This is a genomic window from Methanobrevibacter sp. (genome assembly GCF_017427765.1).
Lineage (GTDB): Archaea > Methanobacteriota > Methanobacteria > Methanobacteriales > Methanobacteriaceae > Methanocatella.
Window position 1 is genome coordinate 1 of sequence record NZ_JAFRSC010000027.1, and the last position, 57,671, is coordinate 57,671.

Here is a 57,671-nt window from a genome sequence, read left to right on the forward strand (position 1 = left end):
AATTACCTACGCAGGTATCTTAGCATACAGAGACACAGTAACCCAAATCCTAGGCGCACCTGCAGGATTCGCACAAAGCATGGCATTCGAAGCACTATCTAACGTAACCCAATTAATGCAAGACGAAGGAATCGACAAAATAGATGATGCCCTTAACCCAGCTGCATTATTAGGTACAGCAGACTCAATGAACTTCGGATCACTATCAGAGCTCGTACCTACCATGCTAGATTACTTAGGTAAAGAAGAATAAGTTAAAATGTTGGAGCAACTCCAACAATTTATTAACTTATTTTTTAATTATTATGCAAAATAGCCATTAAAAAATAAGTTAAATTTAAATTGATTATTATATAAGTTGGTGTAAAATTGATTGATGAAATCTTAAATAAAGCAAAACAAGGACAAGAATTAAGCGATGAAGAATTTTTAGAATTGTTAAACATCGAGGATGATGAACACTTGGAAAAATTATTCAAGATAGCCTGCGACATAAGAGATAATCAATCAAAAGTAATCAAGTTAACATCAACAGTACACCTTACAAATAAATGCCAAATTCAACCTAGATGCGAATATTGCGGGTTTGCAGAAGAAACCTCAGAAAAAGGATATTATAATGCATTTTATAAATCCAATGAGGAAATATTGACTGCAGTAAAATCCATTCAAAAAGCACATATTCCCCGTGTAAGCTGTTCTGGAGGATATGGTTACAAAGGAAAACAGGCAGTAAATGCATGCAGAATTGTAAAAGGTCAATCCAATTTAGAAATTCTTGTAAATGTTGGTGGAGATTTAACCGAAAAATCAGTTCAAGAGTTGGCCGAACTGGGTGCCGATACAATCTGCTGCAATCTAGAAACAATAAATGAAGAAATATTCTATCAAAGAAAACCTGGAGACTCATTGGATCAAAGAATACTGACCTGTAAAAGAGTAAGTGAAGCAGGTGTTGGCCTATCTTCAGGATTGCTTTTGGGCCTTGGTGAAAGTAAAGAGGATAGAATAAAACATTTACGTTACTTATCTAATTTTGAAACATTGGAAGAAATTCCAATAATGGGTTTTAATCCTTATGAAGGCACACCAATGGAAAATCATCCTGCATTTCCGCTAAAAGAACAATTGAAAATGGTTGCCATAACAAGAATAATGTATCCTGAAATTACAATTACAATGCCTACACCAACAGTCGGTCCTGAAAATGTGGAATTTTCACTTAAAGCCGGCGCAAATAACTTAGCAACAGTAATAGCAGACAATTACCCTCATGAGGTTAAAGGAGTAGGTTCTCCAGAATACGGTAATTATACAGAAGTTGTTAATGTTATTGAAAAATTAGATCTGATACCTCAAACTATTTAATCTCATTTTTTAAGATATGATAATATGGCATTTGAGAAAATGATAAAAAATGCATTTGAAGAATCTAGAAACAATTGCAGATTCGGAGATACTCTTGAAGAAATCACAGAAATTCAAGATTATATAAAAAATGCTAAAAAGATATATGTACCAAATAAAAACGGAATCAAAGTTGAAGTTTTGAATGAAGTTTTAAATGAATATGACCTACCTGAAGCTAACATACTTCAAATTAACACAAATACTGCAGATACCAGCAGAATTCCCGCCCTTGCAAAGGCATATATGGCTCTTGATCAAAGTGATGCGGATTTGATAATAGCCAGAGGTCGTTTAGGAATCCCCGGATCTGGTTCATTACTTATTTTTATTGACAATAAAGGAAGAATACTAACAGCAGGAACTTCCCCATCACACATCATTCATAAGAAAACAATTGAAGAAGCAGTTTATAGTGAAGCTTGTGAAGCTCTTGAAAAAATTGGTTTTAAAAAAATAGAAGGTTAAATGATGAACATCGATACAGGAATAACTTCTGAAGTATTTACAATTAAATCCAAAACAAAATTAATTGATATATTCAATAATATCATTTTAAAAAAGTCAAATACTGTTTTTGACTATATTGAAAGTTTAAATATTGATACAAATACTCCAATAGTGGTTATTGGAACCTATTTTACAGGTGTTGGGATTGTTAAAAAATTAAGTGAAAAATACACAAACATTTTATTGATTGATATTTATCCCCATTTAGAAGAACTATTAAACACTGATTTAGGCGGACAAATTAAAAATAAAGTTAATTTTTCATGTGATTTAGATTTAATCTATTCTGGAGACATCATTATTGATACAACAGGTTTTGGTGGAATAAACATTGAACAGTCATCCAAATTTGATGTTGATGCATTTATAATAGAAGATCCGATAGCCGAAGATAATGATGAACTTTTAAAAGAAAAAAATAATATTTATGAAAGATTAAATGTAACAACTGCAAAAAATAAAGCAATTATAAAAACTAACGGAATAAATACAAAAACATCCGGAACTATGACATTAACTATTGGCATTTTAACAAACCTAATAAATAAATGCCTTGAAAAAGAAGGCACACTTTATAGTGCCTGTGAAATGGGGTTTTTTGAAGAAATCATTTTCAAAGAAAAAAATATTAAAAAATTTGTTGAATTGATAAATGTAAATGCTATTAAAACTTCAACAATCAACCCCTTTGATTTGGATAAATTAATTGAGACTGAATTAAATAAGATTACCTCAAAAATGATTTAAATGAAACTTAAAGAAATAATTGAATTCATAGATGAAAGAATACCAAAATCATTGGCTTTGAAATCCGATGAAATAGGATTTAAAACAGAATATGATTTAACAGAAGAGATAACTTCAATTAAAATTTACATGGATTTGTTACTTAAAGATGATAATTGTGAAAATACCTTAATTATTACACACCACCCTCCATTATTTACCCCAAAAACACCAACTTACATAATACATTCAAATTGGGACATAATTGAGGGTGGTGCTAATGATGCTCTAGCCAAAACACTAAATTTGGAAGTAATGGACTGTTTTGATAGCAACACCCATATAGGGCGAATTTGTAAGGCTGATAAGAAGTTTATTGAATTAAAAAAGAATATTTTAGATAATTTTACACATGCTCGGATTGTAAATAATCCCGATGATGAAAAATTAATAAAAAATGTTGGAGTAATTTCCGGTTTTGGACTTAGAAATCCCGAATACATTATTTACGCCAAACATAAAAATCTAGACATTTTAATTTCAGGAGATCTGACACAAGAAACTGCAATGCTTGCAAAGAATTTAGGAATAACCCTAATTGATTTAAATCACCATGAAAGCGAAGTTCCAGGATTATATGCTCTTGCGAACCTTTTAAAAGAACTTAACATAAACATTGAAGTTATCGATAGAAAACCAATTGAAAAATTAGAAATCAAGTGATAATATGACAAATGATGAAATTCAGAAAATGGAAGACAAACAAGTGCCTCGCGGCAGAATTGATTTAATTGGATGCGGAAGATTGGGTTTAAGAATTGCAATAAATTTAATGCAGGTCCATAGAGGAGGGCCAAAAACAATCGGTGCTTTTGATGGCCAAACAATTAGTGGTGGGGACGTAATCTTTACACTACTCGGTGCTGAAATAGGCCAACCCAAGCCAGATTTTATAAAACAACTTTGCACACATGAAGAAGATTTCAGAAACATTATAAGTTATCCGAAATACATTACAGATGAAAATATTGATTTAATGGAAGGTGATGTAGTAATTATCGTTATTGCTGGAGGAAATACAATACCTACAGCCGCAAAAATAATTAAACATGCACACGAAAGAGGTGCAAAAACTATTGGAACCGCAGGAATATTCGGATTTGGAAATGAGAATATCGAAATTAAAGATATTGCCCAATATGATGATTCCAATCCCGCTATTGAAGAGCTGAGAAAAGAAGGAATAACAGAAAACCATTTAATTTTAACCACACATAAGCTAATTAGAGATAATGAGCCGGTAACACCATATACCTTAGATGAAGTTGCAAAAATTATCACAATGAATGCATTGAAATTATTGAGAGATACATATGATTAAAATCGCAACGGCAGAATGTTTTACCCAGGGTAAAATTGGAAGAGAACTCCATGCACTGGCTCAAAGTTATGATGGAAAATTCGGATGCGAATATATTAATCCTAAAGATTATGGTAATTTTGACTTTAGTGATGTTAGTGTGACCTGTAGTTTATTTATCCCTACAATTGAAGCCGTTGAAAAGATATTAAATGTTAAAAATCCTCCCAAACCGGATAAATTAATTAAAGGCATTAAAGTTTATGATGAAAAAGGAGATAAGGCTGTAAGTAAAATCATGGCTCAAGCTGTAAAAAATTTAAGTGATTGCGATATTGCCATTGGAACAACAGCAGGCGTTGGTCGTGGCGGAATAACCATTATAACTGAAGAATATGAAATAACAACTACAACTGATGTCTATGCTGATTTATGCCAAAACAATAGTGAAATTCTATTCCAGAGATCAGAAAATGGAATAAAAAAAGCATTAGAACTGACCTTGCTAGTTCTAAACAATCAAATTGATAAAATAGAGTCTTTGGAAAATATTGAAATTAAGAAAAAATGAACTATAAATCTTCAAGTTCATTTAGAATATATTTTTTCAATACTTCAACTGCCTTTTCACCGTCATCATCCAGTCTTACGGCATCAAGCGGATTCAAATCATAAGTTTTGACAACAGCATCTGCGGAAATATTCTTAATTGGTCTTATATCCTTTTCATTTAAGATTACAGAAGCACAATCATCCCCACAACCTGTAATTGTAACTATTTTTGCATCATCCAAAATAGGTGAACAGTTGTTAGGCTGGGCAGAATATTCTGTAATGCATGCAGCAACAATATTTTCATTTTCCAGAGCTAACTCTACACTAGCAGCTCTTACAACTAAACCCAATGGACTTAATCCACTACATGAAACTAAAGCAATTTTATCAGACATTTTCTCGCCTCTTCATTCTTTCGTATCTTTTTTTAACTTTATCATAACCCCTTTTGTAAAATGGGCATTTCAATAAACATTCATTGCATCCCTGCCTGTGGGCTGTGCAGACTTTCCTTAAAACTTTTTCATCCTCGTCAAAAGCGTTTTCAGGACATCTCTCAATGCAGACTCCACATGTTCTGCAGAAATCCTTAACCCACAGCATGTCATTTTCCTTTTTAAATGGCAAATTCTCAATTGATGTATGAATCATGAAAAATCCGTTGTGAGGACCTTCCCTAAAAAAACACATATTGTTTCTTGTAATTACACAATCATTAGACTGCATTGCAATTGACCTCAGACTCAAACTGTCGTCCAACGGATGTATCAAATCTGCCTGAAATCCGTTTTGTCTTAAAAAATCGGCAAATTCATACACGTGCACACCATATCCCTGAAATTCCCTATCCAACATCTTGCCCTTTTCACGGGACTGGGGCTCGTTCAGTATGTCCTCACCCATTAAAAACTTAAAAATCAGCACATTATCGATGTCAGTATCAAATTCACTTTTAAAATCATCGGACAATTTGGAATAGCTTATGCCGACAAAACCATATTTTTCAGACAACACTGAAAGTTCGCTCAACAAATCATCTGAGATTTCTCTTTTAGGGTTTTTGGGATTTTGCACTTTATAAAAATCAGGAAGAGGTTTATGGTAGCTAAACCCCTCAAAATTCACTTCAATCATTTTCTTAAAGCTTCAACAGCTTTTGGGAATTCTTCACAGAATACTTTAATTTCTTCTGTTGGAATGGAGAAACTTATACGCAAGTATCTGTCTCCAAAGTCTTCAGAAGTGTATTCCCCTTCCCTTGTAAACAGTTTTTTCTCAATCAGATAATTTGACATTTCCTTCGGATTGATTCCGGCACCGGACAAGTCAATAACCATCATGTTTGCATCAGACGGATAAACCGGCAAAAACACGCCTTCAATCGGCTCAATCATTTCGCTGATTAACCTTTGGTTTTCAAAGCATGTTTCTCTCATATCCTCAAACCATTCAAGCTTTGATTTCAAACCTGCAATTGCACCATATTGGGAGATGATATTTACACCCAGGTCATTAACAACAGCATTTTTGATGGCATCAATTATAGGTTTTGATGAAATTACACCACCTATTCTTAAACCTGCCATTCCGAAAATCTTTGAAAAACTGTAAATTGTTAATGTTTGGCCAGGAGCATAGTTTTCCGCCAGGAAATGTTCACGTGCGAAATCCTTGTAGGTAATATCATGCAATAAGTATAAATCATTTTCTTTTGCAATTTCTGCAAATTCTTTCAGCTCTTCTTCAGTGTATGAGGAACCGAGCGGATTTAAAGGATCAATTAAAATAACCATACGAGTATTTTCATCCATGTTTTCTTTTAATAGTTTTGGAGTCAGCTTATAGTTATTTTCTTCAAAATATATTGGAACGTACCTTACTTCACCGGCGAAACGGTTTGCAAAGTCTCCGATGATGAAGTATCCAGGATCAGATAAGATTACATTATCTTCAGGCTCTAAAAGTGCCTGCATACATAAGTATAGGGATTCAGTTGCACCAGATGTTAACAGGACTTCCAAATCTTTAAAGCCCAAATCATCCAAAATCAACTGTTTTAGCTCTGAAAATCCTTCAGGGGCAGGATATTTGCAATATGTCTTTTGCCTGATTGCATCAACCATGGCATCTGCTATGGTATCGTCATGTAAATGATTTGTATTTTGACCCATCCAGATCATATCTTCATCCATATACATGTCTTCAAAAAAGTCATTTGCACATTCATAGCCTTCCGGAGGCACCCTTTCAGTTTTTTGAAACTTCTTTTTAGGGTTTTTAATATCAAAATCCTTATCCCTCATAATATCACACAATTCCAAAGTAAATATATATTTTTAATAATTAATAAAAGTAACCTAAATTATTCCCCTTGAAGTAATGGAAAACATTGCCTGCTTTCCTTCGGGAATACTTCTGTGACGTATTAATGTGGCAACTCGCTTGTTTACTTCATCACCACGTTCAAGCTGAATTATAACCTTGCTCCAGTACTGCAGGATTGTTCCGCCTACAGCCCTTATGTCATTGTTTCCTTCATCGTCAAAGGCATTGTAAATCTGATTTGTTAAAACGACCGCCACATCATATCTGCGGGCAATTTTTGATAGGATTCCCATCTGCTTACCGAGTTCCTTGTTTAATTTTGATGATTTCATATCATCAACACGATAGAGTGCAACAGCAGAATCCAGAACAATCAAATCCACGTCACTGTGGTTTTTTCTAAGCCATACTTCTATCGCCTTTAGATTATCGTTCTGCTCTAAAAAATTAGTCGGTTCAAAAACAATTATGTTATTAGCTACACTTGAGAAATCAGGCCCTGAAATCTGCTTGATTCTGTCAATTGATATTCCGCCTTCGGTGTCAATGTAGATTACTTTTCTATTGTTTTTAGCTACATTAACGGCTAAAGCCAAAGTGATGTTACTTTTACCGGAACTAGGCGGTCCGAATATTTGAGTTATCACACCTTTTTCAAAACCTCCACCCAAAAGAGCATCCAGTGAAGAGTTGGATGGAATTTTATGATTATCCTCAAAATTAGCTAATACTTTCATGATACAATATTGATTTTTATAAAATATATAAGTTAATGGCGGAAATCAAATTTCCAATGGAATTATTTTCTGACAATTCTAGGATTTCTGGCCGTAAGGTCAATTATTTTTGATGGATGATTTGAATTCAGCTCACCAACATCAATAACCAAATCCACATCACAGTCCAGCTGATTTAAGATTTCTTCGGGAGTGGATAAAACCTCTTCATCTGAAAGATTTGCGCTGGTTGTTGTTATTGGAAAAATACTGGCCAATCTGCATGCAATCCGATTGTCGGGAACTCTTACCCCAACATAGCGAGACCCGCTTGTTACAGCCCTGGGAACTATTTTCCTTTTGTCTAAAATGAACGTGTAAGGACCCGGAAGATGGCTTTTAATTATTTGCTTTTGTGAAAGTGACAGTTTTGCAACCAGACCGATAGCTTCGATGTCTGAAACCAGAATTGACAATGGTTTCAGCAGACTTCTATTTTTTATCTCAAAAACTCTTTTAACAGCTTTACCGTCAAATATATTGGCGCCTAACCCATAAACCGTATCAGTAGGATATAAAACAACACCTCCGCTAGCCAATACATCAATGGCTTCAGCAATTATCTTTTCATCAATTTCATCAGTTCTTGTTTTCAGCACTTTCATTTAAGTTTATATTAGATAAGATATCTAATATAAATTATGCTTCAAAGTTTAAGACCACTTTTAACAAAAATACTGAATCCTCTTGCAAAGCATTTGAATATTAATCCGAACATTGTAACTGTAATATCTCCTTTTGTCGCTGTTCTTGCAGCTTACGGGTTTGCAAACCATATGCTGATTTTGGGAACTGCCGCAATATTGATGTCAGGATTTCTGGACGTTGTAGACGGAGCAGTTGCAAGATACCATGAAAGATCATCCAAATTCGGAGCGTTTCTTGACTCAACAATGGACCGCTTTGCCGATGCGATAATCTATATCGGAATAATATTTGGAGGATACTGCGACTGGTTTGTCGGCATTCTGGCGATTCACTCTGCAATTTGCGTCAGTTATGTTAGAGCAAGAGCCGAATCACAGGGTGCGGATTGCAGTATTGGAATAGCTGAAAGGGCTGTTCGGATGATTATCCTGATGATTGGAGCATTAATCGGATATTTCGCCGGAGACATTTACTTTACATATATAATTTACATCCTAGTTGTACTGTCATACTTTACCGTGGCTCAAAGAATATTACACGTTTGGAGGCAATTGAAATGAGTGAACTTGAAAGTCCCGAAAAAATAGCAAAAGACATTGCAAAACTTGAAAGAAACCTGAATCAGGTAGCTGACATTACCTTTGAAGGAAAGGAAAAAGAGGTATATGACAGGGCCGTTGATTACTGGAACGATTCAAAATATTACCTTGAAAAAGGGGATATGAGGACTGCATTCGGATGTATCGAATACAGCCATGGACTTTTAGATGCTTTAAGGATGATTCATGGAATAATCTAATTGGCTCCCTCAACTCTTTTTATTTCGAGGATTAACTTATCGAAATCAGATTGATAATCCCTATCCTGAATGACTTTGAATTTGTCATATTCTTCCTTTGCAATCTTTTGGGCATCGCTGGATGAAATTTTACCTTTGCCCTCCAAAATTGGCAATAAATTTAAATTGATATAATCATCTAAAACCCTTTTCCAATCATTCATAGACATTGGGATTTCATTTAGTGCTCTTGACTCTGCAAGAGTTAAAAAACCATCAACCAAGGAATTCAAACGTTTTAATTCCTTTTCATTTAGATAATTTTTTGATATGACAACATCACTTAATATGATTTTTCCGTTCGGATTACTCCAATTAGTTAATCCCATGTTGATTTTTTCACTATCACTTCTATCTGCAATAATTTCAGCAGCAGTTTTGCCGCTAACTGCAAAAATTAACTTATTTTGTACTGTTGCAAAGAACTCACGAGTTACCTGAGCATCCTTATTATAATCAAAACTGGTTGCATAGATATCAGTTATTTTTTTGATTGAATCTTCTCTCGGATGATCTGATATCACGAACTCGTTCAAGCAATTGGTTGAAATAATCAATTCCAAATCTTGAACCGTTTTTTAACAATTCATCGTCCAAAACAAAACCTTTAATGATTAATTCTTTTAATTGCTGAGTGGCCCAAATTCTGAAGTGTGTTGCATTTTTAGAGTTAACTCTATAACCTACAGAGATAATTGCGTCAAGATTGTAGAAACTAGTTCGGTATTTTTTACCATCTGATGCAGTTGTCAAAATTTTTTTGACAACTGAATTTTCATCAAGTTCACCAGTTTTGAAAATATCTTTTAGATGATAAGAGACATTTTGTTTTGTAACACCAAACACTTCAGCCATTGTTTTTTGAGTTGCCCAAAATGTTTCCCTTTCAGAATCGACAATGACATCCAGTGAGACTTCACCTTCATCGCCCACATACAACAAAGTTTTTTGTAGTTTTATTTCTTCACCCATAATATCACTTTATTTCTAATTTAGAAGAATTATCTTTATTATTATATAATAATACAAAATAAATAAGTTTTTTGTTTGAAATAAAAGCAATATCAAGTAGTTAAAGCAATATTATGAAGCTAGAGCAATTTTATAAACTGAGAGCAACATATTAAAAAAGAGGTATTTTGCTCGACACCCGCAGTAAAAAAAACATGAATGCAGAATATGAAATATTAAAAAAAAGTAAAAGTAAAATTGAAATTATACATCAATTTTACTGTTTATCAAAGATTCATCACCAGCAGATATTATCTCACCGTCCAAAACTTCAATAACTCTGTCTGCAAGTTTAGCTACATCCATATCATGAGTTACAATTATTAATGTTACATTTTTATCTTTGTGCAAATCAATTAGGAGCTTAAGGATTTTGCTACTTGTCTTTGAATCTAGTGATCCTGTTGGTTCATCTGCCAATATTATTGATGGTTCATTGGCAAGTGCTCTGGCGATTGCAACTCTCTGACGTTCACCACCGGATAATTTGTTCGGAAGGATATCTGCCTTGTCCTCAAGTCCGACATCACCAAGCAGTTTCAAAGCCTTATCTTTCATCTCTCCTGAAGACATCTTTTGAGTATACATCGGAATTTCAATGTTTTCACGAACGGAAATGTTTGGAATCAGATTGTGCAGCTGGAAGATGAATCCAATTTTTTCACCTCTAAACTCATTTAACTTTTTAGAAGTTCTTAAATCATGACCTGCAACATTAATTGAACCTGAATCCGGAACATCAAGTGCACCAAGCATATTCAGCAGTGTTGATTTACCAGATCCTGACGGCCCGATAATTGATACAAATTCACCATCAGCAATTGTGAGGTTGACTCCATTTAAAGCCTTGATTTTACCGTCCTCATAGCTTTTATATAAATCTTTTATTTCTACAGCATTCATCTTCTCACCTCACTCATACCTCAATGCTTCTGTCGGAGGCAATTTCATTGCTTTGATTGCAGGATAAAGACCTCCAATGATTCCAACTACAATAGCTATTGAAAATGCCTGAATAAATATCTTAGGAGTGAACAGCGGCTCAATTCCAATTTGTGGACCTAAAAGTGTGCATGCTGCAAATCCAATTACAGAACCTATAATGGCTGAGACAATAGTAATCACTAATGATTCACCAACAATCATGGTTAAAATTTTCTTATTTGACCATCCGACAGCCTTTAAAACTCCGATTTCACGGGTTCTCTCAAACACAGACATCAGCATTGTATTGATGATACCAAGACCCCCAACAACAATGGCAAGAAGGGATATTGCCCATGTGGATGCCTGAAGCATGTTCAGCATGTCTCCCATCTGCTGCATTTCCATTACTGATGTTATTGTTGCAATATCATCACCGTAAAGCTCATCAATCTTATCTGCAACAGCCTGAGGGTCTTCGCCTTTCTTGACTTTAACGTAGATGTTTGATATTGAATCCTCATCATCCATCAGATCTCCAACCTTGGAAATTGATGTAAATACTCCACCAGCCATGTTCTGGTCACCGGTTTCATAAATTCCAACGATTTCAAATTCCTCACCGTCTATCTTGACGTCATCTCCTACTTTATAATCATTGTCTTCAGCATATATCTCACCAATAATTGCTTCTGAAGTATTATCTTTGAATATTCTTCCCTCTTTCATTGAAATATCTGCCAAAGTGGTTCCTTCAGGATCAATACCTATCAGAGTATTCATATAATCATCACCGACCGAAGTCAGCACGACGTAAATAGGATATGCCTCTTCAACTCCTGAAACATTTGCAATTTTTTCAGTCCAGTTTGCATCGATGGTGTTAGTCCCATAAGCTGAATCCCCGGTTTCCTTACCGGAAATTGAAAAATCAGCACCTCCCGCATGAATTGTATCTTCAAAGGTATTAACTAACCCATCTGTGATTCCACCAAGAGCAACTATCACTATAATTCCAATTGCAATTCCTACAATCGCCAGAATTGCACTGTTCTTTCTCCTGAATGGATTTTTAAGAATAAATTTTAAAAATGACATAATACTAAATAGTATTGTAATATATAAATAACTAATTACACCATCTACCAAGATGCAGAAAACAGGTGTTGAAATGCATAAGCAGACTTTGATTGAAAATATTGATAAGATACATACGACTGAAATGGGAATTGGAAGAATTCAAAAGAACCTGGAAATTGATGTTGAACCTGTAAATTATTGTATTTCCAAATTAAAACAGGAAAATTCAACCGTTACAAAAGAAGGTAAAAATTACTATGTGAATGTCGATGACTGCATAATAACAATCAATTCAAGCAGTTTTACAATAATAACTGCCCACAAAAAATAATTTTAAAAAAAAAGTAAAAAAAAGAAGAGATAAAAAATCTCTTTTAAATCTAATCCATATCCTCGAATCTGGATTCTAATTTTTTCATTACACCCGGAAGTGAAGTGTATTCCATTTCTTCGGAAGGTAACCTGTGAGGTTCGAATGGACCGTGTCTTCTGATGTAAGATGCAATTTTAGCAGCTTGTTCACGGGTTGGGTCAAATGCAGGATCATCGAATAAGTCTACAGGACCGATTAATTCACCGTTAGCTACTTGGAATCCTAAACCGATTACTCTAGGTGGTCCGTCAAATCTGATTGGATTTGCTTCTGCTTCTGAAACAGGCATCATTGGACCGTTGTGGGATCCTCTCATCCATCCACTTACCATGTGTGGGAATGCAAATGGATCTACACATTCACCGTTTGCAGGGAAACCGGATTGTGCTCTTACAATACATGCTGGGTCGTCTTTACCAACGTATTCGCCAGCCATTAAGTTTAATCTTTCAGTACTTATTGCAGCTGCGATTTCACCGTTTTTCTTCCATACTCTTTTAATTACGTATCTTCCGGTGGAACCGATTAATGCAAGCAAGTCGTACATTTCTTCAGGACAGTTTAAGATAACTTTTTTGTGTTCGATTACATCGAATACTTCAAATTTGAATCCGTCGTGTAAGGATGGATCGATAACAAGACCTGCAGTGTTGAATGGATCTGCAAACATTCTGAATACTGGTAAGTTGAATGCACCAGGTTCGGTTTTGTCACAGCAGAACACTAAAACAGGATCAGATGGTCTTTCTTCAAATTCCATTTCTGCTACACCAGGACCCATACCTTTGATGTTTCCAGAGAAAGTATCAGACAATAAGTCTTGACCTGCACCGTATAATTTTAATTCACGTGCTCTTTCAGTAGCTTTCATGAATGCATCGTATGCGGTTTTGTGTACTTCTTCGTTTTCTTCCCCTTTATCGTGGGTCATGATTAAGTCTATGTCGTCTCCACAACGGGAGATATAGTAATCTTTTAAGATACCGGTTTCTAAAGCTTCGTTTAAAACTTCATCACAGATATCCATTAATTCAGGGTGTGCGACACAGTGTCCGGACACACTTCCAATATCAGCTTTAATTACACTAACAGTAGTTTTCATTTTAATAACCTCAAAATAGTAAATTAATATTTACTAGACATTTATTATTTTTAGTTTGTATACTATTTAATTATTGTTGTCTTAAATATCATAATACTTAAAAAAAGGATACTTTTCATGCCCCCCCCATTATTTTATAGTATTATGATTATACCAACTTTCAATTTTTAAGGCAAAAAACTGGAAAATATTATATTACATACTTGTCATGAAGCAGACAATGAATTTGATAATGGAAACAGCATGCATTTTTCTTCATTAGCTGAAGTTTATATAACTTGGAAATGTTTAAATACTTACAGACACATAAACATTTAGTGAAAGATTGGAAGGTAAAAACCTTTTAGAGGTTCAGCCTACATGTCCTTGTCGCCGCAGGTGACGACTTTCCATAATTCATTATGGTCAATTAGGTGGCTGTAGGTTCTTCATTCTTCATACACTCTTTTTATAGTTTTGTTTTGAATTAAATCGATGAATTCGCTATTGTCTCGTTCCACACTTTGAAAAATGGACCATGCCATTATATCAGCCATTTGCAAACCGCTGTAATGAATTGAATTGGCATGTTTAATGTCGACAGAATGATTTTTGGAATTATTCAAATTAGATGTAAACTGTTTATTAAAGTTATTGATTTCTTCTTTTTTATTTTTACATTTATCAACGATGATAGATGTGGAATTATTTATACTGATTTCTTGCGCTAATTTAGAAGCCAATGTATCATACAAAATATTGTAATCATAACTATGACGTACTTTGTAGATATTTTTCTTATCTAAAATAATACCTACTACCCTGCAATCTGTATTGTTGAGTTTCTTTAATATCTTTTTTAAGATATAATCATCTGTTGTGTATCCTTTAATTTCAGAAATATTACCTAATTGTTTCTTATAGTTCTTTCTTGTTTTTTTAATTAGATTATCTATTTCTTTAGGAGCATTAGTTATTATAGCTCCAAAAACAAAATAATCTGTCTGTTTTGCTAGTTCTCCCGACTCATCAATATAAATGTAATCCATACTATCTAATTTTGATTTGATTATTTAAAAATTTTTCTCGATGGCCAGTTTGACCCAATATTGCTCTAACTTCGTTAAATTTAAATAAATCACATTTATAAACTTTTAACAATAAATTGTATCATTATCATATCTATTTAATGCATCATATGCTGCCTGTGCCATTAACCTAAACTTACCAAATACCCCTTATTCAACACCAATATGACACCTGCCTGTTGATTTTGCCAAATACATCTGTATGCTTCCAGAATGTTTTAATGGCATCACTGAATAGTTATCTTGAATATATCATACTTTAAAAAAAAAGGCAAAACCTACAAGGTCAAAGTGACTTTCGCCAAAGCCACAATAAAAACAAATGTAAAAGTAAAGTAGAAGAATCATCTCTTCTACTAAATTTTTTTTAATCTAATTTTCTAATATTTTCAAAAGCCATTTCAACTTCTTCATCCTGGTTCATATCTTCACAGGCTTTTTTAACCCTATCCAAATCAGCACGGGTTTCAGGATATCTTGGAACTGCACTGCATCCGCCATCATCGATTTTGGATATTTCAAAGGTTCCGATTTTTTTGGCAATTTCAGTGATTTCCTCTTTATCAAGGCCAATTAATGGAGAAAGTATTGGCATTTCAACCCCATATCTTGTAGCCAATATATTGGATAGAGTCTGTGAAGCCACCTGGCCCACGCTGCTTCCGTCAACAATTGCATCGGCACCTAGTTTAATAGCCAATTTTTCGGCTATCTTATACATTCCAGATTTACATAAAACACAGGTCATCTTTTCAGGAGCCTTATTTTTGGCAACTGTAAGATATTCCCCATAATCGATGACACGCTTCTTGATTGGTGTGCCTTTCGCATAAATATTAAGCTGATTTACTAACGCATTAAAGTTTTCAGTGACTTTCGGACCTGAAAACGGATCATTGTTACAGTGAAGAGCAACAACCTCGCAACCTCTTTTCATCATCAGATATGCAGCTACAGGAGAGTCTATTCCACTTGAAAGCAAAACTATGACTTTTCCTTGGGTTCCCAATGGCAATCCGCCAGGACCTTTAATCTTTTCATGGAAAATGAATGTGTCATCATCGCGAATTTCTACAAAAATTGTCAAATCAGGATTTGTCAGGTCAACAGGAGCTAGAACCTTATTTCTGACAACCCCACCACAGTGTGCTGCCATTTCCTGAGAGGTAAAGTCATGTGTTCCCACACGACGGCACTTAATGGCAAATTTCGTATTCTCATCCAATATGTCTTCAGCCATCAGCTCTTCAACATATTCGCCTAAGGTTTTATCAATGTCCTCATAGGTTGTTTTTGTTGAGGTTGCCGGAGAATATGAAACCACACCAAATACCCTATTAAGCTTTTCAATTCCTTCATCAAAATCAAGAGGACGAATATAAATTCTACCCTGGTTTCTATCAACATCGCATTCAAAAGTAGCTTTAATATTTTTAACTAGCTTTCTTTCAAAACGTGACCTTATTTTTGGACTTTTAAGTCCAATTTCACCATATCTTGCAATAATCAAATCATAATTCATTTAAACATCTCTTCCAATTAAGTGCACGCTGAAAAAATAGCAATCCCTTCTACACTAGTTTTTTAAAATATAACAGCAAATATAATTTTAAAATTTAATATTAATAAAACTTTTCAATGACATGATTTTAACATGAACTACAAAAACAAAACTTTTACATACAATATTTCTGTTGCAACAATTTTACAATGTGATAACAATTTTACTAAATGACTGCAATTTATTATTAAAGTTTAAATAGTGCCCCATTCATCATAATAAATTATTTTAAAGCTTATTTTCGAAAATATTTATATATTATGAGATTTAAAGTAATACACAACTAAAATTTCATTTTTCAAATTAATTTTTAGGAGATGTAATATGCATAACCTTATGAACAAAAACATTACCATTGAATATGATGAAGAAATGCTTCTAAAACTTAAAGAAATGATAGAAGAGGGATGGATGAAACTTAAATCATTTGTCAAGATAAACACAAATCAAAAAGCGGTTTCCAAACAAAAACCCAATCTTGATTTTTATCATGATTTAAAAGAGAAATTTAAAAACATTTCAATAAAATTAAAGGAATTGAAACTATGTGAAGAATTAAGATATTTCCTTTCAGTATCCCACTTAATAAACTATATTGTTTATGAAAACTCATTAAACTCCTCTTTTGGCCATTGCTGTTTTGCAATAGAATTACTTAAATTTTTTATAAGACTATTTAAAACCAATTTGCAATTCTATAACAAATCATATGAAAATTATGACTTTCAAAAAACTCAAAGAGAATTTGAAAAAATACATTTTAATTATATTCGTGAGTTTTATTGGAATATATATCAACCGGATACTGATTTTGATGAAAATAACATGTATGAATATGCTAAAAGTCTGAGAGTGATTTAATGAAATATTTTCTTGATACAAATATGCCTATCGGATACACCATCATTCATGACAAACATCATGAGAATGCAAGCAGATTCATTGAAAAACATTCAAATTCGGTTTTTTGGTCAAATTTTGTTGAAGAAGAATATTTAAATACTTTTAATGATATTTCAAAGAGCATTAGGCATTTTTTAGATACGATTGAATCTATTTTAGAAAATAACGAGAAAAATTTCGATTACTATTTAGAATTTGAAAATTTCATAATTAACAAAACGAAACATGTGCCGTTGGATGAATTTAAAAAACTAAAAATACTTGAAAATTTTTGGAAGGATAATGAATTCGCACATGCGAATTGTGAAAACATTTATAATAACTTTGTAAAATTTAACAGAAATTTTAACAGAATATACTTCAAAAGGGATAAAAATTTAAATGGAATAATGAAACTCCATGATTGTGGCAGGGACAATTATTTAAACTATTTAAACTTCGCATTGAAACTGAATTCGTGGGGAGTCCATTCTCCGGATTATAAAATAATTTTAGATGCTCATGATTGTGGAATCAAACATGAAGAATTGATTTTTGTTTCAGCAGATGGGAAGATTTTTGAAGCATTGAATGGACATGAACTTTCCTTTTTAAAAATCATGGAATTTAAATCATGCAATTAAAAACATGATTAAAATCCAATCAATATTTAAAGGATAATTATCCTTTAATTAAATCAACTGCAGTTTGAATAGCTTCATCCATTTTATCTGCATTTTTACCTGCACCCTGTGCTAAAGTAAGACGGCCACCACCGCCACCACCTAAAACACCTGCTGCAGTTTTGATGATTTCATTGATTTTAATTCCATCATCAATTGCTGTTTGAGATGCTGCTCCAACGATTTTACCATCATTGTTTCCCATTACTACAACATCTGCCTTACCGTTATCTGTAAAGTCTGTTGCCATTTTCTGAAGCTCTTTAAAGTCTGCTTCAATTAACTGGGAAACAACTTTCAAACCGTTGATTTCTTCAAACTCATCAGCTAAGGAGTTCATTTTTAGGGATGCGATTTCCCCTTTCAATCTGTCAATTTCATTTTTCTGCGCTTTCCATTCAGTAAAGAATCTTTCACATGTTTTTGGCAGCTGATTATTTTCAACTTTAAAAATTGCGGAACTTTCACGCAATATCTCGCCGTCATGCTGCATTGAATCAATTGCTGCAAGACCTGCTGAAAAGTCAATTCTTTCAACCCCGTCCTGAACCCTTTCGGTTTTATTTATTTTGATAGGTCCGACCACACCTGTTCTAAGTACGTGTGTACCTGCACAGGCCTGAACGTCAACGCCAGGGATTTTAACTACACGAATCATTTTACCCGGAACAATACCTCCCTGATAAAGTACAAATCCATACAATTCCTGCGCTTCATCACGGGTGTGGAACTGGATATCCAAATCAATGTTGTCCATCACATATTCGTTTGCTAACTTTTCGATTTCGTTAAGTTCATCTTGTGTGATGCGTTTGTAGTGGGATAAGTCAATACGTGCTCTTGTAAGACCGTTTTGTGATCCTGCCTGCCAAATGTGCTGGCCAAGTACTTTTCTTGCAGCCGCAATAACAAGGTGAGTTCCTGTGTGGTGACGTGCAAGAGTTATTCTTCTGTCCCAATCAATTTCGCCAACGACATTTTTACCGACCACATCCTCTGAGATGTCTCCATCTACATGATGCAATACTACATTGTTAATTTTCTCAGCATGAGTTATTTTAAATGTGTTTCCGCCAATGGAAACGCTACCTATATCTGAAGGTTGGCCACCTCCTTCAGGATAGAATGTAGTTTTATCAAAGATAAGACATTTGTCACCATCCTTTTCAACAATTCCCAAAACTTCGGCTTCAAACTCTTTTTGGTAGAAATCTTTATAGAATAACAAGTCAGTTTCAGGCAAATCAACTTTGAATGTATCTTTTTTGTTTGTTGTATCCTTTTCGTGAGCTCCTGCAACTTGGGTAAAGAAGTTATCCGGAACATTGACTGTAAAATCGTCACCTGCCATTTCAACAACGGTTTCCGGAGGTATTCCATGAGCATCATACAAGTCTATTAACATGTCAAGAGGCATTTCGTTTTTACCTTCTTTTTTAAGTCGTTTAATAGATCTTTTGACAATGCTTTTACCTTTTTTAACTGTTGCGGCATATCTTTGCTCTTCTAAAGTGATGATATTCATGATATGCTCTTCGCTATCACGAATTTCAGGATAGAATTTTGAGAGGAAGTCCAATTGAATCGCCATTACATCAGCAAGGGATTCCTTCATGTTTAATTCTTTCATGAATCTGATGGTTCTTCTTAAAACTAACCTTGCAAGATAACCTTCCTTTACATTGGATGGAATGATACCGTCTGCAAGCATGAACGCAAGACACCTTGTGTGGTCTGCAATGATATAAATAGCTTCCATCGGTTCTGCGGCTTTTAAGTAGTCCTCTAAAGAAAGATTTAATGATTCTGCCACCTGGGCTCTGAGCTCTTTTAAATCCCCGATGTCCTCAATGTCCATCATTCCGGCAATCTGAGCGTTTCTTCCCTGAATATCCTCGTTGATTTCGACTCCTGTGAGCTCTTTTAATTTGTCCACGACCGGTGCGAAACATGCATCATACGCTGTCGGAGTTCCCTGGGAAATCCATGCGATTCTTTCAAGGCCGTAACCGGTATCGACGACTTTGATTGGAATCTCCTTTTTGGTGCCGTCTTCCATAGTTTCATACTGGATGAACACCAGTGTCGCAAGCTCCACTCCTCTGCAGCACACTTCATAACACGGACCTTCGTTACCTCCGCCTGCCCACCAGGACTTGATGAAGGTGATCTCTTCTGTGTTGATTCCTATGTGTGCAAAGAATTCATGGCAAAGCCTGATGGTTTCATCCTCCCAGTAGATGAAATCGTCCTCCTTGTTGATTACGGTGTGTGTTCCCATAGTAAAGCAGGTCATGTGTCTTCCGGTTCTTCCGACATTGTCAACGTCGTTGAGTCTTATGGATGGCTGGGCCATCTCGATAGGGTTTGCCGGCGGCTTTACAAGGCCTGAAGTAATCCAAGGCTGGAAACAGAAGATGGATGCACCTACAAGGAATACGTCATCCCTCCATCTTTTAGCCAGAACGGGATATCTGTGGACATGAGTGTGTCCTTCGCTTTCTAAAAATTCTCTAAAAACTTGCTGGATTTCATATAAGTTGTATGAATTTTCAGTTGCAGGATTGTTGATGAATTCATACTCGTCACACGGAGCGTCCCCACAGGTGTCTCTGTCGACCTGTGAGTAGAACTCCTGACCGCAAGTTTTGCAAGTCTGTTTTTTATAACCGAGTTCGTCAAAAATTTCTACCATAATAATCAATCTAAATTGTTTATTAGTAGATATTATGTTTTTTGTTAAATAAATAAATTTTTAAAAAATAGCGTTTTTCTAGTCATTTACAAAATAGCTGTAAAGTTCATCCTTGACTTCGGTGTTGATTTTGAATTTGAAGTTTACAATAGGCAATTCCTTACCTTTATCATTAGTAATTGTAGTTTCAATTTGATCAAACGGCGTTACCTGACCAATATAATAGAAATCCTTACCTTCATCATCAGATTTTTTAACAAACAAGTGAATTTCAAGGTCAGTTTCTGCATAATGGATAATGGCCTGTGGTTCCTTTGATTCCAATTTGACATTTGATCTGGTCATCCATGAAAAACTTTCCTTATTGATAAATTGGTCTTCATACTGGGTAGATTTAGAAATGTTCTCATCTTTTTTATAAGTTACAAAAATAGGGCAGGTATTATGCTTAATTCTATATCCATACATTGTTGATGAATCATCATGTGGCCAATTTAAGAGTCTGCAGACATCCTTTCTGGAATATTTTTCATATAATTTGAGTTTTGAGTTTGAATGATATACATTTTCATATTTTAAAAGTGCAAAATCTATTAAATCCTCCAAATGGATTCTAAAGGTTTCCTGTGATAGGAATTCTCTGAATTGGTTTGAAATATTGTAGTTTTCATGGAAAAAGGTTGTGATTCCATACTTGGCTTTTTCCTTATCGGTGAAGAAATCTAGTTTAAGCAAATTAATTGCACTTTCAATTGATTTTAATTGATTTTCAAGTTCAAATTTTTCATTCAGCAATTCAGCAATTTTATCAACGTCAAATGATTTATTATACATTAAACATTTAAGTATCAAAAGTTCATGAGGCCTTTTTCCATCGGCCAAGTTTTTAGAAATAAGTTTAAGGCAATTAATTTGATTTTCATCAAAGGGATGATTATAGTCTTCCTCAACTTTTTGTAAAAATTCAGCATAACAGTTAAATGAGGAGTGATTTAAAATCAATAGTGGATCCATGTCCCCATTTTCATAAAAATCACACAACATTGGGATTTTTCCAATTTTAAACTTTAGATTATTGTATTTTTCCTTAAATAATGCGATTTTTGAAAATGTAGTTTTATCGATTGACTCGAAAATACGTTTTTTAGAAATCTCATCAAAATTAATTGATGATGCTCCAGGAATGATCTTGTTTCCTTCCATCACATATTTTCTGATTTTATCCTTATCATAAGATCTGTCCCCTGACAGGGCAATTGGAATCATGAAATTATTTTTATAGTGACCTATGAAATCCAAGATAACGACAAATTCCTTGTTTTTGTATTTTCTCAATCCCCTTCCCAATTGTTGAATGAAGATGATTGGAGATTCTGTTGGCCTTACCAAAAGGACCTGATTGATTTCTGGAATGTCAACACCCTCATTGAAGATGTCAACAGTGAAGATGTATTCCAGTTTGTCGGGATTGTCGTCATTTGTAAGCCTGTCGATTGCTTCAAGACGTTTTTCCTGTGAGTCGTCACCTGTGAGAACAACTGAAGGGTGACCTCTTTTGCTAAATTCTTCTGAAAGCATTTGCGCTTCCATTTTTCTTGAACAGAATACCAATGCCTTGATTCTATCACCGGAATAGCCATAAAACTCTGATTTTTCCAAAAGGTACTCAACACGCTTATTTGAAGCTAACAGGTTGAAATCGGTAAAATCGTCATCAATCTCGCCCGTGTCGAACTCGACATCAGTAATTCCGAAGTAATGGAACGGGCACAATAAATCCTCTTCCAAGGCTTCCTGCAGTCTGATTTCATGGGCAATGTTATTGTCAAACAAATCATAGATGTTAAAGCCATCAGTCCTTTCGGGTGATGCAGTCATTCCAAGCCAGAATTTAGGCTCAAAATATCTGAAAATCTTTTGATAGCTCAATGCACCCGCCTTGTGAACCTCATCGATGATGATATAGTCAAAATGATTTTTGTCATATTTTGTGTAGATGTCATCCTTTGACATCGTTTGGATTGTTGAGAAAAGGTAGTTCTTGTCAAAGTCCTTGGAGTTTCCTGACAAAAGCCCGAAGTTATCGTGGTCTTGAAAAATGTTTTTATAAGCGTCAATTGATTGTTTAGCAATCTGTTCCCTGTGAACAAGAAACAAAAACCTTTTGGGTTTGAAATCCTTAACTGCAAAGGCTGAAGCGTAAGTCTTACCTGTACCTGTGGCAGATACTAGAATAGCCCTGTTTTCACCCTGCTTGATTAAGGATCTTAAATTTTTGATGAAATCCTCCTGCATGATATTTGGAGTCAAATCCCTAATGTTTTGCTCTTTTAGCTCATCGGTGATTTTTCTGATGCTTTTGAAGTTTTTGTTGTCTTTGTAAATTTTTTCATACCCAGGCAGGACGTCGTTTAGGTCGTCTGCTTGAGCCCATAAATCATTGAACTCCCTTTTGAGTTCAGCAAGCATTTCACCCTCTTCCATGGAGGTGAACTCGACATTCCATTCCTTGTTGACCGCAAGGGCATTCATGGTGAGATTGGAGCTTCCGACAATACCCCTATAGACATCATCCTTTTTAAAAATGTAGCCTTTAGTGTGAAAACCCTCTTTTTCTTGGCTGTAGAGTTTGATTTCAAGGTTTTTAAATTCCTGAAGCTTTCTTAACGCTTTAGGTTCTGTGAAATACAGATAGTCTGTGGTTAGTATTTTTCCCTTAACGTTGTTTTTCTCCAATTGCCTGAACTCTTCTAGAAGCTGCACAATGCCGCTGTATGTGATGAAAGCCGATGAGATGATGAATTCATCACAATCCCTGATTTCGTCCCTGATTGAGTTTATGACCTTATTGTTTCTGTTGTTGTAGAGAAGTTTAGGTCTAAAATCAGCACTGGAGCTAAACTGTTCATCTATAAATGCAGTCTTTGCTCCGTTGATAATATCTTCAGGGTTCATTTTTTATTCTCTTTTTGAGTTAATCTTCCATGGTTTCCTTCAGGTAGTTTACAGCTTCGATATCTGCAGGAATCCAGTTGACTTCGTCAAGTTCGGCTTTTGTAAGCCATCTGGCATCGTTGTGCTCTAGAAGCTTTGGAGTTCCTTTAATGATTTCTGCTTCAAAGCAGGACATTTTAAGATAAAAAGTAGGATATTGATATTCCAGGTCCAAAGCAAATTTTGTGGGTTTGATTGTGCAGTCAAGCTCTTCTTTGATCTCTCTAATTAGTGCTTGTTCTTTGCTTTCGTTAAGTTCTATTTTACCGCCCGGAAACTCCCACATGTTAATGAACTCACCATAGCCCCTTTTGGTTGCTAGGATTTTATTGTCTTTTTTAATAATAGCTGCAACGACATTTAAAGTTTTCATGTTGATAAATCTCCTGATTAAATATTTAGCAGCTTACGTTATATAGTTTAATAATTAGCACTATCCCAAGTATACATAATCAAACCATGATTAAATAAAAGTGTCTTTAACACTTCTTTAATGAAAATTTCCAGATTATCTTCCTCTACATCCTCATTGCCCGGAGTTAAAGAAAATGCACCCACAGATGGAATAATTAAATCAGATTCATAAAATCTTTTTGTCTTGTTTCCCGGATATAATACATAAGACCCTTCAGTTTTCAGAATTGAATCTTTATAAGTGTGCATTTTATAAATATCCCCATCTTTAAATTCACGATCTTTTTCTTCTAACGAATCCCTTTCATCAATTTCTTTATCCAAATCTGTATCAGACACTTCAATTTTGTTGTAAAAATCAATAATCTCCAATTCTGACCTATATTTTGCATCAAAGTGAATATAATGTTTATATTCATCAATTGAGATGAGTAAAGTATAATCTGGTTTAAAAGCAAGAGAATATGACTTATATTGCGATTTATCTGAAAATCTCAAATTATAAAACAATTCAACATCAATTTCATTATCATAAATAAATAATTTGAATTTTTTAACCGATCTTTCTCCTTTTTTGATGTTAATTGACCAGTTATCCTTGTTAATTTCAAATACATCCTCAAAGTTGATTTTATAAACACTTAAATCGTTTAAAACTTTCAATATTTTGAAATAACACCAATATTCATATAATTCAGACAATTTTTTCTCAAATCCTTTGAACTGATTATTAACTTCATCCCAACTTAATCTAAATGAGAATTCAAGCATTAAGAAGTACTGAAAAATTTCCCTATAACCTTCTTTTTTCTGTAAAATCTGTGAATTGAAAGGAACATAATCCATTGAAGATATGTGATTGAAAAACTTACTTGACAGATAATATGAAATTTCATCTCTAAAATACAATAGTTTATCTTTAATGTAACCTTCCTTTGAGCTTTCAAGTAATTTTTCGACCAAATTTTGTATTAATTCCAAGAAATATTTGAAAAATCTGTTTTCAGGAATATTTATAACCTCCTCATGCTTGATTTGCTCCAGTTCAGATGGAATGTAACCGTTTAATTTATCAACTATTAGTAAATCAGCACTTGACTTGGATAATTTATTTGGTTTTGAAACAATATTTTTTAAAGTGTTTTGATTAACATTTGATGCGAATGAAACCTGAACCGTTTCGACATGATTTCTAAGCTGCGAATGCAAGTTTTTAGACAGATATTCGAAAATTGAAGGCAAGTTATCTTCTCTGAAAAGATATTCTAAAAACATGAAATCTTCATAATATGTTTCTTTTTCTCTTGAATCCAGCTCAAATTCTTGATATAGTGGAGAATTTACTTCAAAGATTAAACTTAACGCATGTTGTGATAAATCAGCTATCATTGCTGAATATTGATTAAAATAATCTATTTTTTTGGATCTAACTTCTATTGGAATTTTTTTGGAGTTAATGCTATCCTTTCGAACATCTAAAAATGATTTTCCAACATAACTTCTAAAGTTCAGAGTTCCAAGTATTTTATCATCTAAAGAGAACCTAAATGGTTTAAAATGATTGTCATTGATTTTAGTTAACGAGTATAAAACATCAAGATTATCTTCAGAAACCTTAGATTCAAATAAAATTTGATATTCTGTTTCTTCTAAAAACATTAACTTGGCAAAATTGGCTCCTATATTTGGGCAATATTGAATAGGAGTTAAATTATCTGGTTCATCAACAATCGGAACATTTTCAAGAGCTATAAAATGTGAGATGTTAACGTTAGACTCCAAATCTCCCCTATAGTCAATAGAACTGACTGTTAATGTTCCAAGTTCATTTAAATCCTCATCAGTTAATTGAATAATAACTTTTTGCTCGATCATTTAAATCTTAATTAATAAATGAAACATATCTTTGATCAGATAATACTTTAGACATTTTTTGAAGCTTTAAGGCTGAAGTGTAATATCTGCAACTCTCTTCAGTGATAGTGAAGTTTTTAGGATTTTCATTATTGTTTCTATCTTCCAGACAACTGTTAAACAAACTAGTCAACACATTTCCAATAGCTTTTTCGGACCCATGTAATTTTGGAAGGATTTTTTGTTTAATTTGAGCATCAAAGTATCTCTGCCAGTTTTCCCACTCAGCAGGTTCGTTTTCATATCTCCATGCAACAACCATGAATCTTAGAATTTCATTGATTACTCTAAAACCAAAGTCAAAACTGGAACCCTTAAGTATTTTCTGGAATTCTGTAAGTTCATTAGCTAAAATATCCCATAGATTATTATCAATATATGAAATTTCAGATAGAATTTCCTTTAAATCTTCAATATTTAAGTTAGTTATATCAGAGTCGATTAATGGAGATTGTAAATAATTAATATTTCCTTCAAAATCTCCTTGATCCAAATCAGAGGACATATACTCCCAAGCAGTTAATGTGTTAAATTCAATAGTGTTTGCCCTATCAAGAACTTTCGGTGAAAACATGTAAGTTGTTTCATCAACATTAACAGTTCCAATTATGAAAAGATTTTTTGGAAGTCTTAATGTTTCATTATTACCATACAAAGGTATTTCTTCACCACTTTCAATAGCTGATAAGAAATCTGCAAAATATCTTTCAACATGAGATAAATTCATTTCATCTAAAATTAAGAAATATGGATTATCCGGATCATTTTGAGCTTGTTTAATTAACTCATAAGCAGGAGTTGATTGATAATCTTCCGTGATTACATTATAATAACCAACAATGTTAGTGTTATCAGTCCAATTAGCACCAATTGGAACAATTTTATAATTCATATTATTGAAATTAGGTTCGAAGTTTTCAATAGGGATAAAATTCTTAATTTTTAATTCAAATGATGACTCCCCTTTACTTTTAAGAGAATTTAAATATTCTCTAATTTCATCAGTTAAATAATTATACATTCGAAATTTTAAATGAAAATTTGCATTGGCGGAAATGCCTCCGGATAACGCAACACAATCAACCACCGCATTTAAAGGAGTATATTCATATATATCCTTAGAAATAAGCACCCCATCCTTAAGAAAAGAATCAATATTATTCATTTTAACAGAAAATTCCTTTGAATGAATATAATCATTGAAAAGTATAGATTGTAAACTTTCACAAGAAATGCCTAAATCAACTAATTGATTTTTATGCTTAGTGCCTTCAGCATTATCTTTTATGATTTGATCCTTTTCATCATAATACAATTCTCTAAAATAACTTTTTAATTCTTCATTATGCTTATCATAATATAATTGAGGGAATATCTTGATTTGAGCAGTGGATGTATGACCACCAACTTCAATTTCATAAGTATCTTTAATATTATACGGAACAATACCTTCAACATACTCTGGAAAAATAGTCCAACCACAACGATGCCCTTCAGTACCCTTTTTTTCACTATACCCCCAAGATCTAGCTTTTGTGGTGACTTTTATCATGTAAAAATTTGAATCTTTTAAAAATTGAGCAAACAACTGTGATAATTTTGTTTTTCCAGTTCCAGAATTTCCAGTTAATATTTCAAACGGTTTAACTTTTAAAGATAAAAGATAATTTTCAATTAACTCTATATCAAAATAATATCCATTAGCAATTAGATATTTATAAAATGAATCAACATTTAAATTTTCGACCATAATAAACCCACTCAAAGCAATTTTACGAAATGAAATCAAAATCCCGTAATTAATACAATTTATATATAAACTTATATTAAAAAATAATGATCAAAAAAATAATATTAATGCTAAAATCTTATGATTAGAATTAGATTATAAATTGAACTATATTGAAAAAAAATACCTTTATGAAAAAAATAGATCTAAATTAAAAATAGTCAAAAAAAGAAAAAATAAAAGGTGATAGATTTTTAAAAAATCTATCCGAAGAGAGCACCTAATCCAGCTGCTGCTTCTTCTTCAGAAGCTTCTTCTTCTTCCTCTTCTTCTTCAACAGCTTCTGCTGCTGCAGGTGCAGCTGCAGGTGCTGCTGCTGCCATAGCAGTAGTTTCCATAGCTTCGTCGATGTCAACATCTTCTAAAGCTGCGATTAAAGCTTTGATTCTAGCATCATCAGCTTCAATTCCTGCTGCTTCAATAATACTTTTAACATTTTCTTCGTTAATATCTTTTTCTGCACTGTGCAAAATCATTGCCGCATATATATATTCCATGTTATCACCATTAATTTGTTTAAAGTGTTAGTTATTATAAAAATTTTAAATTAATTTTAGAATAGCAACCCTAACCCAGCTGCTGGTTCTTCTTCCTCTTCTTCTTCCTCTTCAACAACTTCTTCTGCAACTTCTTCTTCTACTGGAGCAGCTGCTACAGCAGCAGATGAAAGTTTTTCAGCTAAAGCGTCACTTAAAGCGCCTTCAACACCAGCCACTTCGGATGCGATAGCCATCATTTTAGCTTGTGCTAAACCAATGATTGGTTCTGAAGTTTCTGAAGTCATTATTGCTGCTTCTACACCGAGGTTGATAGCTCTGGTGTATGCAAGAGTAATAATTGTGGAAATAGTTTCATCAGTAGGAATAGCTGCGTTTACAGATAAATTGAATGCACTTCTAAATGCATTTTGTACGTCAGCTAATGTTTGTTCTTCGTCGATTGCAAGTACATCTGAAGTATAAATTGATCCTTCTTCGTATACTGCTTTTAAGTCAATTCCCACTTCCATCGGATTGATATCCATTCTGGATAAAGTAGCTGCAACTTGTTTGGAAACTTCTTCGCCTGCTTTAACAACGACAGTTTCTTTTTGAACGCAGATTTTACCTTTATCAATTTTTGCAGGAATTCCAACTTGTTGTAATTCACCTAAAAATGGACCTGGTTCAAATCCAGTGTCTCCTTCAGGTACGATAATATCGTCAGGAGCAATAGTTCCTGGTTTTGCAGGAGCTTGAGTTTTGCTGTCTTCCAATATTTTGTACAATTTGAAAGGATTCATTTCAGTTGCAATAATTGCAATTTGACCATCCATATGTTGTGATAAATCAACAATGTTGGTTTTTTCAGCATTACAATCTTCAAGAGCTAAATTAATAAGATTAATTTTAGACATTCTGATTACAGCTTTACCTTTAAGAGATTTTCTCATTTCCTGGAGCTGTTTTGCAGGAATGTTTTCTAAATCAACGAGACCTACAACATCATATTCATCAATAATGCCTTTGAGCTCTTTAACTTCTTCCTTTTTCCATTCAGCAACATGAGCCATTAGATCACCCTCACTACTGGTCCCATAGTTGTTTTAATAAACATGGACTTTATTTGACTTCTTCCTTTTTCTAAATTGCGGTCTAGGACTGTAAGAACGGTTTCCACATTTTCAGCTATGTCCTCGTCTGACATGTCTTGGCTTCCGACAACAATTTGAATACTTGCTTGTTGTTTTACACCAACTTTGACAGTGTCTTGTAATCTTTCTAAAAGAGGATCTAATTTGATACTTGCAGGCACTGGTTTTGGCATTTTTCCACGTGGACCTAAAACTGGACCGAGGAATCTACCAACGAGTGGCATCATATCAGCTTGAGCTATTAAGAAATCAACAGAGTTTGCCATTTTTTTAGCAGCTTTTCTGTCTTTTCCGAACTCTTCTAAATCTCCTTTATTAATTACAGTGTCAAGACCAGCCTCTTTAGCTTGAACAATGAGTTCCCCATCAGCTATGACTCCGATTTTAATCGGTTTGCCACGGCCGTTAGGAAGAGCAACTTCCTCATTAAACCTATTTTCTGGCTTTCTGACATCTAAGTCACGGATATTAATAATAATATCTACGGACTCAGTGAAGTTTCTCGGCTTTGATTGTTCTTTTGCCTCCTTCACCGCGTTAATTACATCTTGTGTCATATTCATCCCCCATGAACATATGTTCATTGGATTTTATTTCGGTTTCATGAGAATCGATAACAAGAAAAAAATTCTTAAACGATTGCATGAATTAAAAACAGTATATCAATTATAATTTTACTTATAACATCATATACACTGTATTGTTAACTTAAATTTAAATTTTATAAATAATATCTATTCTAATAAGATATCATCATATTCTCCAGCATCTACAGCTTTTTGTGCTTCTCTAGGGTCTTTACCATCAACAGATAATCCCATACTTACACAGGTTCCCATGACTTCTTTGATACCTGCTTTGTAATCATTAGCTAGTAATGAATCAAATTTCATTCTAGTGATTTTTAAAGCGGTTTCAATAGGTAAGTCATTTACGATATCCAAACCTGGTTCGTGAGAAGCTTTTTCGATGCCTAATTCTTCCATGATAAGTGAAGTGGTTGGCGGAGTACCGATTTCGATTTCGAATTCTTTGGTATCTCTGTCAACACTGACGATAACAGGCACTTTCATTCCTGCAAAGTCAGCGCTTTTTTTATTAATTTCTTCCACTACTTGCATCATGTTAATACCGAGAGGTCCTAAAGCAGGGCCTAATGGTGGTCCCGGAGTAGCGCTTCCACCTTCGATAAGAACTTCGACTGTATCTTTAGCCATCAGTCAGCCTCCTTTTGAATTATTCTAATTTGATCAGCTTTAACAGTAACTGGTATAGGTACTGCAGCCTCTATTAACTCAAGGACGACTTCTTCACGTGATTCATCAATACGAACCACTTTCGCCCTTTCACCTTTGAACGGTCCAGAAATAAGCTCAACAATACTTCCTTTCTGAATAGAGGAAATAATTGGTTCTGGTTTCAAGAATCTTTTTGCTTCTTCGAAGGTAATGCCTACACTACCTTCAACTACCCCTCTTAAATGTTGTACTTTTAAGTCCGGGTTTCTTAGATCTATTTTTGTTGAAGATTCAACTAAAATATACCCTTTTAAAGATTCTGGAACAAGAATTGAGGAAATACCTATGCCATCAATTGTTCTAGCTTTACGAGCTAAAAGCCTGGCTACATTCCTTTCTTGACCTGCAGAGGTCTTAAGAGCATATATGGAACTATTAGATTCTTCCATGAAAAATTCACCTATATTTAATAATTGACTAAGTTAATGAAGTTCCGCAAATGCGGATTCTTAGGTAATTCACATATGTGAAAATTTACTAAGCTATCCCCTATCTTCAATAGGTTCTAAAATTATCATCTAATTGATTAATTTACATATAAACTTAATAAAGTCTTAGTTTCTTTAATCCAAAAAGATAAATTCATACATTAAGTTAAAAGTTATTATAAAAGCCATAATTATTCAAGAAAAAAAACTCTTGAAAATTAGATTTCTATAATATCAATATCTATGTAAATAAGTAATATATAAAACTTTTCAAAAAAATGAATTTTTGAAGTAAAATAAATTAATTACAAAATTTTATTATAAAAAAGTTGGGATCAAAAAATGAAAATTGGTTTATAAACCAATTAATGAACCTAATAAAACTATAACAAAACCAATAACTCCGATGATTAAAACACCAATAGAAACCACTTTAGCGAGTTCCTTGTATTCTGGTAAATCAGGTTTTCTTGATACTTTCAATACTCTTTTACTGTCTTTGATAAATTTGTTAAAACTTTCTTGTACATTCATTTTAAATACCCAAAATAAAAAAACTATGAAAAAATCATAATTTAATGAATTATAATAAAATAATAGTAATAAAATAATTTATATCTTAAACATTAATAAATGTTTGCATTTTTGAAAAAAAATAAGTGAATGGAATTAGAAAATTCCATCAATAAAATCATCCAGTTGGTCATTAGCAGGTTCTGATTCTGAAATTTCTTCACTGTATTCAATATCAGGTTCATCATCAGAATTATAATTAGTTTTAATGCCTGAAACAACCACAGTAGTTCTAACAGTATTTTGGAGACTTTCATCAATTTGAGTACCCCAAATAATATTAGCTTCAGGGTCTAATTTGTCAGCAACAACTTGAACGATTTTTTCAGCTTCATGTAATGTTAAATCTGAACTACCAGATATATTTACTAAAGCGCCGGTAGCATTGGAAATGTCAATGTCTAATAATGGGCTGCTTAATGCTTCATGTACAGATTCTAAAGCTCTGTCGCCAGAATCGGACTCGCCCATACCAATCATAGCCATTCCAGATCCACTCATGATACTTCTGATATCTGCAAAGTCTAAACTTACAAGACCTTTTTTGGTAATCAGTTCAGTTATGCCTTTAACAGCCCTTCCTAAGATTTCATCGGAAACCATGAATGCTTTGTTTAAAGGCAAGTTAGGTGCAACTTCCAATAATTTATCATTTGGAATTACAATAACAGTGTCAGCAGCTTCCTGGAGTTTTTCTAAACCTTGCTCTGCATTTTCTCTTCTTTTAATTCCTTCAGCAGAAAATGGCATGGTAGCAACTGCAACAGTTAATGCTCCTAATTTTTTAGCTAATTTGGCAATGATTGGAGCTGAACCGGTACCGGTTCCACCACCAAGACCGCAAGTGACAAAAACCATGTCTGCGCCTTCCAATTCTTCTCTGATTTCATCTTCACTTTCTTCAGCGCATTCCTCACCGACTGATGGTTCTCCACCTGCACCTAATCCTTTAGAGGTATTTCTTCCTAAAAGGATTTTTTTAGCAGATTGACTGTAAAATAAATCTTGAGCATCAGTGTTTACGGCAATTGTTGTTGCGCCTTCAATACCCATTTCATTTAATCTTGTAATAGTATTGTTTCCTGCTCCACCAGCACCAACAACAAATATATTAGTTTTAACACCTTGAATAATATTGATTAAATCTTCGTCTATGTCTGAAGAGATTTTTTCTGGAGCTTTCTCTTCCATTCTTTGTTCAGATTCTTTTATTGCATCATCTATAAATTTCACAACTTAACCCCACATACTGCTTATTAAAATTAATTGTTAAATATTTCTATCTTATCTAATATTTAAATGCACCTACTATATAAGCAATTTGAAAATTAATAACCAAAAAATTAAAAAATAATTAATCTCTTGGCATTGCAATAATTTCATGGAACTGCATGTTAAACAGATTTTTTGAATTGACTGGAGTTAAAATAACTGCAGTATCAACACCGTGCGCCCTACCACCGATAGCAATAATTTCTTCACCGACAGGAATCAGGCCCGCATCGGCAGCCATCAGAGATATTTCAGCAGCCACTTTTACACCATGGGAAAACATTCTTAAGGTATCCGCTACGACATCCAAAGGTGAGTATCCACCATACTTATTTGTAACACCTCTTGCAGCACCGCTGAATGCATGTAGTCCCTGATAAGTTTTAATTCCCTCTTTTTCGAGTTTTTCAATCATCTCATCGGAAATATCTGATTCGTTATCTCCGCTGAATCCGACATTGTGGGAAACATTGATGATAGTAACATCTTTATCTATGGCTTCTGCTAATTTTAATGCTGATTCACCGGATGAAGATGCTATTAGAATATATCTAATATTATCACAAACTTCCAATTTGTCATTAACAGCTTTAATTAATTCATCAGTATAGTCATTTCCCTGTTCATCAAAATATGTTATAAATTTTCTTGCCATAATCTACACCACGATTTTAATAAAAAATTATAAACTCTATAGTATTAAATTATTATATAAATCAAATTTATTAAAGATTTTTATGACTGACTTAGAAAATATCAAGCATGTAATCAATGGAGATTACATTGTAATACCTATCGAAACAGGTTACATCAAACCAAATGAAGATTTAAATTCCATTATAGAACCTGCAAAAAGAATAATGCAAGATGGAGATTACCTTGTAATAGCTGAAACACCAATTTCAGTATCGCAGAACAGATTGGTTGATGAATCATTATACAAACCGTCCCTTACGGCAAAATTTCTAACAACAGTATGGAGCAAATATCTTTGGGGATATGTTTTGGGACCCGTTTTGGGAATTAAAAAAAGAACAATCAAAAACTTAAGAAAACTGCCTGAAGAAACAAAAGCCCATAAAGAAGTTGTCCTTCAGCTGTACGGTCTAAAGCATGCACTCAAACCTGCATCAGAAGCCGGCATCGATTTAAGTAATGCGCCCGGAACATTCGTATCCCTACTTCCCGAAAATCCCGAAAAGGTTGCATGCGAGATAAAAAAAGAAATTGGAAAAGAGGTTTGCGTCATGATTATAGACACCGATGCAACCTACATGAAAAACGGGAAATACTTTACAGGCCTTCCGATTGCCATTGAAGGTATTGACGCAGATAACGGATTTTTCGGATATCTGAAAGGACAGCTATCCGAAAACATGGGATCAACACCTCTCGGATGTAGTGAGAAAATGGATGTTGGAAGCGCTCTAAAAATCGCCAATATTGCTGAGGATTATCAAAAATCACTTTCAACAGAAATGAAAACAATCCATAGTGTTAAAGCAGTACTTGGAACTGAAATCGATGAAGTTACTGTTGAAGCGCTTGATTCTATAACACATACGCCGGCAGTAATCATTAGAAAAAGATAATAGTTATGTTTTTATAATAAAAAAAACAAAACTTAACATTAATTTTTAATATTATCATAATTTTTATTTTATTTTTATTTTTCAGTTCCATGAAAAAATATGATAACATAACTATTAAAATCCTAGAGGAAATTAAATGATAAACGATCCATTAGTAAAGACATTATTAATCAATATTGTTGAAGATGAAAGTAATTTACCTATCGTTGAAACATTAATCGACGGTGTGGAAACTGATGAAGAAATTGCTAATAAAACTGGAATTAAATTAAATATTGTCAGAAAAATACTCTACAAACTTTACGACATGGGATTAGCTAGTTATAAAAGAAGTAAAGACCCTGAAACCCAATGGTTCACATATGCATGGAAATTTGAAAAAGAAGAAGTTATAAATCGTATTAAAAAAGATTCAGAACAATATTTGAAGATGCTCAATGACGAATTGGAACGTGAAGAAAACAACATGTTTTTCATTTGCCCTCAAGGCCACGTAAGATTCGATTTTGATGATGCATCCGACTATGAGTTCTTATGTCCTGTCTGTATGGAAGAATTAGAATTCCAGGACAATTCCGAAAACATCAAGCAAATCAAAGAAGATTTGAAAATGGTTGAAAGTAATTTTAATTCATTTAACAAGAAAAACGGATAAAAATGGAAATAGAATTACTTAAAAAAGTGAATACTCCGGAAAATGTTATACAGCATTCACAGGCAGTCTATAAGAAAGCTATGAAAATAGCTGCTAATTTTGATGAAGCAAATCTTGATTTAATTAAAAAAGGCGCTCTCCTACATGATATTGGAAGGTCCAAAACCCATGGCATAACCCATGCAATAGAAGGAGTTAAGATTGCACGGGAATATGGTTACAGTCAAGACGTTTTAAATATTATTGAAAGACACATCGGCGCAGGAATTACTGCTGAGGAAGCCACTGAGTTAGGGCTTCCTGTAAAATCATACGTACCTGAAACTTTGGAAGAAAAAATTGTTGCCCATGCAGATAACCTGATAAGCGGCACAACCGAAGTGGATGTTGATTTTGTCATTGAAAAATGGAAACGCAGAATAGAAAATCCCGATGAAAACATTAAAAGATTAATAAAGCTTAACGATGAATTAATTAAAGATTTTGAGGAATAACATGAAAGTAATATGTTCAAGTGAACAGTCTCTCTACCGTCCTGAAGCTGTAAGATGGAGACAGAGAATGGAAATGATGGAACCTTTAGGAGACACAGTTGTTTTACTGCCTTGCAGTATGAAAAAACCATATTCCAATTCCAAATCCCATCAGAAATTCAGAAAACTGACAAGATCATACCAGGAACTTATTGTAACATCCCCTTTTGGAATCTGTCCAAGGGAACTTGAAAACACTTTTCCGATACAGTCCTATGACACAAGCACAACAGGCGTTTGGTCTGAAGATGAAATTGAAGAGACCGGAAGACTGATTGAAAAATACACCCGAGGCAAAACCATCGTTGCAAATCTTGCGGGAGGATATCTGCAGTCCTGTGAGGCATACGTTGATGATTTTGTTAATGTCTGTGTTGACGACCGTCCGACTTCACCTGATTCTCTTTACAATTTAAGAATGGAACTTAAAAAACATCAGAAAGTTTCAAGAAGAGAAAAAACATTACATGAGTTACGTTCAATTGCCAAATACCAATTTGGTGAAAATGGAGATAAGTTCATTCCAGATAACGTGAAAACAAAAGGAATGTATCACAAAAGAATATTGTCTTCAGGCGTTCAGCTTGCACTGCTGAATAAGGATTATGGAATGTACAGGCTGAATCTTGCAGGAGGCGAAATCCTAAAAGATTTGGGAATAAATATTGTAAATATTGATTTTGATTTAAAGACCAATACCGTTTTTGCACCGGGAATCGATAAGGCAGACCACAATATCATTCCAAACGATGAAGTGGTTGTCGTTAAAGATGATGCTGTTGTAGGTGTCGGAAAAGCCATAATGACAGGTCGTGAAATGGAAGAATGTGAAAATGGTATCGGCGTGAAAATAAAACATAGATTGAAATAATCAAACCTTTTATATACCATAACTTTAAAAGTAATAACATAATAAAAAATAGGAGACACTATATGTCAGAAGATTTAGTAAATGATATTAAAGATGCTGTTTCTGTAATTAATGACCCTCACATGGGAATCAGTATTGTAGAAATGGGTATTGTACAAAATATTACTGTAGATGGCGATCAAGCAGAAATTATTCTTAAACCAACCAATCCTGGTTGTATGAGTATCACACGCATTGCAGCTGATGCAAAAATCAGAGCTGAAAGCGTTGAAGGCATTGATACTGCAAAAATTATCGTTGAAGGACATGCTATGGCAGACTCCATTAACGAAATGATTAATAGATAAAATTTTCAAAATCTTATATAATTCTATATATAACCGAAAGGATTATATATAGTAATTAATATAAGTATAAGTGTTGACAGTTAACTGTCATACCAATTGCATAGGCTAGTGGCACAGCTTGGTTAGCGCGCTCGGCTGATAACCGGGAGGTCATGGGTTCGAATCCCATCTAGCCTACTTCTAACTATTTTTAAAGATTTTTTAACATTCTTAACAACTTTATCTAAATTTTAAAAACTATTTTTCTCAAAAAATTATTTTCACAATAATTATATAATACCATCAACATAAAATAACATGAATGTACAAAAAGTTGGAATGATGATAAAAATGTGGGAAACAATCAATGAAAAATTTAAAAAATATCCTGCACGTATACGTGTTGCGGAAAAGATGATTGAACTGGGACTGTCAATCAATGAAGAAGGAAAGATTTATTGCGGAAATCTAAAAATTAGTGATAAGGCTCTTGCAACTGCAGCAGATGTTGACAGAAGAGCAATAAAATCAACAATTGAAATAATTCAAGATGATGAAGAATTAAACAACTTATTTTCAAACATTATTCCTGCAGGAACACTACTGAAAAATATCGCAAAAAACCTGGAATTAGGTGTTATCGAAATAGAAGTGGGATCTGAAAGTGCAGGAATACTTGCTGCAACAACAGATTTAATTTCAAAAAAAGGAATCAGTATAAGACAAGCTTATGCTGAAGATACAGAGCTTCAAAAAAGCCCGATTTTAACAATAATTACAGAAGAACCAGTCAAAGGGGATTTAATAAACGAATTTTTAAAAATAAAAGGAGTAACAAGAGTGTCAATTTATTGATTGTTTGACTCCATTCTTGCTTTTTCCATTTCCATATCCTCTTCTTCGAGAATATCTAAAAGTTCTTCCCAAGCTTCTAAAGATTCTTTAGCAGCTTCTTCAGTTAATTTTTCAATTGCATAACCTGCATGGATTAAAACATAATCACCAATCTCTACATCAGGCAAGAGATCAAGTTTAGCTTGTTGTCTTGCTCCACCAAAGTCAGCATATAACCAATTATCTTCTCTGTTAATTTCAACAACCTGAGCGGGTGCGGCAATACACATTAATTACAACTCCATAATTTTAATATATACATTATATACTAAATTTAATATATATAAAATTATCTAATAGGTGTTTTAATGAGGAATATTGTTATCGGTTCCGGACCCGCAGGAAGATTAGGCTCCCTGGAGCTTGGAAAATTAGGAGAAGACGTTACTTTAATTGAAAAAAATCATATTGCAGGCACCTGCTTAAATGAAGGCTGCATGGTTATTTGTGCACTAACAGACATTACAAAATTCATTGATACAAACAACAGATTCAACAATTACGGATTTATAAAAAGCCAACTTGACATTTCATATGAAAAGATTGTTGAAAAAATTGTTGAAACACAGGAAAAACTAAGAGCCTTAAATCAGATGGAAAATGAAAGCTTTGGAAACAATATCATTTACGGTGAAGCCAGCATCGAAGGTGAAACCGTTAGTGTTAACGGTGAAAGCCTTGAATATGACAACTTACTAATAGCTACCGGAGCCCGTCCGTTCATACCAGACATAAAAGGTAAAGAATACGGCCTGACAAACAAAGATATTTTAAAGATTGATAAAGTGCCTGAAAAGCTGAATATTATCGGTGGTGGAGTAATAGCCTGTGAAATAGCCAACATTTACTCAAATTTAGGCAGTGAAGTCAATATTCTTGCAAGAAGCAAGTTCCTAAAGGAAATTGGTGAAAACGCTAAAAAATACATTTTAGAAAACATCATGAAAGACATTAACATATTCGAGAACACCAATGTTAAAGAAGCCTTTAAAGATAAGGTATTGACTGAAGACGGTAAGGAACTAGAAGGAATTCCATTTTTTGCAACAGGAAGAACTCCAAACAGTGAAATTGCAAAAGATATCGTTGAGTTAAATCCAAACAAAACCATTAAAGTTAATGAAATGATGAAAACAAGTGCTGAAAACATATATGCTGCAGGAGACGTTACAGGAGGATATCTTTTAACACCAGTAGCCAGAAAGGAAGGTATTGTGGCTGCAAGAAACATGGCAGGATATGGAAATAAAATCAGTTACAGTTGCATTCCGCAGGCATTAAGTTTAAATACAGAAGCAAGCTTTGTTGAAAACGAAAAATCACAATGCAGTGATGAAGACAAAGCGACAATCGGAATACCCGGAATTGCAGGACCTCATTCATTCTGGCACATTCTAAGCGGAGATACTGGATATACTGAAGTGGAATTTGACAAGGAAAACAATAAAATAAATAGAATCAATTCAATATCCCCATCATCCGGAAGCGATGTGGCATACCTGTCCTATTTAATGAGAATGGATTATAATCTGGATGATTATTCTGAATTTATAGAAATACATCCTTCAACAGATTCCAATTATAAAATTATTAAAAATATGTGGCTCTAAACCACTTATTTTACTTTTTTTAACATTTTATCTGCCAGAACATCACTTGCTTCAAGGCAAAGCTTGGCATATTTTGAAGTATTTTCTTTTAGAGAATCCATATTTTCAAAAGCATACTGGACATTTTTAACAACGTCATCTACAGAAGATTCAACAATAGCTCCTTTAAATACCCCTGCCATATTCTGATATCTTCCCCATTTTACATGAGTTAAGGCAACAATAGGAGTATTGCAGCTTAAAGCTTCCTGAATGGAAACGCCATCATCAGTTAAAACCGCCAAATCAGCATATTTGAATAAATGGTTTATCCAGTCAACATAGCCAGCATAGATAATATCTCTTTTATCTATTTCATCCAAGTATTCATCATGCAAGGGAAGACCAACCAAAACAAGATTGAATTCATCTGTAAAATCAGCCATATGGCAAACCCCATCAATCATTCCTTTGAATATGGATGATCCTGATGAAAATACAATAGTCTTTTTTTGCTCATCAAAATCAGGAAATTCCTTCAGTTTGGAAAGTCCGATTTTTGCATCCCCATCACCTGAATCCGGAGCCAACGGATAAAATGACTTGTCAGTATTTTTGGGAAGTGTTTCCCATTTGAACTTGTCCAAATCAGGTAAAATAAAGCATTCATTAAACTTCGGACATACTTTTGAGTCAAGAGGTGTGGAAATTAAAGAAAATGCAGGTTTTCTGGCAAATTTTGCACCTAATGAACCGACAATAGCTCCTCCACCTAAAACTCCAATGACAAAATCAGCATTAATTCTTTTAATTAGACTTCGTGCTTTAAAAGTAGCAGTCATTAATTTCAAAGCGCCTTTTGCAGCAGACAGTTTGGTTGCTGCATGGCCTCCAGCCTGAGGAATGGAAATTTTATGCCATGAATATCCATGCTTTTTAAACAGTATTCCCGGAGCGGATTCGTCCAAAGCGATTTCACATTGAACACCTCTTTTTTCAAGTGCTTTTATTACATTTAAAGCAATGGCCGCATCTCCGCCTAATCCCCGTCCGGTAACAATTAGCAACGCTTTCAAATAATCACGCACCCAATCTTAATTTTGACTTTTTAGGAGTGTATGCTTTCGGATGAGGTGCATGAGGATTATATAATAATCTTCTAAAGCCCAATGTGATTAATAACGGATTGGTAACCTCATATTGTTTATCTTTAAAAATCCATTTTCTAAACATATCTCCTAATCCTCCTCCTGTTAGAACATCCATGAAGTAATCTCCGAATGTTGGGTCAAGCAACCTTAGATTTTGTCTGAAGAAGACTTTTAAAGTGTTTCTTCTAACAAAGGCAATAAGGAAAGTGGTAATTATGAACATGACTATTAAACCGACCAAACCTCCCATTATATAATATGAAACTCCCAGTGCTATTGCGAAAACATGGTTTCCGACTTCACCAAGCATGATTTTTCCTGAAAAGTCAAGTGGGGAGTATCCCATACAAACTACAAACAGCAATAATGGAGTATAGATTGCCGGAAGTTCGGCCACTTCGGCAGAGCCGAAAAGAACCATGAAAATCATTGTCAATATACACATTATCATAGTGACAATACAAGTTGATCCAGGCTGCATATCTGAAATATTGAGAGGCTGCACTAAAAGAGCAATGAAAATCGCAGAAACACCCAGACCCTGGATAAAGCCTGCAGCCATGACCAGTATTATTCCAATACCTCGTGATAACTGACCCCATTCAATTCCGAATGGAGACTTTTTCCTTCCGAGGACATCATCGATAAATGCAAAAACACCGATTATTAAAATAAGGCTGTTATATCCAGGCAAAAAGTAAAGTGATAAAATTATAAATGGAATTAAACCTATTCCTCTTGGAATTCCACCACGAACATTGGGATATAAATTTCCCAAATATCCTCTTTTACCTAAAAACCTGAAAATTATGTCCATTACTGCGGTTCCTAGCAAAGATAAGACAAAAACAAAAATCATTGCTATAACTATCGATGTATACATTTAAATCACGAGTTTTAAAATTATTTTTACTAATAAATAATTAATCATTAATATTATATATAATTAAGTTATTTCATACCTTAAAATTGCAGCCATACCACCTAAACTTTCCAGCTGTTTTCCACCTTCATGTTCGCTGCTGATAACCATGACTTCCCCTTTCATATTTTCGACCATATCCATCAGGTCACCCATGTTTTCTGATGCCACTTTTGTATCCAGAACTAAAAGTTCACTGACTGCACCTAAATTGATGGCATTTTTGACTTCCTTAAGGCCATAAGCGATTTTAGATGAATTTTTACCAATCTGTTCAAGCAGTTTGTTGACAGCCCCCATTTCAATAGCTACCCTGTTTTCCGAAGTCAGTTTTTCCACGGTTCCTTTTTTTAGAACTTCGCTGATACCTACACGGCCTCCGGAACCTGTGGATTCAATAATGGATATTTTAGCCAAATCCTTATGTTTTTCCTTCAAATAATCATAAAAATCATTTTTGACAAATCCCGGCCCTGCAAGAACAATATTCTGGATTGAATCGAACTTGACTATTGATTCAATTACCTTTTCATAAAATTTGATTATGTTCTTTTGTCGGTTTTTATCTACAATCCTTTTTCCTGAAACCTGACCTTTAATCGGACCGTAGTATTCAATGCCGAACTGTCTCATCAATCCGAGTGTTGCAGTATCATCTTCTAAAACCACAATAATAGCAGACAGCTTTTTTGATGCATCAATTGCTTGGTTAAGTCTTTTGATTGCCCACTTTGGCCATCTTTCCTTTTTGATTGTAAGCGGAGTGTTAAGCTTGACTTCCAATGTATGGTGAGACCCTAGAGGTATCAAATCTTCAGGACCTCTTGTAATAACTCCTGTCAATCTTAATTTGCCTGTGAAGAGATGAAAACTGATATTTTCTATATCCAAACCCAAATAAAATGTTTTTTTGACACCCCTGTCACTTCTTAGCTTATCACCAGTGTTATCCTGAATACGGCGGGTTGTCTTAGAAGAAGCATTGTCACCAGCTTCCACAATATGAGACAGGTGCCACAAATCGTCCAATGTTTCGGGAACCACTTCAATTATTCCCTCTTTTGTATCTTGGTTTATAATTTTCATAATTTCACAATAATTTTTCTAGTTAATAATTTATATAGTTATTAATTTAAAATTATTAGTGATTAAAATGAATGTTGGAATAATTGGTGGTAGCGACGGTTTGGGAAAAACACTCGTTTACTATTTTAGAGACGAATTTAATGTATTTATAAGCGGAAGAGATCACAAGAAAGGCAGAGCAGTTGCAAGTGAAGCCGGCATAAACTATATTGAATCAAATGCAGGACTGGCAAATATCAGCGACATGCTAGTCATATCCGTTCCCATCCAGCATACAGAGGACGTTATCCGTGAAGTGGCTCCATTCATGAAAGAAGGATCCGTTATGGTTGATGTGACTTCCGTTAAAGAGGGGCCTTCCAAAACCATGGCAGAAGTGCTGCCCGATACAATTGAATACATTCCAACACACCCTATTTTTGGTCCGAGAACCACACGGCTTGACAATCAGGTCATCGTTCTAACCGCAGATAAGAAAGGCAAATGGTATGATAAGGTTTACAAATACCTTGAAAGCAAAAATATGAGAATTATCGAGACAACCCCTCAAAAGCATGATTTTATGATGGGCATTGTACAGGTGCTTACTCATTTTTCATTTATCTCCACCGCTTCGGCAATTGAAAAGTTAAAGGTGGACATTTCAGAAACCGAAGATTATGAAAGTCCGATTTATAACCTGATGATTGATTTGATTGCCCGTATAGTATCACAAAATCCGTATTTAACATACAATATCCAATCAATGAATCCGAATGGGGACAAAATCAGAAATACATTTGCAGAAGCTGTTAATGAACTAAGAGATGTAATTAACAGCAAAGATGATGAGAAATTCATTGAAATTGCAATTAATGCTACAAAGAATATGGGCGACATTACAAATGCTTTGGGTAGAAGTGATAAGGCAATTGGCGCTCTTAATTACGAATATAGCATATTATTTGAATCCGTCGGCCAGGAAGTAGGACTGAAACATATCTATTCCGGAAAAATACATACCGGAATTCTTGAAAGTGTTGACGGCGAAATCGCAGTATTGAGAAATGGGACAAAAACCAAGAAACTGCGTATAGCAAATATCAGAATATTGCTTGAAAACGAGCTTTACCAGTGGAAAATAGATAATGAAGAGAAAAAAACTGAATCCATCAGTTGCGTGTTTTCTAAAAATGTCCATGTTGAAACCATAGAAAAGACAGTCATGAATATTAACAACATCATCGACATAAAATTGACTGATGCATATAACGGTCCGCAAATTGATGAGGATTCCATAAGCCTAACCTTTGAAGTTACAGCCCTTACAAAAGAAGACATCGAAAACGTGAAAAAACTGTTCACTGGTTTTGGCGGAACTATAAGATAATTTGTTTCAACATATACGAACAAATATTAAACTGTCAAAAAGTAATTAAATTTTTAATTAAGCTATAAAAACTTAATTATTACTATTTTTTTAAAAACAATAATTAAAAATCAATAAAATACTTTTTAATAATAATTAAATATTATCCAATAAAATAAACCACTAAAAACTGTTTTTAAAAACTTTTCAAAACCGAAAACTTTATATAGTAAGACATACACAGATATGTTTGTCAATAAAGTTACAAAAAGTAACAAAAAGATTTGACGAAATTACAATTATTTAAATCACAGCCATTAAAAGGAGATGATAAATATGGCAGGAAAAGAAATCACACTAAAAGTTGCAGAAGCAATTTCTCAAAAGGATGTTGGTCAAGGCGTTGCCAGACTTGATCCAAACGTAATGGATGATTTAGACATTAAAGAAAGAGATTTAATCGAAATCATCGGAGAAAAAAGAACTGCTGCAATTGCTCTTCCTTCACAAACCGACATTGGTCTTGGAGTTATAAGAATCGACGGGTTAGTACGTAAAAACTCCGGAGCAACTATCGGCGGTGAAGTCACTGTTAAAAAGACTAAAGCAACCGAAGCGAAAAAAGTTGTTTTAGCACCAACTGAAAATAACATCCGTGTACAAGGTGATGTACGTGGCTTATTTGCCGGAAAAGTGATGGTGCAAGGAGACATTATCGGATCACAAATCCGCGCACCTAGACCAAGTATGGGATTCAACAGCCTTTTCGATGAACTGATGGACTTTACACCAGCAATGAAAGAAATCAAATTTGCTGTAATTTCCACCAATCCTAAAGATATTGTCATTGTAGGACCGAATACCGAAGTGCAACTTCATGAGTCCCCTGTTGATGTAAGTAAAATAGAAGGTGTCGGAAACCTTGTGGATGTAAGCTATGAAGATATTGGTGGTCTAAAAGAAGAAGTCAAAAAAGTAAGGGAAATGATTGAAATTCCACTTAAAAGACCAGAACTCTTCGAAAAATTAGGAATTGCACCACCAAAAGGAGTATTAATGCACGGTCCACCAGGAACCGGTAAAACATTACTGGCTAAAGCAGTAGCCAGCGAAAGTGATGCTCATTTCATTGCAATAAATGGGCCTGAAATCATGAGCAAATACGTAGGCGGATCTGAAGAAAACCTAAGGGAATACTTCGAAGAAGCTGAAGAAAACTCCCCTTCAATTATATTTATTGATGAATTAGATGCTATTGCGCCAAAAAGAGAAGAAACCAATGGAGAAGTTGAAAGAAGAACCGTTGCTCAACTTTTAACATTGATGGATGGTCTTAAATCCCGTGGCCAGGTAGTAGTAATCGGTGCAACCAACAGACCGGATTCACTTGACCCTGCACTTAGAAGACCGGGAAGATTTGACCGTGAAATTGAAATCGGAGTACCAGATACTGAAGAGAGAAAAGAAGTGCTTGAAATCCACACAAGAAATATGCCATTGGCAGAAGACGTTGATTTGGATAAAATCGCATCCACAACCCACGGATTTGTCGGAGCTGATCTGGAATCATTATGTAAAGAAGCCGCAATGAGAGTAGTCAGAAGGATTTTACCTGAAATCCAAAACGATGAGGAAATACCTAAAGAAGTATTGGAAAAAATTGTGGTTAACGGCGATGACTTCAAATCAGCACAAAAAGAAATCCAGCCTTCCGCTTTAAGGGAAGTTCTTGTACAAATCCCAGACATAAAATGGGATGACGTAGGCGGTCTTGAAGATGTCAAACAGGAGCTAAAAGAAGCTGTTGAATGGCCTTTAAAACATCCTGAAACATTCAAACGCTTAGGAATAAGACCTCCAAAAGGAACATTGCTTTATGGAATTCCAGGAACCGGAAAAACATTGCTTGCAAAAGCGGTGGCAAGTGAAAGTGAAGCAAACTTCATTTCAGTGAAAGGTCCTGAACTCCTCTCAAAATGGGTTGGTGAATCTGAAAAAGGTGTTCGTGAAGTATTCAGAAAAGCTAAACAGGCCGCTCCTACAGTGATCTTTTTCGACGAAATAGATGCAATAGCAAGCACACGTAGCGGAAATGACACTGACAGCGGCGTTACAAAAAGGGTCGTAAATCAATTGCTGACTGAAATGGACGGATTGGAAGAACTTGAAGACGTTGCAATCATTGCAGCAACCAACAGACCTGACATTTTAGATGCTGGTTTAATGAGACCGGGAAGATTTGACAGACACATACAAGTTAAAGAACCTGATGAAGAAGCAAGAATTGCAATCTTTAAAGTACATACAAAAGACATGCCATTAGCAGATGACGTAAACCTCAAAAAATTAGCTAAAAATACTGAAGGATATGTCGGAGCCGACATTGAATCAGTATGCAGAGAAGCAGCTATGCTTACACTAAGAAACAATTTGGAAGCTAGTGAAATCCCAAACAAATACTTTAAAGAAGCAATCGAGAAAGTAAAACCTGGAAATGACCAGGACGAACAGCTCGTACAGTACATGTAAGGAAGAAAACCCCAATTTTCTTCCTTTTTTCCTCCTTAATTCTTATCAAAAACTTTCTAACCATATTTAGTGGGAAGAACAGACCCTTCCCACACAACCTCCAAAACATTTAATACTATTTTTAACAATATCTTCAACCATGAGTGAACACATTATTGAAGCATTGGGATTAAGTCAGATTACCATCAAAGATGGAAAAGTCGTTGAAGTAACCGAACCTGAAGTCGAATACTGCCCTCTTTTTGATCACCACAGAGGAATTAAAAAACTCACCAAAGATGTTATTGCCAAAAACATTCAGTTCAGGATAGATGACTTCGGAATGTGCACTGCAAACCGCCAGTTAAGAATGAAAGACTTTTTAAACTTCGGAATATCCGAAATATTATGCACACTGCTTGAGAAAAAAGAAATCGATTCTGTTGTGATGGTTCTTGAAGGTTGCGGAACCGTAATCGTTAAAGAGCCGGAACTTGTTCAGGGAATCGGCGGGAGAGTTTCAGGCCTTGTAAAAACCAGTCCAATACCAGAACTGTTTGATGAAATAGGAAAAGATAATATTGTAGATAGTAAAACCGCCAAAATCAACCAAGTTGAAGGAATCAAATTAGCTATCAAAAAAGGATATAAAAACATTGCAGTTACAGTAGCTTTAGCAAGCGATATTGACGGAATAAACAAACTGAAAGAAGAAAATCCTGATGTAAATATCTATGTCTTTGTGGTTCACACCTCCAAAAGAACCCCTGAAGATGCAAGAAAGCTATTTGACGGATGTGATGTAGCAACAGCCTGCGCATCAAAAAATATTCGTGAAATTGGAGATGCGGAAAGTTTAAAAATCGTTGGCCAATCAATACCAATTTATGCTAAAACTGAAAACGGAAAAAGATTTTTAGAATTGCGTTTGGAAAAAATCGGCGGTGAAAAACCTAAAAAAGATAATCCCGATTTGCCATATCCTCTAATCTAAATTATTTCTTCGGCAAAATCCTATCTTCCGGCAGTAATCCCACATTTTGATAATAATGAGGTTTGTATTTAATGAATGGAAATCTGAGTCCGCTAACACCATACTTCGGATTATAACCAAAAATATTGATATATTCTCCCAAATCGTCACGTTCATCTTTCATCGCCAAAGTCAAATCATATAATGCTTTTGTATCATCAATTGCCCTGTGGAAATTAACAGGGTCAATATCATAATGCTTCACCCCGTCAATTAACTTGTGAGGATAACGTTTTCTGTCTTTTAAAACCGTTAAAGTATCGAGCCATTTTGCATTTCTTACAATTTCAAAGGCTTCATCGGGAAAATGTCTGCTGAGCAAATGAAAAACAAATGACAAATCAAACTGGGCATTATGCGCCACCATCAGGGTGCCCGGAGAAATCTTTTTCCTAATATCTGCTGCAACTACCTCCTCTTTAAGCCCTTCAGTTCTCAGCATGTCATTTGTGATGCCTGTAACTTTTGTGATTTTAGGTGAAATAGCCTCTCCAATATTGACAAATTCATCATAATCATCTACAATTTCCCCATTTTCAACAGTCAACATTGCAAGTTCTATTATTTTACAGTCCCTGCAGTCTAAACCGCTTGTTTCGGTATCAAAATAAACTACTTTAATATTAAAATCCTCCTCAACAATTATATATGAATGAACTCATTAAAAAATTAATTCTATATACTTGAACGAACAATATTATTAATGATTAGTCAATACGAGGGATAAATTTGACTCAAAAAAGTGAAGCTCAAAAAGGCAACATCACTCCAGAAATGGAATATGTGGCAGAATATGAAAATATAGATGTAAATAAACTAGCTAGATTAATTGATAAAGGATTAGTTGTAATTCCTAAAAACATAAACGGACATTCAAAACCATGCGGAATCGGTGAAGGGCTGAAAACAAAAATTAATGCAAATATCGGTTCATCATCTAAAATCGATGACATTGAACTGGAAATAAACAAAGCCAAATTAGCTCAGGAATATGGTGCCGATGCGCTGATGGATCTCTCAACAGGTTCTGATTTAAAACTGTTTAGAAAAAAAATTATGGATGCCGTTGATATCTGTATAGGAACAGTTCCGATTTATGAAGCAGGAGTTGTTACTTTAGCAAAAGACAAAGAAATAATCGATATGGACCCTGACGATATCTTCAAGGCCATTGAAAATCAGGCAAAAGAAGGAGTGGACTTTATGACACTCCACTGCGGAATTACAAAAGACCTTGTCCAAAAACTGAAAGATGCAAACAGAATGATGGGAATTGTAAGTCGTGGAGGAACATTCATGGCTTCCTGGATAAGTCACAACGATGAGGAAAACCCATTATACAAAAATTACGATTACCTTTTAGAATTATCTTATGAATACGACATTACACTATCCTTAGGCGATGGTTTAAGGCCAGGATGCCTGGCAGATGCAAGCGATATCCCTCAAATTCAAGAATTGGTAAACCTCGGAACATTAGTCAAAAGAGCCCAGGATGCAAATGTACAAGTAATGGTGGAAGGTCCGGGACACATGCCGTTAAACCAGATTAAAGCGAATATGGAAATCCAAAAAACAATATGCCATGGAGCTCCGTTTTACGTATTGGGACCTCTGGTAACCGATATTGCACCGGGTTATGACCACATTACCGGAGCCATAGGTGGCGCTATTGCAGCAACTGCAGGTGCAAACTTTTTATGCTACGTTACACCAGCAGAACACCTCTCCCTTCCAAGTTTGGAAGACGTTAAAGAAGGAGTCATCGCATCTAAAATCGCAGCCGAAGCGGCAGATGTTGCAAAAGGACTTGATTCAGCATGGGAGCGTGAAAAAGCAATGGCAAAAGCCAGAAGAGACTTCGACTGGGATGCTCAATTCGACCTTGCACTGGATAAATCAAAGCCTAGAAAATACAGGGACAAATGCGAACTGGACGATAATGAAATGTGTGCAATGTGCGGAGAATACTGTGCAGTAAAAATAGCCAAAGGAGAATTCTAATGAAATATCAGGAACTGGTAGATGTTTACTCCGCACTTGAAGCGACTACAAAAAGACTGGAAAAAACAGAAATCATATCTGAATTTCTTAAAAAACTAGATTCAGACACTATTGAAAAGGTCGGACTTTTAATTTTAGGAGTTGTATTTCCGGCATGGAGCTCAGAAGAAATCGGAATCGGCGGAAAACTGGTGGAGCGCGCAGTGGCTGAAGCCGTTGGAACAACACAAGCTGCAGTTGAAGATGCCGTTCGCGATGAAGGAGATATTGGTCTTGCATGCATTAAACTTTATGCCAAAAAGTCCCAGATGACCTTTTTCTCACAGCCTCTGACAATCGACTTTGTTTTCAACAGCCTGCGTAAACTGTCCCAAATCAGTGGTTCAAGATCAACAAACCGTAAAATCGCGATTATTTTAGAGTTATTATCACAGGCAAGCGCAACTGAAGCCAAATATCTGACCCGTACCATTACCGAAGAATTGAGAATAGGCGTTGGAGACGGCGTTGTAAGAGATGCAATAGCTCAGGCTTTTGACATTGACAAAAAGGTAGTCGAAAGGGCTCAGATGCTTACAAATGACTTTTCAGTTGTTGCAAGAACAGCCAAAGACGAAGGAGCTGCAGGTCTTGAAAAACTTAATCTGACACCAGGAACACCTGTAAAACCTATGCTTGCCCAACTTGCACCGCCACTTGATGAAATCATTCCTGAAATGGGTTGCGCAATCTGTGAGACCAAATACGATGGTATAAGACTGCAGGTCCACCGAAACAGTGATGAAATCAAAATATTTACAAGAAGATTAGAAAATATTACTCATGCGCTACCGGAAATCGTTGAGCTGTTCAATGAATATTTGCCCCATGAAGACTACATCGTGGAAGGTGAAGTGATAGCTACAAGAGACGGCAAACCTCTCCCGTTCCAGAACATCCTTCACAGAGTGAGAAGAAAGCATAATGTTGAAGAAGCAATGGAAAATGTACCATTAAAGCTGTTTCTGTTTGACGTTTTATACTACAAGGTTCCAATGATAGATGAACCTCTCTTTAAAAGGCGTGAAATGCTTGAAAATATCGTCGACACATCAGCCGATGAGATGAATCTCAGTACAATGAAAGTGGGAAATGAAAACAACATCGACGAACTGCAGGAGCTGTTTGAAACATCAATTGAAGGCGGCCATGAAGGAATCATGATTAAGGACTGCAAAGAACCATATATTCCGGGACTTAGAGGCAAAAAGATGCTTAAATACAAAGCTGAACCTGAAACCCTGGACATGGTTATTGTTGGAGGAACATACGGAATCGGTAAAAGAGGAGATTTCGTCGGGTCATACTTGGTGGCACTTAGAGATGAAAATGATGACTTTAAAACAGTTGCATATGCGGCCACAGGCCTTGACGATGCTACACTGGAATACCTCACCGGCAAAATGAAAGAACTTGAAATTTCAACAAAAGGCCGTGAAATTAAAGTGGAGCCTAAGATTGTTCTGGAAATCGCATTTTCCGAAATAGTCGAATCACCGGAATATGAAACAGGCTATTCATTAAGATTCCCAGTTGTTAAAAACATAAGAAAAGATAAAAGTCCGATGGATGCAGACACCGTTGAAAGATTAATTTCCATGTACAATACTGGAAATTAATTTTAATTTTTCACCGCCAATACAATTCTGCCTTTTCAATATTTTAAAACATGCCAACACCATATTTTTAAGATGAAGAAATCTAACAAGGAAAAATCCTATAAGCTATTTTTACCATTACAACCAACAAAGAACCATGGAAATTACAGATGACAAATTATTAAGATTGGCTTTAATAACTTCGCTTATCGGAATCATAGGACTTCTGATTTTTACACCAACGATTGAAGTTAAGAAAGTGGAAATAAAAGACATTTCAAGAGCAATGATAGATGAAGAAGTTCAAATCGACTGCGTCATAACAGATATCGGCCAGTCCTCATCAAAAAGCAGTTATTTTTTAACAATAAACGACGGCACAGGACAGATGCAACTGGTCATATTTGAAAATCAGGCAGCAGAAATACAATCGAATAATCTGGATATATATGACTTTAAAGATAAAAAAGTTGAGGTTACAGGAAAAATAACCGAATATAAATCTGATTTGGAAATAATATTATCGAGCGGTGACAGCCTAAAAATCAAATAGTTATTTATTGATTGAAATTCAAAAATAATAATGATTAACTTAATAGGAAATTAAAACATGTCTGATAAAAAACGATTATTTGGAACATTTGGAGTTAGAAGAACAGCAAATGATGTTTTAACTCCTGAGTTTGCATCAAGACTTGCGGCGTGTTACGGTACCCAAATTCAGGGAACCGTAGCTGTTGGAGGAGACACAAGAACATCAACACCAATGCTGAAAGAAGCAGTGAAAGCAGGACTTTTATCAAGCGGATGTGATGTAGTGGATTTAGGAATATTGCCTACACCAGGCGTCCAATATGCTGTTCGCAAATATTATGATGGTGGAGTAATGATTACCGCTTCACACAACCCTCCAAAATATAACGGACTCAAATTTTTAGATGAATTCGGTATAGGAATACCTGATGAAATGGACCTTGCTATCGAAAAACTGTATTTCGATGAAGAACCGAAAAGAGCACACTGGTCTGAAATCGGCCAGATTTATCACAATGACAAAATCATTGACGAATACGTTGATGAAGCAATATCCAAAGTGGATGCTGAAGCTATTCGTGAAGCTAAATTGAAAGTTGTTGTTGATTGCGGAAGCGGTGCCGGATGCTATACCGCACCATACCTAATCAGAAAACTCGGATGTGAAGTGACAACTTTAAACTCACAGGCTGACGGATTTTTCCCAGGCCGTGATCCTGAACCGATTGAAGAAAACCTGCAGGAATTAATCAGTGTTGTAAAAGAACTGAATGCTGATATCGGACTTGCACACGACGGAGATGCCGACAGAACCATCTGCATTGATGAGAAAGGAAACTTTGTTTTAGGAGATAAAACATTCACACTTGTTGAAAAACAGATGCTTAAAGAAAATGACGGTGGAATTGTAGTTACAACCGTTGCAACATCCCAGGCAATTTACGATGTTGCTGAAGAGTTCAATGGTGAAGTAATAGCTACTGCTGTTGGAGATTTGCTTGTTGCACGTAAGCTCAAAGATGAAAATGGACTCTTCGGCGGGGAAGAAAACGGAGGGCTGATTTTCCCTGATTTCGTTTATGGAAGAGATGCAGTGATGACTGTTGCCAAAATCCTCGAAATCATAGCAAAAGAGAAAAAACCGTTATCCGAACTAGTCAGCGAACTTCCTGTTTATTACGCAAGCAAAATGAAAATCGAATGTCCTGACGATGAAAAGGAATTTGTAATGGACAGCATTGCAAAAGAAATCAAGGAAACTACTGATTTTAAACTAGATTTAACAGACGGTGTTAAAATCCTAAAAGAAGATGGCTGGGTAATTGTCAGACCATCCGGAACCGAACCAATCTTTAGATGCTTTGCCGAGTCTGACTCACAGGAAAAAGCAGATGAAATGACCGATTGGGGAATAAGTTTAATCAAAAAATACAGAAAATAGAAACACGAAAAACCATCACCAGATTTGTTTTAATTATATCGATTGTAGATATAATTAAAATAAACTCTATCTTTAAAACACGTGATTTAATGATAGCTTCTTTTAAAATAATAAAAATAAATTATAAAATTGCAAATAATTATTGATGCCATCTACATAAAAACAACTAAAAGTTTTCAAGACACTCTTCTTTTAGGAAAAATGCATCTTCATTATCCGGATTTCTAAGCAGCACTTTGTTGAAACTGTCAACGGCTTCCTCAAATTTACCAAGTTCCATCAAAACTACGCCTTTATTCAATAAGAAATCAATATTGTGCTTTTCCAAAGATATTGCTTTATTAAAGCATTCTAGAGCTTCATCGAATTTGCCCAAATCAATATAAGCATTGCCCATCCTGTTAATTGCACCGGCATCCATTTCAGAGTCATCCAAACATACTTCAACAGCCTTATCGAAAGATTGAATAGCCTCTTCAAGCATTCCCATATCAGTCAGGAGGTTTCCGCGTGCATTCCATACCTCAGGATTTTCACCGTCAATTACAATTAACTTGTCATAAACCCTTAATGCGGCATCATATCTTCCAAGCATTTCTAAAATGAAACCTCTCCAATACAATACAATCGGGCTGCTTGGCCTATAGTTATATGCGATGGTGCTTGCTTTGTATGCCTCTTCGATTCTTCCGGCATTGAGAAGTGCAATAGCTTTGTTGTTTAAAATGTATTCATTGTCCGGTTCAAATTCCAAAGCCTTGTCATAACATCCAATAGCATCATCAAACTTACCTAACCTTGAAAGATTATCTCCCTGCTTGTTAAGCAGATAAACATCATCAGGGTCAAGTCTTAATGCCGCTTCATAACACATTGTAGACTTGTCAAACTTACCGCTGTCAAAGAGAATATCAGCCCTTTTGGTAATCATAGCCTTTTCATCTATCTTGTCACCTTTCCAGTCATCGATGTCAAGCTTTTCAAAATAAATTATTTGGAATTCATCAGAACCAGCAATCTGACCGCCGTACATCTTTTTGAATTCCCTTAACATATCATAAGAGTCTTTAAATCCTTCCTGCATGGCCAATTCATCATTGTCTTTAATTTCTTCAAAAGAAATATTTTCCACATCGGTAACCAAAGCCTCAAAAATCTTCATCTTTTCTTTTGAAACAAGATTCCAGTAGCAATAAAGCCTGTCGCCTTTTTTAAGTGGAGTCTTCCATGCTTTACGTATGGTTCTGGTTTTCTTACCAGTAATTACATCTATATCATTACTTGAAAATGACAAAATAGGCATATAACTCCTCCTTAAATTTATTCTATTACCTGTTCACCGAATTCTCCGGATTTGACTTTGACCTGACCTTTAAAGTAAGGCTTTATTTCACGAGCCAATTTTTCCAAATCATGAGGGTTTGGAACTTCAACTTTCTCCAAAGCGGGATCCAGCACATTTTTATTTCTGAATTGCTGGATTGTATAGATATCGGCTTCAAGCTCATCAGCCAAATTAATGATGTCCTTTTTAGTGTGAAGGGTGGGAACATATGTAGTTCTTGCCTCCAAACGGACATTTTCATCAGCATGAATAAGTTCCATGGATTTTTTAACCTGAAAACCCACATTGGAACCTGTAATCTTTCTGTATTTTGAAAAAGTAGTTTTAACATCAAGTGAAACAAAGTCCAGAAGTTTCAAATCCAATAATTTTTTAATTCTGTCAGGATAAATTCCGCTGGTGTCCAATTTTGTTTTAAGTCCCAGCTGACGGACATATGTAAATATTTCAATTAGTGCATCAAGCTGCATCAGAGGCTCCCCACCGGAAATCACAACGGCATCTAAAAAATCGGCTGAAGAATCAATTTCCTCTTTAATCTGCTCAAAAGACTTTTCAGTAGTATCATCCAGAAGTTCCACATTATGGCAGTACCTGCAGGTTAAAGGACAACCTGACATGAAAATAACCAATGACATGTTTCCATGAAATTCGACTGAAGATATTACTGATCCGCCAACAAACATTAGTTTAAAACCTCATTTATTAATTCAATGAATTTTTTGTCCTCTTCAAGAGTGCAAATACTTATTCTTATCCAGTATTCATCCAATCCTTTAAAGGAAGTGCAGTCCCTTACAATGATTCCTCTTTTCATCAACTCCAAAGCCAATTCACTTGCAGTAAATCCTGTGTCTTTAACTCCAATCAGCATGAAATTTGATTTTGAAGGAAATACATTTAAAGAATCGATTTTTGACAGTTCATCATATAAGTATTGTCTTGATTCAATTCCCTTTTTGATTGAATCACGAATATATTCCTTATCCCTGAATGTGTTAAGGGCAGCTGCAAAGGATAATCTTGTAAGTGAAAATACCGGTTTGATTCTGTGCATGTATTCTATAATTTCTGCACAGGCAAGACCATAACCGATTCTCATGCCTGCCAGACCCAATACCTTGGACATGGTACGGATAATGAATATATTGTCAAATTCATCGATTAAATCCTTATTGGTAACTTCGGAATATTCAAAGTAAGCTTCATCAATGACAATTAGAATTTCAGGGTTTTTTGAAGCAATTTGCTTTAAAACATCCTTTTCTATTAATGTGCCTGTAGGATTGTTTGGAGTGCATAGAAAAATCATTTTAGTCTTTTCGGTGATTGCATCAAATATTGAATCCAAATCCAACTCATTTTTTTCCAAATCCCATCTTGCATAAACCGGACGGGCACCGTACTGCTGAAGCAGATATTCATAGTACATGTAAGACGGCAAAGGCACTATAAACTCATCGCCATCGTCAATGAATGTTTTTGCCAAAACGTCAATGATTTCATCAGCCCCATCCCCTCCAATAATGACCTGATTATCTTCAACACCGGAGTAATCAGCCATTTCTGCTACAAGCTCCTTTAATTGAGATTCCGGATACCTATTGATTGATTTAATCTCGTTTTTAATAGCTTCCATTGCTTTAGGAGACGGACCCCACGGATTTTCATTGGAACCCAATTTGATAATCTCATCCTTATTTAAGTTAAATTCCTCGGCAATCTCATCCTGAGACCTGCCGGGAACGTATGAATCCATTTCATCTACTATTTTTCTAGCCTTCATTATTAGTCTTCCGCATATTGTTTAGAAAGTTTAACGTAATTGTCTGCATTATCCTGAATAAGTTTTATCTGTTCGTCACTGAGTTGCTTGACGGCTTTTGCCGGAACTCCCAATATCAAGCTGCCTTCAGGAAATTCTTTTCCTTCACTGACTACGGCACCTGCGCCGACAATTGAATTTTTTGAAATGTGGGCGCCATTCAATACTGTGGCGTTCATGCCGATTAAAACATTATCATCCAGCTTACAGCCATGAACAACAGCACCATGACCTACAGAAACATTTTCGCCGATTATTACTGGAAATCCCTTAGTACAGTGAACAACACAGTTGTCCTGAACATTGGAGTTGTTACCAATAGTAATGGAGTCTGTATCTCCTCTTATTACGGCACCATGCCATACAGAGACATCTTCTCCGAGTTCAACATTTCCGAATACCTGTGCGCCTGGGCATATTATAACAGAGTCTTTTTTATTTTCCATAATATCGCCAAATTATTCTTTTTTCTTATTTTTATCTTGTATAATATGATTCTGTTTTACCAATACTCTTGTATCGGAGGGGACATCATCATATAATAAAACCCCAGAACCGATAGTGGAATTGTGGCCCACTTTAACACCGGGTGAAAAACTGGAATTGATTCCTGTTTTTACCGAATCACCGATGATGGAACCTAGTTTGCGTCTTCCACTGTCAATCATCTGATTTTTGATTTTGGTTTTAACCGGACGGTTGTCGAATCTTAGATTTGCAATGTTGGTTCCCGCAGCTATGTTGCAGTTGGACCCGATTACAGAATCTCCGACATAACTTAAATGGCTAACGTTAGTATTTTCCATGACAATTGAATTTTTAATTTCAACTGCATTTCCGACATGTACATGGTCACCGAAGTAGGAATTGCCCCTAATATATGAATTAGGACCTATATCGCAGTTTTTACCTATGTAGACATTGCCTTCAATGTATACTCCCGCACGGATAATGCTTCCTTCATCCAAAAATACTTCTCCGTGAATGTGGGCTCCTTCTTCGACAACACCTTTAATTTCAGTCTTAAGCTGGCTGATTAGCTCTTCATTAACTTCGATTAATTCCCATGGACGGCCGACATCAATCCAATCCTTGTTGGTTTTATGACCTATTACAGTTTTGCCGTCGGCAATCTGTAAGGATACTGAATCGGTAATCTCATATTCTCCACGTTCGGAAAGTTCTGTTTTTGCAATCTTTTCGAAAATATCCTTATTGAAAATGTATATCCCTGCATTTACAAGGTTGCTTGGAGCTTCCTCTTTTTTAGGCTTTTCTACAATTTTTTTAATATTGCCGTCTTCAATTTCGACAACACCGAATGCTGAAGGATCCTCCACTTCTGTTAGAACCATAAGCGTATCAGGTTTCATATAATTGTATTTTTTGATGATTTCATTGATGATTTCATTGTCTAAAATGATATCACCGTTTAAAACAATCAGACTGTCCTCAATAAAATCTTCACCATATGAAATCGCATTGGCGGTTCCCAGAAATGCTTCCTGTTTCTGGTAGGTAATGTTTACGCCAAACTCA

Annotated in this window: 61 protein-coding genes and 1 tRNA gene (1 of these 62 running past the window's edge); 27 read left to right on the top strand and 35 right to left on the bottom strand. The window is 34.9% G+C overall.

The window, feature by feature from the left end; translation table 11 throughout:
• The 7 genes from IJL02_RS08285 to IJL02_RS08315 form a co-directional block, all read left to right on the top strand.
• Positions 1–253: 5,10-methenyltetrahydromethanopterin hydrogenase family protein (locus IJL02_RS08285; protein ID WP_292814780.1), on the top strand; the 253-nt coding region annotated here is incomplete at its 5' end.
• A 116-nt stretch (positions 254–369) separates the two neighbouring features.
• Entirely contained in the window at positions 370–1,368 is a 999-nt protein-coding gene (hmdB, locus tag IJL02_RS08290) for a 5,10-methenyltetrahydromethanopterin hydrogenase cofactor biosynthesis protein HmdB (RefSeq protein WP_292814783.1), read from the top strand.
• Between the two features lie 24 nt (positions 1,369–1,392).
• Entirely contained in the window at positions 1,393–1,875 is a 483-nt protein-coding gene (locus IJL02_RS08295; RefSeq protein ID WP_292814786.1) for a DUF3236 domain-containing protein, read from the top strand.
• Positions 1,876–1,878: 3 nt separating this feature from the next.
• Complete coding sequence (locus IJL02_RS08300) at positions 1,879–2,664, top strand: SAM-dependent methyltransferase HcgC family protein (protein WP_292814789.1); 786 nt, start codon at positions 1,879–1,881, stop codon at positions 2,662–2,664.
• The gene (locus IJL02_RS08305; protein WP_292814793.1) at positions 2,665–3,366 is read left to right on the top strand and encodes a Nif3-like dinuclear metal center hexameric protein; all 702 of its coding nucleotides are present in this window, start codon (positions 2,665–2,667) and stop codon (positions 3,364–3,366) included.
• A gap of 4 nt (positions 3,367–3,370) precedes the next feature.
• Positions 3,371–4,024, top strand: coding sequence for a hypothetical protein (locus IJL02_RS08310; RefSeq protein ID WP_292814795.1), 654 nt, complete (start codon positions 3,371–3,373; stop codon positions 4,022–4,024).
• Positions 4,017–4,574, top strand: coding sequence for a FeGP cofactor biosynthesis protein HcgF family protein (locus IJL02_RS08315; RefSeq protein ID WP_292814797.1), 558 nt, complete (start codon positions 4,017–4,019; stop codon positions 4,572–4,574). The genes IJL02_RS08310 and IJL02_RS08315 overlap by 8 nt, the downstream gene beginning before the upstream one ends.
• A 1-nt stretch (position 4,575) precedes the next feature.
• Here IJL02_RS08315 and IJL02_RS08320 read toward each other — a convergent pair whose 3' ends face one another.
• The 5 genes from IJL02_RS08320 to IJL02_RS08340 form a co-directional block, all read right to left on the bottom strand.
• Positions 4,576–4,953: a putative zinc-binding protein gene (locus IJL02_RS08320; protein ID WP_292814799.1), complete on the bottom strand. Its 378-nt coding sequence runs from the start codon at positions 4,951–4,953 to the stop codon at positions 4,576–4,578.
• Positions 4,946–5,692 (bottom strand): ferredoxin, encoded by a 747-nt coding sequence (locus tag IJL02_RS08325; protein ID WP_292814801.1) that lies wholly within the window; start codon positions 5,690–5,692, stop codon positions 4,946–4,948. Before IJL02_RS08325 ends, IJL02_RS08320 begins: the two co-directional genes overlap by 8 nt.
• Positions 5,689–6,861, bottom strand: coding sequence for a pyridoxal phosphate-dependent aminotransferase (locus IJL02_RS08330; RefSeq protein ID WP_292814803.1), 1,173 nt, complete (start codon positions 6,859–6,861; stop codon positions 5,689–5,691). Before IJL02_RS08330 ends, IJL02_RS08325 begins: the two co-directional genes overlap by 4 nt.
• Before the next feature lie 54 nt (positions 6,862–6,915).
• Positions 6,916–7,620, bottom strand: coding sequence for a DNA repair and recombination protein RadB (gene radB / locus IJL02_RS08335; protein ID WP_292814805.1), 705 nt, complete (start codon positions 7,618–7,620; stop codon positions 6,916–6,918).
• 62 nt (positions 7,621–7,682) lie between these two features.
• Positions 7,683–8,264 (bottom strand): L-threonylcarbamoyladenylate synthase, encoded by a 582-nt coding sequence (locus IJL02_RS08340; RefSeq protein WP_292814808.1) that lies wholly within the window; start codon positions 8,262–8,264, stop codon positions 7,683–7,685.
• A 36-nt stretch (positions 8,265–8,300) separates the two neighbouring features.
• Here IJL02_RS08340 and pgsA point away from each other — a divergent pair, with 36 nt between their 5' ends.
• Together pgsA and IJL02_RS08350 are read left to right on the top strand one after the other, a co-directional pair.
• Positions 8,301–8,867 (top strand): archaetidylinositol phosphate synthase, encoded by a 567-nt coding sequence (gene pgsA, locus IJL02_RS08345; protein WP_292814810.1) that lies wholly within the window; start codon positions 8,301–8,303, stop codon positions 8,865–8,867.
• A complete protein-coding gene (locus IJL02_RS08350; RefSeq protein ID WP_292814812.1) occupies positions 8,864–9,106 on the top strand; it encodes a DUF357 domain-containing protein in 243 nt (80 codons plus the stop codon). The genes pgsA and IJL02_RS08350 overlap by 4 nt, the downstream gene beginning before the upstream one ends.
• Here the strand turns inward: IJL02_RS08350 and rhuM are convergent.
• From rhuM to IJL02_RS08370, 4 genes are all read right to left on the bottom strand, one after another.
• Positions 9,103–9,681, bottom strand: a complete 579-nt coding sequence (gene rhuM / locus IJL02_RS08355) for a RhuM family protein (RefSeq protein ID WP_292814814.1) — start codon at positions 9,679–9,681, stop codon at positions 9,103–9,105. The two genes, IJL02_RS08350 and rhuM, sit on opposite strands and share 4 nt — an antisense overlap.
• Positions 9,623–10,117, bottom strand: coding sequence for a virulence RhuM family protein (locus IJL02_RS08360; RefSeq protein ID WP_292814820.1), 495 nt, complete (start codon positions 10,115–10,117; stop codon positions 9,623–9,625). The genes rhuM and IJL02_RS08360 overlap by 59 nt, the downstream gene beginning before the upstream one ends.
• 243 nt (positions 10,118–10,360) lie before the next feature.
• Positions 10,361–11,059, bottom strand: coding sequence for an ABC transporter ATP-binding protein (locus IJL02_RS08365; protein ID WP_292814824.1), 699 nt, complete (start codon positions 11,057–11,059; stop codon positions 10,361–10,363).
• Between the two features lie 9 nt (positions 11,060–11,068).
• Positions 11,069–12,178: an ABC transporter permease gene (locus IJL02_RS08370; protein WP_292814828.1), complete on the bottom strand. Its 1,110-nt coding sequence runs from the start codon at positions 12,176–12,178 to the stop codon at positions 11,069–11,071.
• A 73-nt stretch (positions 12,179–12,251) separates the two neighbouring features.
• Here IJL02_RS08370 and IJL02_RS08375 point away from each other — a divergent pair, with 73 nt between their 5' ends.
• The gene (locus IJL02_RS08375; RefSeq protein WP_292814831.1) at positions 12,252–12,491 is read left to right on the top strand and encodes a DUF3781 domain-containing protein; all 240 of its coding nucleotides are present in this window, start codon (positions 12,252–12,254) and stop codon (positions 12,489–12,491) included.
• Positions 12,492–12,540: 49 nt separating this feature from the next.
• On the opposite strand, the gene fbp is transcribed toward IJL02_RS08375, so the two are convergent.
• From fbp to thiI, 3 genes are all read right to left on the bottom strand, one after another.
• Positions 12,541–13,635 carry a fructose-1,6-bisphosphate aldolase/phosphatase gene (gene fbp / locus IJL02_RS08380; protein ID WP_292814834.1) on the bottom strand — a complete coding sequence of 365 codons (1,095 nt, stop codon included), beginning with the start codon at positions 13,633–13,635 and terminating at the stop codon, positions 12,541–12,543.
• Between the two features lie 428 nt (positions 13,636–14,063).
• Positions 14,064–14,663, bottom strand: coding sequence for a DUF3800 domain-containing protein (locus tag IJL02_RS08385; protein WP_292814836.1), 600 nt, complete (start codon positions 14,661–14,663; stop codon positions 14,064–14,066).
• Positions 14,664–15,069: 406 nt separating this feature from the next.
• Positions 15,070–16,224 carry a tRNA uracil 4-sulfurtransferase ThiI gene (thiI, locus tag IJL02_RS08390; protein ID WP_292814841.1) on the bottom strand — a complete coding sequence of 385 codons (1,155 nt, stop codon included), beginning with the start codon at positions 16,222–16,224 and terminating at the stop codon, positions 15,070–15,072.
• Positions 16,225–16,587: 363 nt separating this feature from the next.
• Here thiI and IJL02_RS08395 point away from each other — a divergent pair, with 363 nt between their 5' ends.
• Positions 16,588–17,124 (top strand): hypothetical protein, encoded by a 537-nt coding sequence (locus tag IJL02_RS08395; protein WP_292814844.1) that lies wholly within the window; start codon positions 16,588–16,590, stop codon positions 17,122–17,124.
• Entirely contained in the window at positions 17,124–17,789 is a 666-nt protein-coding gene (locus IJL02_RS08400; RefSeq protein ID WP_292814847.1) for a hypothetical protein, read from the top strand. The genes IJL02_RS08395 and IJL02_RS08400 overlap by 1 nt, the downstream gene beginning before the upstream one ends.
• Before the next feature lie 37 nt (positions 17,790–17,826).
• Here the strand turns inward: IJL02_RS08400 and alaS are convergent, their stop codons facing one another.
• The 13 genes from alaS to IJL02_RS08465 all read right to left on the bottom strand — a co-directional run bounded on the left by alaS (position 17,827) and on the right by IJL02_RS08465 (position 33,493).
• Entirely contained in the window at positions 17,827–20,523 is a 2,697-nt protein-coding gene (alaS, locus tag IJL02_RS08405; RefSeq protein WP_292814850.1) for an alanine--tRNA ligase, read from the bottom strand.
• A 78-nt stretch (positions 20,524–20,601) separates the two neighbouring features.
• Positions 20,602–23,478 carry a DUF3427 domain-containing protein gene (locus IJL02_RS08410; RefSeq protein WP_292814853.1) on the bottom strand — a complete coding sequence of 959 codons (2,877 nt, stop codon included), beginning with the start codon at positions 23,476–23,478 and terminating at the stop codon, positions 20,602–20,604.
• A 19-nt stretch (positions 23,479–23,497) separates the two neighbouring features.
• Positions 23,498–23,890: a (deoxy)nucleoside triphosphate pyrophosphohydrolase gene (locus tag IJL02_RS08415; protein ID WP_292814857.1), complete on the bottom strand. Its 393-nt coding sequence runs from the start codon at positions 23,888–23,890 to the stop codon at positions 23,498–23,500.
• Positions 23,891–23,937: 47 nt separating this feature from the next.
• Positions 23,938–25,806: a DUF2357 domain-containing protein gene (locus tag IJL02_RS08420; RefSeq protein ID WP_292814860.1), complete on the bottom strand. Its 1,869-nt coding sequence runs from the start codon at positions 25,804–25,806 to the stop codon at positions 23,938–23,940.
• Positions 25,807–25,813: 7 nt separating this feature from the next.
• Entirely contained in the window at positions 25,814–27,595 is a 1,782-nt protein-coding gene (locus tag IJL02_RS08425) for an McrB family protein (RefSeq protein ID WP_292814863.1), read from the bottom strand.
• A gap of 242 nt (positions 27,596–27,837) precedes the next feature.
• Positions 27,838–28,131, bottom strand: coding sequence for a 50S ribosomal protein P1 (rpl12p, locus tag IJL02_RS08430; protein ID WP_292814866.1), 294 nt, complete (start codon positions 28,129–28,131; stop codon positions 27,838–27,840).
• A 56-nt stretch (positions 28,132–28,187) separates the two neighbouring features.
• Positions 28,188–29,186, bottom strand: a complete 999-nt coding sequence (locus IJL02_RS08435; protein ID WP_292814870.1) for a 50S ribosomal protein L10 — start codon at positions 29,184–29,186, stop codon at positions 28,188–28,190.
• Positions 29,186–29,824, bottom strand: a complete 639-nt coding sequence (locus tag IJL02_RS08440; RefSeq protein ID WP_292814872.1) for a 50S ribosomal protein L1 — start codon at positions 29,822–29,824, stop codon at positions 29,186–29,188. The genes IJL02_RS08435 and IJL02_RS08440 overlap by 1 nt, the downstream gene beginning before the upstream one ends.
• A 177-nt stretch (positions 29,825–30,001) precedes the next feature.
• Complete coding sequence (locus IJL02_RS08445) at positions 30,002–30,484, bottom strand: 50S ribosomal protein L11 (RefSeq protein WP_292814875.1); 483 nt, start codon at positions 30,482–30,484, stop codon at positions 30,002–30,004.
• Positions 30,484–30,954, bottom strand: a complete 471-nt coding sequence (locus IJL02_RS08450; RefSeq protein ID WP_292814879.1) for a transcription elongation factor Spt5 — start codon at positions 30,952–30,954, stop codon at positions 30,484–30,486. The genes IJL02_RS08445 and IJL02_RS08450 overlap by 1 nt, the downstream gene beginning before the upstream one ends.
• 393 nt (positions 30,955–31,347) lie before the next feature.
• Complete coding sequence (locus IJL02_RS08455) at positions 31,348–31,527, bottom strand: protein translocase SEC61 complex subunit gamma (protein WP_292814882.1); 180 nt, start codon at positions 31,525–31,527, stop codon at positions 31,348–31,350.
• 135 nt (positions 31,528–31,662) lie between these two features.
• A complete protein-coding gene (gene ftsZ, locus IJL02_RS08460; RefSeq protein WP_292814887.1) occupies positions 31,663–32,799 on the bottom strand; it encodes a cell division protein FtsZ in 1,137 nt (378 codons plus the stop codon).
• A 121-nt stretch (positions 32,800–32,920) separates the two neighbouring features.
• On the bottom strand, positions 32,921–33,493 hold the full coding sequence (locus tag IJL02_RS08465; RefSeq protein WP_292814890.1) for a pyruvate kinase alpha/beta domain-containing protein: 573 nt from the start codon (positions 33,491–33,493) through the stop codon (positions 32,921–32,923).
• An 82-nt stretch (positions 33,494–33,575) separates the two neighbouring features.
• On the opposite strand from IJL02_RS08465, the gene IJL02_RS08470 reads away from it, so the two are divergent.
• The 7 genes from IJL02_RS08470 (at position 33,576) to IJL02_RS08500 (ending at position 37,670) form a co-directional block, all read left to right on the top strand.
• Positions 33,576–34,430 (top strand): coenzyme F420-0:L-glutamate ligase, encoded by an 855-nt coding sequence (locus IJL02_RS08470; RefSeq protein WP_292814894.1) that lies wholly within the window; start codon positions 33,576–33,578, stop codon positions 34,428–34,430.
• A 136-nt stretch (positions 34,431–34,566) separates the two neighbouring features.
• Positions 34,567–35,085 carry a transcription factor E gene (tfe, locus tag IJL02_RS08475; RefSeq protein WP_292814897.1) on the top strand — a complete coding sequence of 173 codons (519 nt, stop codon included), beginning with the start codon at positions 34,567–34,569 and terminating at the stop codon, positions 35,083–35,085.
• Between the two features lie 2 nt (positions 35,086–35,087).
• Positions 35,088–35,579, top strand: a complete 492-nt coding sequence (locus tag IJL02_RS08480; RefSeq protein ID WP_292814900.1) for a TIGR00295 family protein — start codon at positions 35,088–35,090, stop codon at positions 35,577–35,579.
• A gap of 1 nt (position 35,580) precedes the next feature.
• On the top strand, positions 35,581–36,489 hold the full coding sequence (locus tag IJL02_RS08485) for a DUF5591 domain-containing protein (protein WP_292814903.1): 909 nt from the start codon (positions 35,581–35,583) through the stop codon (positions 36,487–36,489).
• Positions 36,490–36,551: 62 nt separating this feature from the next.
• A complete protein-coding gene (locus tag IJL02_RS08490; protein ID WP_292814906.1) occupies positions 36,552–36,836 on the top strand; it encodes an iron-sulfur cluster assembly protein in 285 nt (94 codons plus the stop codon).
• Between the two features lie 102 nt (positions 36,837–36,938).
• Positions 36,939–37,013, top strand: a tRNA-Ile gene (locus IJL02_RS08495).
• A gap of 141 nt (positions 37,014–37,154) precedes the next feature.
• On the top strand, positions 37,155–37,670 hold the full coding sequence (locus IJL02_RS08500) for an amino acid-binding protein (protein ID WP_292815003.1): 516 nt from the start codon (positions 37,155–37,157) through the stop codon (positions 37,668–37,670).
• Here IJL02_RS08500 and IJL02_RS08505 read toward each other — a convergent pair.
• Positions 37,664–37,939, bottom strand: a complete 276-nt coding sequence (locus IJL02_RS08505; protein WP_292814911.1) for a HypC/HybG/HupF family hydrogenase formation chaperone — start codon at positions 37,937–37,939, stop codon at positions 37,664–37,666. The two genes, IJL02_RS08500 and IJL02_RS08505, sit on opposite strands and share 7 nt — an antisense overlap.
• 78 nt (positions 37,940–38,017) lie before the next feature.
• Between IJL02_RS08505 and IJL02_RS08510 the strand changes: the two genes are divergently transcribed.
• Entirely contained in the window at positions 38,018–39,319 is a 1,302-nt protein-coding gene (locus IJL02_RS08510) for an NAD(P)/FAD-dependent oxidoreductase (RefSeq protein WP_292814914.1), read from the top strand.
• A gap of 5 nt (positions 39,320–39,324) precedes the next feature.
• Here the strand turns inward: IJL02_RS08510 and IJL02_RS08515 are convergent, their stop codons facing one another.
• From IJL02_RS08515 to IJL02_RS08525, 3 genes are all read right to left on the bottom strand, one after another.
• Positions 39,325–40,374, bottom strand: a complete 1,050-nt coding sequence (locus tag IJL02_RS08515) for a glycosyltransferase (protein WP_292814917.1) — start codon at positions 40,372–40,374, stop codon at positions 39,325–39,327.
• 4 nt (positions 40,375–40,378) lie between these two features.
• Complete coding sequence (locus IJL02_RS08520; protein WP_292814920.1) at positions 40,379–41,332, bottom strand: cell wall biosynthesis protein; 954 nt, start codon at positions 41,330–41,332, stop codon at positions 40,379–40,381.
• Between the two features lie 63 nt (positions 41,333–41,395).
• On the bottom strand, positions 41,396–42,457 hold the full coding sequence (locus IJL02_RS08525; protein WP_292814924.1) for an mRNA surveillance protein pelota: 1,062 nt from the start codon (positions 42,455–42,457) through the stop codon (positions 41,396–41,398).
• Between the two features lie 58 nt (positions 42,458–42,515).
• Between IJL02_RS08525 and IJL02_RS08530 the strand changes: the two genes are divergently transcribed.
• From IJL02_RS08530 to IJL02_RS08540, 3 genes are all read left to right on the top strand, one after another.
• Positions 42,516–43,826 carry a prephenate dehydrogenase gene (locus tag IJL02_RS08530; protein ID WP_342765183.1) on the top strand — a complete coding sequence of 437 codons (1,311 nt, stop codon included), beginning with the start codon at positions 42,516–42,518 and terminating at the stop codon, positions 43,824–43,826.
• A 315-nt stretch (positions 43,827–44,141) separates the two neighbouring features.
• A complete protein-coding gene (locus IJL02_RS08535) occupies positions 44,142–46,334 on the top strand; it encodes a CDC48 family AAA ATPase (RefSeq protein ID WP_292814934.1) in 2,193 nt (730 codons plus the stop codon).
• Positions 46,335–46,473: 139 nt separating this feature from the next.
• Positions 46,474–47,307 carry a methanogenesis marker 8 protein gene (locus tag IJL02_RS08540; protein WP_292814939.1) on the top strand — a complete coding sequence of 278 codons (834 nt, stop codon included), beginning with the start codon at positions 46,474–46,476 and terminating at the stop codon, positions 47,305–47,307.
• A 1-nt stretch (position 47,308) separates the two neighbouring features.
• Here IJL02_RS08540 and IJL02_RS08545 read toward each other — a convergent pair whose 3' ends face one another.
• The gene (locus IJL02_RS08545) at positions 47,309–47,992 is read right to left on the bottom strand and encodes a 3'-5' exonuclease (RefSeq protein WP_342765184.1); all 684 of its coding nucleotides are present in this window, start codon (positions 47,990–47,992) and stop codon (positions 47,309–47,311) included.
• An 83-nt stretch (positions 47,993–48,075) separates the two neighbouring features.
• Here IJL02_RS08545 and thiC point away from each other — a divergent pair, with 83 nt between their 5' ends.
• The 4 genes from thiC to glmM all read left to right on the top strand — a co-directional run bounded on the left by thiC (position 48,076) and on the right by glmM (position 52,962).
• Entirely contained in the window at positions 48,076–49,350 is a 1,275-nt protein-coding gene (gene thiC / locus IJL02_RS08550) for a phosphomethylpyrimidine synthase (protein ID WP_292814942.1), read from the top strand.
• Entirely contained in the window at positions 49,350–51,008 is a 1,659-nt protein-coding gene (locus IJL02_RS08555; protein WP_292814945.1) for an ATP-dependent DNA ligase, read from the top strand. The genes thiC and IJL02_RS08555 overlap by 1 nt, the downstream gene beginning before the upstream one ends.
• A 136-nt stretch (positions 51,009–51,144) precedes the next feature.
• Positions 51,145–51,540 (top strand): OB-fold nucleic acid binding domain-containing protein, encoded by a 396-nt coding sequence (locus tag IJL02_RS08560; protein WP_292814950.1) that lies wholly within the window; start codon positions 51,145–51,147, stop codon positions 51,538–51,540.
• 57 nt (positions 51,541–51,597) lie between these two features.
• On the top strand, positions 51,598–52,962 hold the full coding sequence (gene glmM / locus IJL02_RS08565; protein WP_292814954.1) for a phosphoglucosamine mutase: 1,365 nt from the start codon (positions 51,598–51,600) through the stop codon (positions 52,960–52,962).
• A 166-nt stretch (positions 52,963–53,128) separates the two neighbouring features.
• On the opposite strand, the gene IJL02_RS08570 is transcribed toward glmM, so the two are convergent.
• The 5 genes in view from IJL02_RS08570 to glmU are tightly spaced (at most 17 nt apart) and all read right to left on the bottom strand, a layout consistent with a single transcriptional unit that may run on beyond the window.
• On the bottom strand, positions 53,129–54,265 hold the full coding sequence (locus IJL02_RS08570) for a tetratricopeptide repeat protein (protein ID WP_292814957.1): 1,137 nt from the start codon (positions 54,263–54,265) through the stop codon (positions 53,129–53,131).
• A gap of 17 nt (positions 54,266–54,282) precedes the next feature.
• Positions 54,283–54,993, bottom strand: coding sequence for an anaerobic ribonucleoside-triphosphate reductase activating protein (locus tag IJL02_RS08575; protein ID WP_292814962.1), 711 nt, complete (start codon positions 54,991–54,993; stop codon positions 54,283–54,285).
• Positions 54,993–56,093 (bottom strand): histidinol-phosphate transaminase, encoded by a 1,101-nt coding sequence (gene hisC / locus IJL02_RS08580; RefSeq protein ID WP_292814967.1) that lies wholly within the window; start codon positions 56,091–56,093, stop codon positions 54,993–54,995. The genes IJL02_RS08575 and hisC overlap by 1 nt, the downstream gene beginning before the upstream one ends.
• Before the next feature lie 2 nt (positions 56,094–56,095).
• The gene (locus IJL02_RS08585) at positions 56,096–56,578 is read right to left on the bottom strand and encodes a gamma carbonic anhydrase family protein (protein ID WP_292814971.1); all 483 of its coding nucleotides are present in this window, start codon (positions 56,576–56,578) and stop codon (positions 56,096–56,098) included.
• A 12-nt stretch (positions 56,579–56,590) separates the two neighbouring features.
• Positions 56,591–57,671, bottom strand: partial view of a bifunctional sugar-1-phosphate nucleotidylyltransferase/acetyltransferase gene (gene glmU / locus IJL02_RS08590; RefSeq protein ID WP_292814974.1) — the 3' portion only. Its footprint extends 203 nt past the window's final position; the window shows 1,081 of its 1,284 coding nt (coding positions 204–1,284); its start codon lies off the right edge, out of view — the gene reads right to left on this strand; it ends in the stop codon at positions 56,591–56,593.

What these genes read in the sequence shown, in the direction of transcription:
- IJL02_RS08295 (WP_292814786.1), top strand. Translation starts at nt 1,393, where the DNA reads ATGGCATTTGAGAAAATGATAAAAAATGCATTTGAAGAATCTAGAAAC.
- IJL02_RS08300 (WP_292814789.1), top strand. Translation starts at nt 1,879, where the DNA reads ATGAACATCGATACAGGAATAACTTCTGAAGTATTTACAATTAAATCC.
- IJL02_RS08305 (WP_292814793.1), top strand. Translation starts at nt 2,665, where the DNA reads ATGAAACTTAAAGAAATAATTGAATTCATAGATGAAAGAATACCAAAA.
- IJL02_RS08310 (WP_292814795.1), top strand. Translation starts at nt 3,371, where the DNA reads ATGACAAATGATGAAATTCAGAAAATGGAAGACAAACAAGTGCCTCGC.
- IJL02_RS08315 (WP_292814797.1), top strand. Translation starts at nt 4,017, where the DNA reads ATGATTAAAATCGCAACGGCAGAATGTTTTACCCAGGGTAAAATTGGA.
- IJL02_RS08320 (WP_292814799.1), bottom strand. Translation starts at nt 4,953, where the DNA reads ATGTCTGATAAAATTGCTTTAGTTTCATGTAGTGGATTAAGTCCATTG.
- IJL02_RS08325 (WP_292814801.1), bottom strand. Translation starts at nt 5,692, where the DNA reads ATGATTGAAGTGAATTTTGAGGGGTTTAGCTACCATAAACCTCTTCCT.
- IJL02_RS08330 (WP_292814803.1), bottom strand. Translation starts at nt 6,861, where the DNA reads ATGAGGGATAAGGATTTTGATATTAAAAACCCTAAAAAGAAGTTTCAA.
- radB (WP_292814805.1), bottom strand. Translation starts at nt 7,620, where the DNA reads ATGAAAGTATTAGCTAATTTTGAGGATAATCATAAAATTCCATCCAAC.
- IJL02_RS08340 (WP_292814808.1), bottom strand. Translation starts at nt 8,264, where the DNA reads ATGAAAGTGCTGAAAACAAGAACTGATGAAATTGATGAAAAGATAATT.
- pgsA (WP_292814810.1), top strand. Translation starts at nt 8,301, where the DNA reads ATGCTTCAAAGTTTAAGACCACTTTTAACAAAAATACTGAATCCTCTT.
- IJL02_RS08350 (WP_292814812.1), top strand. Translation starts at nt 8,864, where the DNA reads ATGAGTGAACTTGAAAGTCCCGAAAAAATAGCAAAAGACATTGCAAAA.
- IJL02_RS08360 (WP_292814820.1), bottom strand. Translation starts at nt 10,117, where the DNA reads ATGGGTGAAGAAATAAAACTACAAAAAACTTTGTTGTATGTGGGCGAT.
- IJL02_RS08365 (WP_292814824.1), bottom strand. Translation starts at nt 11,059, where the DNA reads ATGAATGCTGTAGAAATAAAAGATTTATATAAAAGCTATGAGGACGGT.
- IJL02_RS08370 (WP_292814828.1), bottom strand. Translation starts at nt 12,178, where the DNA reads ATGTCATTTTTAAAATTTATTCTTAAAAATCCATTCAGGAGAAAGAAC.
- IJL02_RS08375 (WP_292814831.1), top strand. Translation starts at nt 12,252, where the DNA reads ATGCATAAGCAGACTTTGATTGAAAATATTGATAAGATACATACGACT.
- fbp (WP_292814834.1), bottom strand. Translation starts at nt 13,635, where the DNA reads ATGAAAACTACTGTTAGTGTAATTAAAGCTGATATTGGAAGTGTGTCC.
- IJL02_RS08385 (WP_292814836.1), bottom strand. Translation starts at nt 14,663, where the DNA reads ATGGATTACATTTATATTGATGAGTCGGGAGAACTAGCAAAACAGACA.
- thiI (WP_292814841.1), bottom strand. Translation starts at nt 16,224, where the DNA reads ATGAATTATGATTTGATTATTGCAAGATATGGTGAAATTGGACTTAAA.
- IJL02_RS08395 (WP_292814844.1), top strand. Translation starts at nt 16,588, where the DNA reads ATGCATAACCTTATGAACAAAAACATTACCATTGAATATGATGAAGAA.
- IJL02_RS08400 (WP_292814847.1), top strand. Translation starts at nt 17,124, where the DNA reads ATGAAATATTTTCTTGATACAAATATGCCTATCGGATACACCATCATT.
- alaS (WP_292814850.1), bottom strand. Translation starts at nt 20,523, where the DNA reads ATGGTAGAAATTTTTGACGAACTCGGTTATAAAAAACAGACTTGCAAA.
- IJL02_RS08410 (WP_292814853.1), bottom strand. Translation starts at nt 23,478, where the DNA reads ATGAACCCTGAAGATATTATCAACGGAGCAAAGACTGCATTTATAGAT.
- IJL02_RS08415 (WP_292814857.1), bottom strand. Translation starts at nt 23,890, where the DNA reads ATGAAAACTTTAAATGTCGTTGCAGCTATTATTAAAAAAGACAATAAA.
- IJL02_RS08420 (WP_292814860.1), bottom strand. Translation starts at nt 25,806, where the DNA reads ATGATCGAGCAAAAAGTTATTATTCAATTAACTGATGAGGATTTAAAT.
- IJL02_RS08425 (WP_292814863.1), bottom strand. Translation starts at nt 27,595, where the DNA reads ATGGTCGAAAATTTAAATGTTGATTCATTTTATAAATATCTAATTGCT.
- rpl12p (WP_292814866.1), bottom strand. Translation starts at nt 28,131, where the DNA reads ATGGAATATATATATGCGGCAATGATTTTGCACAGTGCAGAAAAAGAT.
- IJL02_RS08435 (WP_292814870.1), bottom strand. Translation starts at nt 29,186, where the DNA reads ATGGCTCATGTTGCTGAATGGAAAAAGGAAGAAGTTAAAGAGCTCAAA.
- IJL02_RS08440 (WP_292814872.1), bottom strand. Translation starts at nt 29,824, where the DNA reads ATGACACAAGATGTAATTAACGCGGTGAAGGAGGCAAAAGAACAATCA.
- IJL02_RS08445 (WP_292814875.1), bottom strand. Translation starts at nt 30,484, where the DNA reads ATGGCTAAAGATACAGTCGAAGTTCTTATCGAAGGTGGAAGCGCTACT.
- IJL02_RS08450 (WP_292814879.1), bottom strand. Translation starts at nt 30,954, where the DNA reads ATGGAAGAATCTAATAGTTCCATATATGCTCTTAAGACCTCTGCAGGT.
- IJL02_RS08455 (WP_292814882.1), bottom strand. Translation starts at nt 31,527, where the DNA reads ATGAATGTACAAGAAAGTTTTAACAAATTTATCAAAGACAGTAAAAGA.
- IJL02_RS08465 (WP_292814890.1), bottom strand. Translation starts at nt 33,493, where the DNA reads ATGGCAAGAAAATTTATAACATATTTTGATGAACAGGGAAATGACTAT.
- IJL02_RS08470 (WP_292814894.1), top strand. Translation starts at nt 33,576, where the DNA reads ATGACTGACTTAGAAAATATCAAGCATGTAATCAATGGAGATTACATT.
- tfe (WP_292814897.1), top strand. Translation starts at nt 34,567, where the DNA reads ATGATAAACGATCCATTAGTAAAGACATTATTAATCAATATTGTTGAA.
- IJL02_RS08480 (WP_292814900.1), top strand. Translation starts at nt 35,088, where the DNA reads ATGGAAATAGAATTACTTAAAAAAGTGAATACTCCGGAAAATGTTATA.
- IJL02_RS08485 (WP_292814903.1), top strand. Translation starts at nt 35,581, where the DNA reads ATGAAAGTAATATGTTCAAGTGAACAGTCTCTCTACCGTCCTGAAGCT.
- IJL02_RS08490 (WP_292814906.1), top strand. Translation starts at nt 36,552, where the DNA reads ATGTCAGAAGATTTAGTAAATGATATTAAAGATGCTGTTTCTGTAATT.
- IJL02_RS08500 (WP_292815003.1), top strand. Translation starts at nt 37,155, where the DNA reads ATGATGATAAAAATGTGGGAAACAATCAATGAAAAATTTAAAAAATAT.
- IJL02_RS08505 (WP_292814911.1), bottom strand. Translation starts at nt 37,939, where the DNA reads ATGTGTATTGCCGCACCCGCTCAGGTTGTTGAAATTAACAGAGAAGAT.
- IJL02_RS08510 (WP_292814914.1), top strand. Translation starts at nt 38,018, where the DNA reads ATGAGGAATATTGTTATCGGTTCCGGACCCGCAGGAAGATTAGGCTCC.
- IJL02_RS08520 (WP_292814920.1), bottom strand. Translation starts at nt 41,332, where the DNA reads ATGTATACATCGATAGTTATAGCAATGATTTTTGTTTTTGTCTTATCT.
- IJL02_RS08525 (WP_292814924.1), bottom strand. Translation starts at nt 42,457, where the DNA reads ATGAAAATTATAAACCAAGATACAAAAGAGGGAATAATTGAAGTGGTT.
- IJL02_RS08535 (WP_292814934.1), top strand. Translation starts at nt 44,142, where the DNA reads ATGGCAGGAAAAGAAATCACACTAAAAGTTGCAGAAGCAATTTCTCAA.
- IJL02_RS08540 (WP_292814939.1), top strand. Translation starts at nt 46,474, where the DNA reads ATGAGTGAACACATTATTGAAGCATTGGGATTAAGTCAGATTACCATC.
- IJL02_RS08555 (WP_292814945.1), top strand. Translation starts at nt 49,350, where the DNA reads ATGAAATATCAGGAACTGGTAGATGTTTACTCCGCACTTGAAGCGACT.
- IJL02_RS08560 (WP_292814950.1), top strand. Translation starts at nt 51,145, where the DNA reads ATGGAAATTACAGATGACAAATTATTAAGATTGGCTTTAATAACTTCG.
- glmM (WP_292814954.1), top strand. Translation starts at nt 51,598, where the DNA reads ATGTCTGATAAAAAACGATTATTTGGAACATTTGGAGTTAGAAGAACA.
- IJL02_RS08570 (WP_292814957.1), bottom strand. Translation starts at nt 54,265, where the DNA reads ATGCCTATTTTGTCATTTTCAAGTAATGATATAGATGTAATTACTGGT.
- IJL02_RS08575 (WP_292814962.1), bottom strand. Translation starts at nt 54,993, where the DNA reads ATGTTTGTTGGCGGATCAGTAATATCTTCAGTCGAATTTCATGGAAAC.
- hisC (WP_292814967.1), bottom strand. Translation starts at nt 56,093, where the DNA reads ATGAAGGCTAGAAAAATAGTAGATGAAATGGATTCATACGTTCCCGGC.
- IJL02_RS08585 (WP_292814971.1), bottom strand. Translation starts at nt 56,578, where the DNA reads ATGGAAAATAAAAAAGACTCTGTTATAATATGCCCAGGCGCACAGGTA.